Genomic DNA, 52668 nt, shown 5'->3' on the forward strand with positions numbered 1-52668 from the left:
TAGGGGCGGAGCCCCTAGTTTCGGGAAGGGGTGGGACTGGGGCGCCCCGCGAAGGTCAGGCCCCCGCCACCCCCCGCACCCGTACCGACAAGTCGTTGTCGTTCGTGTAGTAGGGCCCCACCTCGACGGAGCCACCGTCGTGCTCAAGGACCGTCACCGGATACGTGAAGATAGGCTTCTTGTCCGCGACGTCGTCCAGGAGCCGGGCGAGCCGGACACGCGGCCCGCCGGACCCGGCGGGGAGCAGCCACAGGTCCCAGGGCCCGCGCCCACCGGCGAGGTCGACGTACCGCAGGGCGAAGCCGAGCTCGGCCGCGCCGGTGGTCACGTCGGCGCACAGCACCCGCTCGGGCTCACCGCGCAGCACCGCCTCGACGCGCGCACCGTCGGCCAACTCCGTCCCGTACACGCGGGCGCGAGCCGTGAGCACCCCGTCGGCGATGCCGAGCTCGCCGACCTCGGCGTGCGGGGCGCGCACCCAGCTGCGCACGGAGAGGTTGCCCTGCTTCGTGGCGTACGGAATGCGCACGGAGACATGGCCGCGGCTGCCGCTCGGCTCGCGGTCGACGAGGGAGCGCAGGTCGTTGACGCCCGGCACGAGCCGGCGTGGCTCACCGTCCTCGACGACGGCGTACGCGTTCCAGCGGCCCTCGGCGAGCTCCACACTGCTCGGCAGCGCGGCGCGAAGGCGCCCGTCGGCGGCGGGCGTGAGGGGAAGCCGCACCTCGTCGACGGGGTCGGAGTCCCGGAGCCGGAGCAGCAGATGGACGGTGCCCGCCTCGCCGTGGTCGGTGACGTCGAAGGTGAGCCCGCCCGCGGAGTCGGCGATGCAGTCGGCGCGCGGCGACGGCGCCTGGTCGCGGCCCCCCGTGTCCTCCTGCGCGCCCTCCCGCGTGTCCCGTGTGAACACGGCCGTCATGCCAGCCCCTTCGTCGGTGCGGTCCGTCGGGCGTCACGCACGGCGTACGCGCCGCCGAGGAGTGCTCCCCTGGCGCGGTGCATCGAGCCGCGCAGGCGGCCGCCCAGCGAGCTGCCGCTCTTGAGCATGCCGGTGAACATGGCCTCGTAGCGTTCGGCGATGCGGATCGGGTCGAAGCGCTCGGAGTCCTTGAGCGCGGCGTCCGCCATCTGCTGCCGCAGTGCGTCGTCGTTGATCAGTTCGAGCAGTCCGCCGGCGATCGCGTCGGCGCTGCCGACCTCGACGAGGCGGCCGTCGACCCCGTTGGCGATGATCTCGCCGGGGCCGTGCGGACAGTCGGTGGAGACGACGGGCAGGCCGCAGCGCATCGCCTCGACGATCGTCATCCCGAAGGACTCCAGGCTGGAGGTGACGGCCGCGATGGAGCCCTTGGCCCACTCCGGCTCGATGGGGTGGGCGGGGCCCATGAGGAACACGTGGTTGTAGAGGCCCAGGTCCTCGATGAGTTTGCGCAGCTTGTCCTTCTGCTTGCCGCCGCCGTAGATCCGCAGGCGCCAGTCGGGGCGCTCGCGGCGCACCGTGTCGAAGGCCCGGATCAGCAGGTCGTACCGCTTGACGGGGGCGAGCCGACCGGCCGCGACGACCCACTTGTGGGAGCCGTCGGCGGGTTCGATGCCGGGCGCGGGCACCGGGTTCGGCACGGCCTGGACGTGCACGCCGGGCAGCCGCATGCCCTTGCGGTAGGCGTGCGCGTCGGCCTCGGTCGTCGTGGTCAGGACGTCCAGGCGCGGGTAGACGCTGCGCAGCTGGCGGCGCAGCTCCTTGGTGTGGCTGTCGAGCGTGAGGTGCTCCTGGCCGACGCGCAGCACGCCGCGCCGGGTCTGCCGTGCGACGTGCACGTTCAGGCCGGGCCGGGTGCCGACGACGACGTCGGACTCCAGGGACCCCAGGTGGGCCGCGACGCGCTGGTCGGTCAGGGCGCTGTACTGGGCGTAGCGCCCCTCGGCGCTGGGGAAGACCCTGGCCGGGGTGCGGTGGGCCTCGCTGTCGCCCTCGTAGCCCGGACTGCCCTTCCTGATGTCCACGAGGTGGCTCAGCCTGATCCGCGCGTCCGGCGTGAACACGGGCTCGTCCCGGTGCCGCAGGACCGAGACGATCTCGACGTCGTGCTGCTCGGCGAGGGTGTTTGCCAAGTTGTACGTGGTCCGGATCGTCCCTCCGATCCCGTACGCGTTGTGAATCAGGAAAGAGATATGCATACGTCCCCGTATTCCGCGCTTCCCCGCGGACATCCGTCTCGTCCGCCTACCGAGGGGTTAGACGGGAATCTCAGGCCAAGGGTTGGGTCGACTTTCCGTCTTGTTGGACAACGGATGCGCGATCGCAATGCGGAATGAGGAACTCCATGACTGGTACAGCGATCACGGCTGGTAGGAGAGCTGCGGTACGTCGAAGCAGGTGCGGTCCATCTCGCCCTGTGTGACCCAGCCCTCGTCGTCCTTCCAGCGGGCCACGGACAGACACGTCCTGCGGGACGCCGGCGGCTCGGCCCGCCGCTCGTACGTCACGGGCAGGAGCAGCCCGCCCGCGTCGTACGGCTTCCCGCGGCTCATGAAGCGGTCCACGCACGCGCGCGTGACGTCGCCCTCGGAGCCCTCGGAGCCCCCGGACGCCGTGCAGGACCTCGCGGCGTCGGTGAACCACCGGGCGGCGGCCCAGCCCTCCAGCTGCCACTGGGACACCGTCTTCGACCCCTTCATGGCGTTGCGGAACTCCCGCACGGCCGGGTGTCGGGTGTCCTCGTAGTTGCGGCTGGAACCGGTCGCCCACAGGGCGTTGCGGCAGCGGGGCGCGTCCTTGTAGTCGTCCGCGACGGCTGATGACCAGTTCTGGACGTTGGTGACCTTCGCGGTGACCTTCGCGCCCACGTCGTCCATCGCCTTGCACAGCTGCGCGTTGCCGTGGCTGTCCATCGCGTCGAAGACCAGGTCGGCGCCCTGGTCCTTGAGGTCGGCCGCGGCGGCGCGGAAGTTCGGCAGGGCGAAGTCGACCTGCTCGGTGACCACCTTGTAGCCCTCGGCCTCCAGGCCCCGCTTCACGAGGCGGGCGTACGCGGCCGACGCGGCCTGGTTGTAGGAGACGACGGCGGCCGTGCGGGCGCCCTGCTCCCGCTTGAAGTAGCGGTAGACCTCCGTGCCGCCGTACAGCTTGCCGTCCCAGCCCGGCTTGCCGTCGCGCGGCGCGAGGCTGCCGTAGATCCCGTACAGATGCGGATAGGTGTCGTAGGCGGAGCCGATCGGCTGGCCGCCTATGTCGGGCACCCCCGCCTCGGACACCCGGGAGGCGCCCGCGTAGTCGAGGACGGTGGTGGCGACCAGGGCGACGACCTTCTGCTCGTCGAGCAGTTTGTGGACGCAACTGTTGTTGCCGACGCCGCTGCCGCCGTCGTCGCACGTGTGCACCTCGACCTTGCGGCCCGCGATGCCGCCGCGCGCGTTGAGGCGCTCGAAGTAGGCCTTCGCCCCGTCGCGCGGCCCGGTGAAGGCGGAGCCGCCGACGGGGCTCGTGGCGCTGGTGATCACGCCCACGTGGACGGGCGCGCCCTGGGTGCCGCGCGGCGCGCCGGTCGGGCGCCGCTCGAAGTCGCTCTCGGGGAGCCGGCTGCCACAGGCCGCGCCCGCCAGGAGCGCGGCCGCCGTCAGCACGGCCGCGAGGGCCCGTCGCGGGACCCGGACCTCAGCAGCCCGGGCCAGGCGACGCATTGCCGCTCAGCTTCACCAAAGCACACAGGGTCTTGACGGACACCTTCCAGGTGTCGTCCTGGTTGACGGCGGTGCCACTGGCGTCGGGCAGCGCGGTGGCGCCCTTCAGGGTCAGCGCGTACGTCACGTCCGCCTCCGTCGCCGAGGTGAACTCCACCTCGGCGACGCGCGCCCGGACCTGTCTGCCGCGCTCGTCACCGCTGAAGCCCTGGAGGACCTGGCGCAGCTTCGCCCCGTCCTCCAGGACGGCCTCCTTGTCCTTCAGGGACACGGCCGGGTCGAAGAACTTCTCCCAGTTGCGCCGGACCTCCTTCTCGGCAGCCGCGGGGTCGGCGGGCCCGTCACCGTCGGGCGACTCGCTCACGGACGGCTGCGGCGGCGGACTGCCCTCGTCGCCTCCGCTGTCGTCGCCGCAGGCCACGGCGGCCGGTGCGATCAGCAGGACCGCGGCGGCCGCCAGCGCCGCGCTCCGCACCCTTCCCCGCCGGGGATCGCTCCCCCGCCTGGGGCTTGTCCCGAGAACCATCTGGCTCACCACCGGGTGTCGGTCCGGGCGAAGAGCGCCCGGCGTGCTTTCAGGGTCAGCTTCCAGAAGGCATAGTGCAAGCCATTGGCTGACATGAACAGACCCGGTCGGACCCACGACGTCTCCCAGGGGGCCTGGATGACCTCTCCCGCCGCCTCGCGCACGGCTCGCCTCCGGGCGGTCCACCCCATGCTGTGGGCGGCCTTCGCGGCGCTCGCCACGGGCGCGGTCCTGTGCGTGATCGGCTGGTACGGCATCTCCGGCGAGCGATTCGCCGAACGGCAGCTGCCGTACATCGCGTCGTGCACGGTCCCCGGAGCCGCCCTGATCATCGCGGGCGCGATCCTCCTCGCCCACGGCAGGAGCGCCCTCGCGGCGGCACGCGTGGAGGAGCTGTACGGGCTGCTCGTGGCCGTCGAGGGACCGGACCCGGCGGCCGCGCGGGCCGAGCGGGCGGCGGCCCCGGTCGCGACCAGTGACGCCCTGCTCGTGGTCCCCGGCGGCACCCTCTTCCACCGCGCGGACTGCCCCCTGGTGTCCGGCAAGCCGGAGGCGGTGCCCGCCGACGCCACCGCCCTGGCGGGCGGCGCGCTCGCACCGTGCCCGATCTGCACCCCGGAACGGCCCGCGTCCGAGCCGCCCGAGCCACTCGACCCGACTGACCCGACTGACCCGTCCGAACCGTCCGAACCGTCCGCAGCGCAGGGCCCGGAGGCCTGACCCGGTGGCGTCCCTGAGCTACGACCTCACCCTGGCCGGGCTCTCCGTCGGCAGCGCGGCCGCCCTCACCGGCATCGGCCTGATCGTCACCTACCGCGCCACCGGCGTCCTCAACTTCGCGCACGGCGCGATCGCGATGGTCTGCGCCTACCTGCTGCGCCAGTTCACCGTCGAGTGGGACTGGCCCCTGTCGCTCGCCGCGGCGGTCACCCTCCTCGTCGTCGCGCCCGCCATCGGCCTCGTCCTCGAAGCCGCCGTCTTCCGCCCGCTCGCCGTCCTCGGCGGCGACCCGGCGCAGACGCTCGTCGCGTCGATCGGCGTGTTCATCCTCCTCGTCGGCGGGGCCGCCCTTCTCTGGGGGCAGGGCGCACGCGCGGACGTGCCGACGCTCGTGTCCGCCGACCCCTGGGGCCAACTGGCGGTCGCCGTGGCCCTCGCGCTCGGCGTGTGGGCGATTCAGCGGTTCACCCGCTTCGGCGGCGAGCTCCGCGCGGTGGTGGACGACCGCCGCCTCGCGGTGCTCGCCGGGATCGACGCCGACCGGGTGGCGTCGGCGGGCTGGGCGTTCGGCTCGTTCACGGCGGGCCTGACGGGGGTGCTCCTCGCTCCGTACGTACGTCTCGACCCGTACGGCATGCCGCTCCTCGTCATGGAGGTCGTGGCCGTCGCCGTGGCCGCCCGGATGCGGAACCTGCCGGTGGCGGTCGTCGTGGCGCTCGGCATCGGCGTGGCCCAGAGCCAGCTGACCCGCCTGCACCCGTCCGGGTGGGGCGAACCGCTGCTCCAGGCGGTCGGCGCCAACCTCTTCGTGGTGGCGCTCCTGGTCGCCGCCCTCGTCCTGCCGGGCATCGGCACCGGGGACGCGCTGCCGCGCACCGCCACCGCCCGCATCCCGACGCCGCCGGGCGCCTGGATAGTGGCCGTGGTCCTCTTCCTGCTCCCGCTCGGCCTCGCGGGCTCCGACCTCACCACGTCCGTGCAGGTCCCGGCCCTCGGCGTCATCCTGCTCTCGCTGGTGGTCGTCACCGGCAGGGGCGGCCAGATCTCCCTCGGCCAGGCGGCGTACGCGGGCCTCGGCGCCCTCTTCACCGCGCTGCTCGCGGGCGGCCGCTTCCCCGGTCTGCCGGAGCTCTCGCCCCTGCACGCCCTCGCCGTCGCGGTCCTGCTCGTCGCGCCCCTCGGCCTGCTCACCGGGTGGCCCGCGATCAGCCGCCACGGCCTGGCGCTCGCCCTCGCGACGTTCGCGGTCGGCGTCGGCGTCAGCCGCTTCGTCTTCGCCCAGCCGTACGCCACGTCGGGCCTCACCCTCGACCGGCCGCCGGGCTTCGGCGGCGACCGCGCCTATTACCTCCTCGAACTCGTCCTGCTCGGCGGCGCCCTGCTCCTCGTGGCGGCGCTGCGCCGGGGCCGCACCGGCCGCGCGCTCGCCGCGATGCGCGACCACGAGGCGGGGGCGGCCGCGGCCGGGGTGCCGGTGCGCGGCCTGAAGCTCACCGCGTTCGTCATCGGCGCCGCGCTCGCCGCGCTCGGCGGCGGCATGCTCGGCATGGGGCTTCGGGCCTTCGACCCGGGCTCGTACGACCCCGTGCGCGGGCTGCTGTGGTTCGCGGCCGTGGTCGTGCTCGGGGCCGACAGCCTCCTGGGGGCGCTGGTGGCCGCGGCGCTGCTCGTGGGGCTCGACGCGGGGGCTCGTGGCGGGGTCGCCGCTGCGGTGGTCGGGGTGCTCGCCATATTGGTGGGGCGGTTTCCTGGGGGGCCGTACGAGGCGCTGCGCGCCTTTACGCGCCGCCTGAGGCGGCGCCCTTCGTTGACTCCGTTGGGGGTTCGGGTTCGGTTGGCTCTGGTGCCCGGGGGCCCTGCTTTGGCTGATGCATCCGTTGATGGTGGCCGTCGGATGGGCTGTGCCCACCCGTTCCGCCCTCCGGGCGGACCAGATGCCCACAGCAGGCCCCCGACCAAGGCTCCCCGCCCCAGAAGAGCTGTCCCTCCCCATCAAGAAGCCCTCTCCGCCCACCACCTCCGGCTCAGCTACGACGGGTTCACCGTTCTTCGTGATGTGTCCCTCTCGGTGGCCCCCGGCCAGGTCACGGCTGTGGTCGGGCCCAATGGGGCGGGCAAGAGCAGTCTGTTCCACTGTCTGGCCGGGACCTTGCGGCCGGACGGGGGGCGCGTCAGCTTCGGGGGGCGGGACATCACACGGCTTCCGGCGCACGCCCGTACGCGGATCGGGGTCGCCCGCACCTTCCAGCAGCTCGCCGTCTTCCCGACGCTGACCGTGGCCGAGAACGTGCGGGTGGGCGCCGAACAGGGGCGGGTGCGTGACCCGGCGGCGCCGGAACGGGCGCTGCGGCTCTTCGACCTGGTGGACGTGCGGGACCGTCCGGCCGCCGGGCTGCCCACCGGCACGCTGCGCCGGGTCGAGCTGGCCCGTGCCCTGGCGGGCGATCCCCACGTGCTGCTCCTCGACGAGCCCGCCGCGGGCCTGGACACCGCCGAGGTCGCCGCGCTCTCCCGGGTCCTGCGCGCGCTCGCGGCGGACGGCACGGCGCTCCTCGTGGTCGAGCACGACCTGGACCTGGTGGCGGGGCTCGCCGACACCGTGCACGTGCTGACCGCGGGCCGGATCGTCGCGTCGGGCCCGACCGGCGAGGTGCTCGAAGGCGAGAGCCCGTGAGCACCCTCGAACTGCGTGCCGCCCGCGTGCGCTACGGCCCCCTCGAAGCCCTGCACGGCGTGAGCGTCGCCGCCCCGGCCCCCGGCCTGACCGTCCTGCTCGGCCGCAACGGCTCGGGCCGCACCACCGCGCTGCGTGCCCTCGCGGGCACCGTGCCGCTGTCCGGCGGCGCCGTCGTCTGGGACGGCGTGGACGTCACACGGCTCGCCGCGCACGAACGCGCCCGCCGCGGCCTGTGCTTCGTACCGGACCGGCAGGCCGTCTTCGGCTCGCTCACCGTCCGCGAGAACCTGGAGCTCGCCCACGCCAAGGGCGACTTCGCCCCGGCCCTTCAGGCGTATCCGGAACTGGCCGCGCTGCTCGCGCGCCGCGCGGGCACCCTGTCCGGCGGCGAGCAGCGCATGCTGGCGCTCTCCCGCGCGCTCCTGGCACACGCGCGCGTGGTCCTCGTCGACGAGCCCGCCCAGGGCATGTCGCCCGCGGTGGCGCGGCGCACGTACGACCTCCTGAAGGGCCTGCACGCGTGCGTGGTCGTCGCCGAGCAGCGGCTGCCGCCCGGCCTGCGCGAGCGCGGGGGCCGGGCGGTGGTGGTGCACGAACTGCGCCGCGGCGAGGTGGTGTTCAGCGGGGAGGCCGCAGAACACGTGGGAGTCGCCGACCGGGACCCCGCCGCAGGCGCCGACGGAGGCGCCGGCAGGGGCACCGGCGAAGGTCCGCTCACTTCGCCGGGATGACGAGCACCGTCCCGACCGCGAGCCGGTCGGGGTGCGGCCCGATCAAGCGCCGGTTGGCCTGGTACAGGGCCTTCCAGCCGCCCTTGACGTGGTAGCGCCGGGCGAGGGAGCTGAGCGTCTCGCCGGCCTTCACGACGTGCTTGCGCCGCTCGGGCAGCAGCGCGTCACCGTCGAGCTTGGCCTCCTTGACCTTCTTCGAGCAGACGGGCCAGGCCTCCCAGCCCTGGTTGAGCAGCACCTTCCGCGCCACCTTGATCTGTTCCTCGCGGGTGGCGAGGTCCGCGCGCGGCGCGTACGCGAGCCCGCCGTGCTCCACCCAGGTGGACTGCTTGAACTGCAGCCCTCCGTAGTAGTCGTTGCCGGTGTTGATGTGCCAGCGGCCGCTGCTCTCGCACTCGGCGAGACAGTGCCACGGCCCCTGGGCGCGGGAGCAGTCGTACAGGTGCGTGGTGGCGGCGGGCCCGGGACGCGGGGGCGGCGGCGCCACCGCGGCGACCGATGCCGCGCCCACGGTCCCCGAACCCAGGGACAGGGCCGCGGCGGCGAGCAGCGTCACGGACCGGCGCCGGCTGCGGGACCGCGGCGCCATCGGGTGCGTCGAGTGCATCGGGCCACGTTACGCAGCGTCCGCGCGGGCCCCTGGCGCGCCGCGCCGCCCCGTGCGCGGCCCCACCCGGTCGGCGGACAGGGCGGGACCACGCACGTGCTCAGCAGGCGCGCGGGGCTCAGACGGCCAGGCGCTGACCCGGCACGATCAGGTTCGGATCACCGCCGATGACGCCCTGGTTGGCGGCGTAGACCCGCTGCCAGGAGGTGCCGTGCGCGGCCGCGATCCGGCTGAGCGTGTCGCCCTGGCGCACGGTGTAGTTGCCGTGGCCGCCGGGCGCCGTGCGGCTGGTGCCCCGGTCGCTGTGGCCGGGCGCGCGGTACGCGGGCCGCGGCTTGTAGGGCTTCTGCACGGCCTTGGGCGCCGCGGACCTGGGCGCGGCCTGCGGGGCGGCCTGCGGAGCGGCCGCGCCCGGTGCGGGCCCCGACGCGCCCGCCCTGCCGGAGCACGAGGGCCAGGCGCCCCACCCCTGGGCGCGCTGGACCTTGGCGGCGACGGCGATCTGCTGCGCCTTGGACGCCTTGTCCGCGGTCGGCGCGTAGGCCGTGCCGCCGTACGCCCGCCAGGTGCCGGCGGAGAACTGGAGTCCGCCGTAGTAGCCGTTGCCGGTGTTGATCTGCCAGTTTCCGCCGCTCTCGCAGCGGGCGATCCGGTCCCACACTCCGCTGTCCGCCGCGGCCTGACCGGTCGCGGCGAGCAGTCCCAGCGGGGCGATGAGCGCGGCTCCGCCGATCACTGCTGTCTTGCGAATGTACTGGGGACGTCCGGACATGAAATTCCCTCTCGGAGGACCCGGGCTCCCCCAGGCTCCGCGGGCCCGCACGCATCCGGCGCCGGGTCCCGCCGAGCCCCGTCCGCCGGACAGGTGTCGCTCTGCCGCACCTTCGTTCACGGTTCACGGTTCACGAACAGCTGGCTGGTGCGATCGACGGACGTACCCGAGCGGTGCTCGCTGCACACGGCGCTGGAATCTAGAAGCCCACTCGCCCCGCTATCAACCGACTCCCCGTCATTCCAGGCCAGTCGCCTGTTACCGGGAGTATCGTCGAGTTTCGGACACCCCCTTCATTCCTGGATATCGGCATTTATTGCACCGTCGGCGAATTGATCTGTGACTCACCTCACCGCCCCAACTTCCGTGCATGAAACAGTTGTTGGCGCGGAGTGACAGATTCCGCCCACCATCTCACCCTCCGCTGTGGATAGTTCAATTCCGTGCACCCTCGCGCGTGACTTGTGCCACTGATCGCCCGTTGTCTCCTTTATGAGCCGGGCACCACCCGGACACCCCACGCATCGATTCCGAGGAGCCACCCGTGCCGCGCATGCTCGACCTCAGCGACGAGGTACGCGCCGAGATCGGCGATGAAGAAGCCGACCGCCTGCTCGCCGGAGAGAACGCCCCGGGCGCCTACGACTGCACGTCCTGCCGGACCCCGGGCGACTCGGAGCGCGAGCGCACCAGCACGGTCCTGTTCGTCGGCGACGAGACCGCCGTGCTCGCCTTCGCCCACGCCGCCTGCCTGCCCTCCCAGATCGTCGAGGTCGCCGAGGAGCAGCTCCAGGGCGCCGTACGGTCCATCACCGGCGAGGACGCCCCGGCGCCCGGCGTTCCCGACGCCGCCCCCGAGCACGCCGTGCTCGGCGTGACCAGCGGCCTGGTCCTCATCGACGGCGAGCTGCGCCCCGCGCTCGTCGTCGAGCCGACCGGACCCATCGCGCGCCCCGGCGCCGCGCCCGGCGGCGGCGACGACTTCCTGCCGCTCCTGATCGAGCAGGGCTTCATGCCCGTGACGTCCCTGGGCAGCGTCCCGCCGACGCTGCACGGCTGGTCGGTGCTGCTCGCCATGGGCCGGCTGCACGCCATCCTGCAGCCCGGTACGGGCGGCGGCCCGCAGGTCGCCTGGTGGCAGGCGCACCAGCCGCTCCAGGTCACCGAGAGCTGGCGCGCGGCGGCCAACAAGCACCAGTCCGCCCTGCTCTTCGCGGTCCCCGCCGGCGTCATCGGCCGCCAGCCCCGCGAGGACCTCCTCCGCGACGCCCTGGACCGAGCGACGTCCCAGGGCCAACTGGTCGCCTGCACGATGCCCCTGGCAGGCACGTGACCTGAAGCCCCCACTGCGGGCAGCTGAGGCCGCTCCCTCCCGCTGTGGGCGGCTGAGGCCGCTGCCGCTGTGGGCGGCTGGTCCGCCCAGAGGGCGGAACGGGCGGGCACAGCCCACGCGCCGGGCGCCCACACGTCAGAGGCCCACCAAGGACAACCCCCGAGCAGCCATACCCAAAGACAAATGCGGGCGCAGCCCCCGCATCCGCAAGGCCCCGGCGTCGTTGGCACAGTTGTGCACGCATACGACCACCCCTCACACCACCGGCCGTACCAGAGCCCCGTCCAGAGCCCCATCCCGTCCATGCGCGCGGCGCAGGACGCGATGACTCCGGTCTCGGCCACGCCGATCTACGACGCGCTGTACTCCGAGTACCTCAGGGCGTTCCGGGCCCTGCCCGGCGACAGGACCGGCGAGGAGGAGCTGAGGTTCACCGCCTTCGGCCCCGGGCCGTACGGCATGCAGCACGGCGCCGGACGCCACGACCCGCGCCACCACACCCCCCGGCACGAGCAGCGGCACGACCCGCGGCACGACCCCCGCCACCCCGCCTTCCACGTCGCCCGCTACGGCCAGCCCACGCAGGTCGACCACCACAGCTACGGCCACCTCTTCCCGGCCGCCCTCCCCCCGGGCCCGCGCCGGGGCTGACCCGCACCGAACGCCCCCGAAGACACCGATGCCCGGCCCTCCCCGTGGAAGGCCGGGCATCGGCACGCCGCAGACGCGTACGGCTACTTCTTCTGGCCGCCCTTGCCGCGCTTCTCGCGCACCCGCACCGAGATGTGGATCGGCGTGCCCTCGAAGCCGAACTCCTCGCGCAGACGGCGCTCCACGAAGCGGCGGTAGCCGTGCTCGATGAAGCCCGACGCGAAGAGGACGAACCGCGGCGGCTTCGTGCCCGCCTGCGTGCCGAACAGGATGCGGGGCTGCTTGCCGCCGCGCACCGGGTGCGGGTGGGCGGCGACGAGCTCGCCGAGGAAGGCGTTGAGGCGGCCCGTCGGCACGCGCGTCTCCCAGCCCGCGAGGGCCGTCTCGATCGCCGGGACCAGCTTCTCCATGTGGCGGCCCGTGCGCGCCGACACGTTCACCCGCGGCGCCCACGCGACCTGCGCGAGCTCCGTCTCGATCTCCCGCTCCAGGTAGTAGCGGCGCTCCTCGTCGAGGGTGTCCCACTTGTTGTACGCGAGGACGACCGCGCGGCCCGCCTCCACCGCCATCGTGACGATGCGCTGGTCCTGCACGCTGATCGACTCGCTGGCGTCGATCAGGATGACCGCGACCTCCGCCTTCTCGACGGCGGCGGCCGTGCGCAGCGAGGCGTAGTAGTCGGCGCCCTGCTGGAGGTGGACGCGCTTGCGGATGCCCGCGGTGTCCACGAACTTCCAGGTGACGCCGCCCAGCTCGATGAGCTCGTCGACCGGGTCGCGGGTCGTGCCCGCCAGCTCGTTGACGACGACGCGCTCCTCGTTCGCCACCTTGTTCAGGAGGGACGACTTGCCGACGTTCGGGCGGCCGATGAGCGCGATGCGGCGCGGGCCGCCGATGGCCGTGCCGAAGGTCTGCGCGGGCGCCTCGGGCAGCGCCTCGAGGACCGCGTCGAGCATGTCGCCCGTGCCGCGGCCGTGCAGCGCGGACACCGGGTGCGGCTCGCCGAGGCCGAGGGACCACAGCATCGCCGCGTCCGCCTCGCCGCTCGGCCCGTCCACCTTGTTGGCGCACAGCACGACGGGCTTGCCCGCCTTGCGCAGGAGGCGGACGACGGCCTCGTCGGTGTCGGTCGCGCCGACCGTCGCGTCGACGACGAAGACGACGGCGTCGGCCGCCTCGATCGCGTACTCCGCCTGGGCGGCGACGGACGCGTCGATGCCGAGGACGTCCTGCTCCCAGCCGCCGGTGTCGACGACCTTGAAGCGGCGGCCCGCCCACTCGGCCTCGTACGTCACGCGGTCGCGGGTCACGCCCGGCTTGTCCTCGACGACCGCCTCGCGGCGGCCGATGATGCGGTTCACCAGGGTCGACTTGCCGACATTCGGGCGGCCGACGACGGCGAGCACCGGCAGCGGGCCGTGCCCGGCGGCCTCGATGGCCCCCTCGACGTCCTCGATGTCGAAGCCCTCTACGGCGGCGAGCTCCATGAACTCCGCGTACTCGGCGTCGCCAAGCGCACCGTGGTCGTGCTCGACGTGCTCCGCCGAGCCCGCGTCCTCGGGCTGGATCTGGTCGTTCATGAAGTCCGTACCTCGTCGTTCATCGTGGTGATCGGTGACCGGCCACCCGGCGGGTCACTACTGAAAGTCTTACTCAGCGCCCGGTCAGGCGCCTGGCGTTTTCCAGGTGGGCGGTCAGCCGCTCCTGGATGCGCACGGTCGCCTCGTCGAGCGCCTTGCGCGTACGCCGCCCGCTGCCGTCCCCCGCGTCGAAGGGGGCGCCGAAGACGACGTCGACGCGGCTGCGCAGCGGCGGCAGCTGCCGTATCAGACGGCCGCGCCGCTCGGTGCTGCCCAGGACGGCGACCGGCACGATCGGCGCCCCGGAGCGCACCGCGAAGTACGCGAGCCCGGCGCGCAGCGACGCGAAGTCGCCGTCGCCCCGGGTGCCCTCGGGGAAGATCCCGAGGACGCCGCCCTGCTCCAGAATGCCGAGCGCGTCCGTGATCGCCGTGCGGTCGGCCGTCGAGCGGTCGACCTGGATCTGGCCGATGGCCCCCAGGAACCTGCCGAGCGGCCCGATGAACGCTTCCTTCTTGATCAGGAAGTGCGCGGGCCGGGGCGCGACGCCCATGACCATCGGGCCGTCGACGTTGTGCGAGTGGTTCACGGCCAGGATCACCGGGCCGCTCGCGGGCACCCGCCACGCACCGAGCACGCGGGGCTTCCACAGGCCGTACATGAGGCCGACGCCGATGCGGCGCCCGACCTCGGCCCCGCGCTCGGATGCCGCCGCTGTCACTTCCCGGCCCGCTTCTCCTCAACGAGGGTGACGACGCACTCGATGACCTGCTGCAGCGTGAGCTCCGTGGTGTCCACCTCGACGGCGTCCCCGGCCTTGGCGAGCGGGGACGTCTTGCGGCTGGAGTCGGCGGCGTCCCGCTTGATGAGGGCCTCGCGCGTCGCGGCGACGTCGGCGCCCTTCAGCTCGCCGGAGCGGCGGGCGGCGCGGGCCTCCGGGGACGCCGTCAGGAAGATCTTCAGGTCGGCGTCGGGCAGGACCGTGGTGCCGATGTCCCGGCCCTCGACGACGATGCCCCGCTGCGCGGCGGCGGCGATGGAGCGCTGCAGCTCGGTGATCCGCGTGCGCACCTCGGGGACCGCGCTGACGGCGCTGACCTTGGAGGTGACCTCCTGCGTGCGGATCGGGCCCGCGACGTCCGTGCCGTCGACCGTGATCGTCGGCGCGGCCGGGTCCGTGCCGGACACGATGTCCGGCTTGCCGGCGACCGCGGCGATCGCGGAGGGGTCGGTGAGGTCGATGCCGTTGGCCACCATCCACCACGTGATCGCCCGGTACTGGGCGCCGGTGTCCAGGTAGCTCAGGCCGAGCTGCGCCGCCACGGCCTTGGACGTGCTGGACTTGCCCGTGCCGGACGGCCCGTCGATGGCGACGATCACTGCCGGGGCTTCGGGGCCTGCGGCAGCGCTGTTTTCCACGGTTTCCACGGGCTGCGGGTGCCTTTCTCGGGGCGCGGTCGAGTACGGGGACGCGTACGACGCCCCGTACAAGGTTACTGGGCGCGCGGCCCGCGCCCGGCCGGGCCCGCGCGGTCCCCCTCCGGGCGCGGTCCCGGGCAGCGACGGCGGGTCACTTCCGCAGGGCCCAGCCCCGCTCCCGCAGGCCCGCCGCCAGCGGTCCCGCCGCCGCGGGCTCCACCATGAGCTGGACCAGACCGGCCTGCTGGCCGGTGGCGTGCTCGATGCGGACGTCCTCGATGTTGACCCCGACCCGCTCCGCGTCGGCGAAGATGCGGGCCAGCTGACCCGGTTGGTCGTCGATGAGGACGGCCACGACCTCGTACACCGCGGGCGCGGACCCGTGCTTGCCGGGCACGCGCGCCTGCCCCGCGTTCCCCCGGCGCAGGACGCTCTCGACGCCCGCGGCGCCGTCCTTGCGCTTGCTCTCGTCGGCCGACTGCAGGCCCCGCAGCGCCGACACGGTCTCCTCCAGGTCGGCGGCCACCGCGGCGAGCAGGTCGGCCACCGGGCCCGGGTTCGCCGAGAGGATGTCGATCCACATGCGCGGGTCGGACGCCGCGATGCGGGTGACGTCGCGGATGCCCTGGCCGCAGAGGCGCACCGCCGACTCCTCGGCGTTCTCCAGGCGGGCCGCGACCATGCTCGACACCAGGTGCGGCATGTGCGAGACGAGCGCGACCGCGCGGTCGTGCGCGTCGGCGTCCATGACGACCGGCACGGCACGGCACAGGGCGACCAGTTCGAGCGCCAGGTTCAGCACCTCGGTGTCCGTGTCGCGCGTCGGCGTGAGCACCCACGGGCGGCCCTCGAAGAGGTCGGCGGAGGCGGCGAGGGGGCCGCTGCGCTCCCGGCCCGACATGGGGTGCGTGCCGATGTACGGCGTCAGGTCGAGGCCGAGCGCGGTCAGCTCGCGGCGCGGGCCGCCCTTGACGCTCGCCACGTCCAGATAGCCGCGGGCCAGGCCCCGCCGCATGGCGTCGGCGAGCGTCGCGGCGACGTGCGCCGGCGGCACGGCGACGACGCACAGGTCCACGGGGCCCTCGGGCGCCGCGTCCGTGCCCGCGCCGAGCGCGGCGGCGGTGCGGGCCTGCTCGGGGTCGTGGTCGGCGAGGTGGACGGTGACGCCGCGGGCCGCGAGGGCCTGGGCCGCGGAGGTGCCGATCAGGCCGGTGCCGATGACGAGGGCGGTTCTCACTGGGCGATGTCCTTGCGGAGTGCGGCCGCGGGGCCGGGGCGGCGGGCCGGGAGGTCGCTGTGCGCGGTGAGCGGCGCGTCGGCCTGCTCGCTCATGGGGTCGGCGGTGTCCCGCTCCCCTGGGACGGCGCCCCGCACCGCTCGTACCGCCACCGTGCAGCTCCTTGCTCGTGTCCTGCGCGTCGTCGCCCGTGTCCTGCGCATCCTGTGCGTCCCGGTGCGACGAGCCGTGCGCGTCTTGTGTGCGACAAGCCTAGTCACCACCTCCGACACGGGTGCGCGGCGCCCGTCTGCCGAGACGGACGCCGCGCGGCTGCGGGGCAGGTCAGAGCTGCTGCGCCTTGATGATCTCCTCAAGGGACTCGGTGGGGACCTGCCCGTCCGGCGTCAGCTTGTCGACGACCTGCGGGAGGGACTGGGCGATCTCGTCGGCGGCCTGGTCCGGGGAGACCCCGGCGTCCTGTGCGGCCTGCTGGAGCGCGTCGTCCGGGAGTGCCTGGCGGACCTGCTCGCCGGTGACCGCCTGGTTCTCGCCGGGGCCGACCCACGACTGCGCCTGCTCGGTGAGCCCGGCCTTGGTGAGCCCGTCGAGGAGGCCCCCCAGGGGGTTGCCGCCGCCGTTCTTGCTCATCAGGGCGCCGAGCAGGGCACCGAGGATGTTGGCGCCCCCTGCGGACGCCCCTCCTCCTGATGTGCCCGCGCCCTGCTGGCCGCCCCCGCCGAGGAGGCCGCCGAGAAGGCCGCCCAGATCGTTACCCGCCATGGTGGTGCCTTTCGCTTCAGTGGCCGGACCCCGCCCCGAGGGCCAGGGGCCCCGGACCCTGCCAATGTCACCCGAACCGACGCACCCCGCCACTCGGTGCGACCGGCGCGAGACCTCACCGGTACCGCTGGTGCACAGCCCCTGTGCGCCCCTGGACGCGCGGGGCGCCGGCCGCTTGCATGGAGGGGAAGGCCGCGTGCCTCGGGGGGACGTATGAAGCGCTCAGGACCGTTGTTCACGCTGTTCGGGGGGCTGCTGCTGGCCCTGTTCATGCTGACGCTCAACGCGACGAACGGCTCGGGCAGTTCGTCGTACGGGGACTCCGCGCCGGGCACGGTGAAGCCCGCGCCCACGCCCACCACGAGCGCGCCGCGCGCGACCCCGAGCCCCAGCCCCTCCCCCAGCAGGAAGCCGAAGCCGCCGCCCGACGCCAAGTACACGGGCCGCACGGACGACGACACCGCGTCCGTCGCCATCACCCTGAACGACGGCAAGGCCGTCGCGTACTACTGCGACGGCCGCACCACGGAGTCCTGGCTCAAGGGCGACGTCAAGGACGACGGCTCGATGCGCCTCACCGGCAAGGGCGGCGCGAAGCTCGACGGGCGGCTCAGCGGGAACAGGATCCGCGGCACCGTCGACATCCGTGAGAAGACCTCGGACTTCACCGCGGCCAGGTCCGCCAAGCCGTCGGGCCTGTACCGCGCGACGACCCAGGTGCGCGGCGCGAAGCTCGACGCCGGCTGGATCGTCCAGGCCGACGGCAGCCAGGTCGGCATCCTCAACCGCGACGGCCGGCCCCGGAAGGCCCCCCGCCTCGACCCGCGGACCCGCACGGCCGTCCTGGACGACGGCGGCCGCCTCACCGCCCGCCCCGTCGTGCCCTGAGCCGCCCCCGTCCGTCCCCATCGCGTCCGCCCCGGGAGGCCCCATGAGCGTCGACCCCACTGCCCCCACCCAAGGCGCCGGCTTCCCCGCGAGCCCCCGCCGCGAGCACCCCGCCCGCTATCTGCTGCCCGCCCTCGTCGCGGCCGCGGTGGCGGTCGGCCTGGGGGCGTACGGCAAGACCCACGACCCCGAAGGCACCGCCTTCAACCTCGCGGGCTTCAGCTCCACCAGTGCCGTCAAGGCCTGGCTCGCCACGACGGCGCTCGGCTTCGCGGTGCTCCAGGTCGCCTCGGCCCTCATGGTCTACGGCAAGCTGCCGGGCCCTTCCTGGTCGGGGGTGCTGCACCGCTGGTCGGGCCGGATCGCGTTCCTGGTGGCCGTGCCGGTCGCGGTGCACTGCCTCTACGCGCTCGGCTACCAGACGTACTCGACGCGCGTGCTGTGGCACTCGGCCCTCGGCTGCTTCTTCTTCGGCGCGTTCAGCGCCAAGATGCTGCTGCTCCGCTCGGAGCGCCTGCCCGGCTGGCTGCTCCCGCTGGTCGGCGGGCTCGTCTTCGCGGTGCTCACGGTGGTGTGGCTGACGTCGGCGCTGTGGTTCTTCCGTACGTTCGGAGTGACGACGTGAGCGCCGGGGCGCGCCCCACGCGGCGCACCGCCCTGGTGGCGGGGGCCCTCGCGGCCGCGGCGGTGACGGGCTGCGACAAGTACGGGGACGAGGGCGCGGAGGAGCCCCCGCCGCCGTCCAGCCCCGCCGGTTCGCCGGGGAAGCCGGGCGGGTCGGGCAAGCCGTCGTCCAAGGGCCCGGCGCTCGCCCGGACGTCCGAGATCCCGGTCGGCGGCGGCAAGGTCTTCGAGGACGAGAAGGTCGTGGTCACCCAGCCCGAGGAGGGGGACTTCAAGGCGTTCTCGGCGGTCTGCACGCACCAGGGCTGCACGGTCCGCGACGTGTCGGACGGCACGATCAACTGCCCGTGCCACGGCAGCAAGTACCGCGTCGCGGACGCGTCGGTGGCGGGCGGCCCCGCCCCGCGCCCGCTGGCTCCGCGGGGCATCGACGTCACGGGAGACGCGATCCGGCTCACCTGACCGACCGCGTACGCTCCCCGGATGGACACCCCCCAGGACCTGGTCCGCGACCACACGATCTACGCCTGCGTCATGGGCTCGCGCGCCTTCGGCCTGGCCACGGACGACAGCGACACCGACCGCCGGGGCGTCTTCCTCGCGCCGACGGAGCTGTACTGGCGGTTCGAGAAGCCGCCCACGCACGTGGACGGACCGGCCGACGAACAGTTCAGCTGGGAGCTGGAACGGTTCTGCGAGCTCGCCCTGCGGGCCAACCCGAACATCCTGGAGTGCCTGCACTCACCGCTCGTCGAGCACGTCACGGACACCGGCCGCGAACTGCTCGCGCTGCGCGGCGCCTTCCTGTCCCGGCAGGCCCACGACACGTTCGCCCGCTATGCGCTCGGCCAGCGCAAGAAGCTCGACGCGGACGTCCGCACGTACGGCGCCCCGCGCTGGAAGCACGCCATGCACCTGCTGCGCCTCCTGATGAGCTGCCGCGACCTGCTCCTGACCGGCGAGCTGACCGTCGACGTCGGCGACCAGCGTGGGCCGCTGCTCGCGGTCAAGCGCGGCGAGGTGCCCTGGACCGAGGTGGAGTCCTGGATGGCGCGGCTCGCGGCGGAGTCCGACGCGGCGGCGGCCCGCTCCCCGCTGCCGCCCGAGCCGGACCGCCGCCGCGTCGAGGACTTCCTGTTCCGCACGCGGCGGGCCTCAGCCCTGCGCGCCGGCAAGCCGCACGCGGACGACGAGGTCGTGCAGGGCGTCGAAGGCGTCATGGGCCCCCGGCAGGGCTGAGTCCGCCTGCGCCGCGTCCAGGACGGCGTGCAGCCGCTCGACGTCGGCGGCCACCCGGGCGCGGTCCACGTCGGCACGGCCGTGCTCGGCCTCGCGCTTGGCGGCGACGAGGTCGGCGAGGTACGCGGGGGCGTCGCCGACCTCGTCGGCCAGCGTGGGCAGATGGGCCACGACGGCCCCGGCGCGCATCAGATGGATCCCGGTGAGCAGCACCCGGAAGGTGTAGAGCAGCGGCTTGAGCTCGCCGTTCTTCTCGAACAGCCGCCACTGCGTCTTCGCGAACCCCCGGTAGTGGTGGGCGTGATGGCTGGTGAGCACGGCGGGCGCGAGCGCGACGAGCTCCGCGTGGACGTCCGTGGTGTGCGCGACCAGCGGGGAGAGCAGCTGCTCCAGGACGTAGCCGTTGTGCCGCAGCATGAGCCGCGCGAACTTCCGCAGGTCGTGCGTGACGAGGTCCATCTCGACCCCGTCCCGGAACCACATCCTCGACCGGGTCTCCTCCGGCTCCCGCAGCCCCACGAGCCCCGCCACCGGCAGCAGGTGCACCCCACGCAGGTCCACGTCCGAGTCCCGCGAGGGAAACCCGTACAGATGGGCTCCGGACACCGTCGCGAACACCAGCGGATCGGTCTGCTCCGCCACGACGGAGTCCAGCTCGACGCCGGTGCCGTTCCCCAAGTCCACAGTCATCCCTCAAGAATCCCAGAGTGCCCCGAGCGCAAGGAGCTCACCCCGGTACTCGATCCGCTCCGCCCACGCGGCGGGCCAGGCGTCCGCACCCCCGTACGCCCCCGCGAACGCCCCCGCCAGGCAGGCGATCGAGTCCGAGTCGCCCGCCGTGCACGCGGCCCTGCGCAGCGCGGTGACCGGCTCGTCGACGAAGAGCAGGAAGCACAGCAGGCCGGTGGCGAGCGCCTCCTCCGCGATCCAGCCCTCACCGGTCGCGAGGCACGGGTCGGCCTCCGGGTCGGGGTGGCGCAGCGCCGCCGCGAGCCGGTCCAGGGCGGCCAGGCACTCGTCCCAGCCCTGCGCGATGAAGGCCTCGGGGGTCGGGGCGTCGCCGCGCGTCCACAGGTCGCCGAGCCAGCGCTCGTGGTACGTGGCCCGGTTGTCGCCCGCGTACGCGCGCAGATGGCCGACGAGCTCGCCGGGCCCCACGCCCTGCGCAAGGGCGCGTACGGCGTACGCGGTGAGGTCGGACGCGGCGAGCGCCGTCGGGTGGCCGTGGGTGAGCGCCGCCTGGAGCTGCGCCGCGCCCGCCCGCTCCGCGTCGCTCAGGCCGGGCACGAGGGCCACCGGCGCGACGCGCATGTTGGCGCCGCACCCCTTGGAGTGGACCTGGCTGGCGTCCTGCCAGGGCAGCCCGGACTTGAGGCGGTAGCAGGCCTGAAGGCAGGTGTTGCCCGGCGCCCGGTTGTTCTCGGGCGACTGGTACCAGTCCACGAACTCCTCGCGCACCGGCCGCTCCATGCGCCGCGGCCCGAGCGGCCCGCGCTCCATGGCCGTACGGAGCCCGCGGCCGAGCGCCAGCGTCATCTGGGTGTCGTCCGTGACGATCGCGGGCCGCGGGAGCTCCATCGCGCGCCAGGGCCCGCACTTGGCGAGGATCGACGGCACGTCGTTGAACTCCGTCGGGAAGCCGAGGGCATCGCCGAGGGCGAGGCCTATGAGGGATCCGGTCGCGGCGCGCTTCCTACGGGTCATACGGGGGGCGGTCCTTCCGACGGGGCCGGGCTGAGGGACACGAACGGCCGCCCGCGGAGTGGTCCACGGGCGGCCGTCAACGTACCGGATACCGGCGAAAGGCCTACAGGTCGACTTCCTTCATCAGCATGCCGACCTCGGTGTTCGACAGGCGCCGCAGCCAGCCCGACTTCTGGTCGCCGAGCGTGATCGGGCCGAAGGAGACCCGGACCAGCTTGTCGACCGGGAAGCCGGCCTCGGCCAGCATGCGCCGCACGATGTGCTTGCGGCCCTCGTGCAGCGTGACCTCGACCAGGTAGTTCTTGCCGGTCTGCTCGACCACGCGGAAGTGGTCAGCGCGCGCGTACCCGTCCTCCAGCTGGATGCCGTCCTTCAGGCGCTTGCCCAGGTCACGCGGGATCGGGCCCACGATGTGCGCGAGGTAGACCTTCTTCACGCCGTACTTCGGGTGGGTCAGGCGGTGGGCCAGCTCGCCGTGGTTGGTGAGCAGGATGACGCCCTCGGTCTCCGTGTCGAGCCGCCCGACGTGGAAGAGGCGGGTCTCGCGGTTGGTGACGTAGTCCCCGAGGCACTGGCGGCCCTCGGTGTCCTCCATGGTGGAGACGACGCCGGCGGGCTTGTTCAGCGAGAAGAACTGGTACGACTGCGTGGCCACGGTCAGGCCGTCGACCTTGACCTCGTCCTTGTCGGGCTGGACCCGCATGCCCTGCTCCAGGACGATCTCGCCGTTGACCTCGACGCGGGCCTGCTCGATCAGCTCCTCGCAGGCGCGCCGCGAGCCGTACCCGGCACGGGCCAGGACCTTCTGCAGGCGCTCGCCCTCCTGCTCGGCGCCGGGGAAGGTCTTGGGGATCCTGACCTCCTTCTTGCCCGCGTACCGCTCGCGGTTGCGCTCCTCGGCGCGCGCGTCGTACTCGCGGGAACGCGAAGGGGCCGTACGGCCGCGGCCGCGCGGCTCCTGGGCGCGCTTCGGGCCGCCCTTGGCGCCGCCGCGCGCCGACGCGCCGCGGCCCGACTTCGGGCCGTCCTGCGTGGCGCCGGGGCCCACGTCGTAGCGGCGCTCCTCGGGGCGGGGCTTGCTGGGGCGGCCCTGCCGGTCGTCCGAGCGACCCTGCCGGTCCCCGGGGCGGCCCTGCCGGTCGTCGCGGCTGTTACCGGCACCCCGGTAATTGCCGCGGCCGCCGCTGCCGCCCCGGCCACCGCTGTTGCCGCGGCCGCCGCTGTTGCCACCACGGCTCCCGCCGTTGTTTCCGCTGCTGTTCCTGCCGCTGCTGCTTCGCATCAAAGTTCCGTCTTGGTCGTCTGCGTCTCGTCGTCCGGGGCGTCCAGCGCGTCCGGATCGAACGACGGAATGCCTTCCTGCGTCTCGGCCTCGATCGCCTCCGCCTCCGGGAGGAAGGGCGCGAGCTCCGGGAGCTCGTCCAGGCCGCGCAGGCCCATCCGCTCCAGAAAGTAGTTCGTCGTCCTGTACAGGATCGCACCTGTTTCGGGTTCCGCGCCCGCCTCCGCCACCAGACCGCGCTGGAGGAGGGTGCGCATGACCCCGTCGCAGTTCACTCCGCGCACCGCCGAGACCCGGGAGCGGCTGACCGGCTGGCGGTAGGCGACGACGGCGAGGGTCTCCAGGGCCGCCTGGGTGAGCCGGGCGTGCTGCCCGTCGAGCACGAAGCCCTCGACGGCCGGGGCGTACGCGGGGCGGGTGTAGAACCGCCAGCCGCCCGCCACGAGCCGCAGCTCGAAGCCGCGGCCCTGGGCGGTGTACTCGTCGGCGAGCTCCCGCAGCGCGCCCGCCACGGCCCGCCGCGGGCGCTCCAGGACCTTCGCCAGGTGCTCCTCGGTCGCGGGCTCGTCCACGACCATCAGGACGGCCTCAAGGGCGGGCTTGAGGTCGAGCTCGGCGACCTCGGAGCGCAGTTCCCCGACGGGGCTCTCCATGCTCACGCCTTCTCCTCCTGCGGCTCGGGGGCCCGGTCGAACTCGTCGGTCACGGTCGGCTCGGCGTCGCCGTCCCCGCCCGTCCAGCGCACGGTCAGCTCGTCGAGTGCGTTCTCCTGCTCCAGGGCGACGGCCTTCTCCCGGTAGAGCTCCAGGAGCGCCAGGAAGCGGGCGACGACGGTGAGCGTGTCGTCGGGGCCGAGCTCCTCGATGAGGACGCGGAAGCTGGCCTCCCCGCACTCCTTGAGGCGGGCCACGACGACGGCGGCCTGCTCGCGCACGGAGACCAGCGGCGCGTGGATGTGGTCGACGTACACCTGCGGCTTCGCCTTGGGCTGCATGGCCTTCACGGCGAGCTTGGCGAACCCTTCGGCGCCGATGCTGATGACGACTTCGGGAAGCAGCTCGGCGTGGTGCGGTTCGAGCCCGACGGTACGCGGATAGCGCCGCGCCTCGTCGTCGAGCCGCCCGCCGAAGATGTCGGCGATCTGCTTGTACGCGCGGTACTGGAGCAGCCGCGCGAAGAGCAGGTCCCGGGCTTCGAGCAGCGCCAGGTCGGCCTCGTCCTCGACCTCGGCGGCGGGCAGGAGCCGGGCCGCCTTCAGGTCGAGCAGCGTGGCGGCGACCACGAGGAACTCGGTGGTCTGGTCGAGGTCCCAGTCCGGCCCCATGGCCCGGATGTGCGCCATGAACTCGTCGGTCACCTTGGAGAGGGCGACCTCGGTGACGTCCAGCTTGTGCTTGGAGATCAGCTGGAGAAGCAGGTCGAAGGGGCCCTCGAAGTTGGCGAGCCTGACCTTGAAGCGGCCGTCGTCCGGCGGCAACGCATCGGTACCGGGGGTCCCCTGTTCGCCTTCCCGGGGGTCCGGAGGCTTGCCCCCGCCCGCGGCGGAGCCGCTCATGGACGCGGCGGAAAGGGGCGGGCTGGGGGAAGAAACCACCCCTGGCCCCCGCCCCAACGAGCGCCGGGAACGACGGGACTCAACAGGAGCGGCGTCGGCAGGCATCACGGTCCAAGGAAAAGCGGCAGCGTCAAGCCGGAGGCTACCGCTACCGCCCGCGCAGTCGGCGTACGAGGATGCTCGCGTCCCCGCGCGATTCGAGGTCCGCGAGGACCACGGCGACCGCCTCGCGCACGATGCGGCCGCGGTCCACCGCGAGCCCGTGCTCGCCGCGCAGCACGAGGCGCGCGTGCTCGAGGTCCATGAGTTCCTCGGCGGACACGTACACGGTGATCTTCTCGTCGTGCCGCTCGCGCCCGCTCGGGCGGCGGTTGGCGGCCCGGCCGCGGCGGCGTGCCTGGGTGGTCGTGGAGCTGCCGCTCGCGGACTTGTTCCCGCCGGAGCTGGCAGAACCTTCCTGCGCCGCCCGGCGCCCGGAGCCCTTCGCGGCGTCGTCGTCCGCGTCGCTCCGGTCCCGCCCGGCGGCGGGCTCCGCGTCGGCCGCGGGGTGCTCGGCGGACTCGCTCTCGCCCTGCGCGGCGGCGGAGCCGTGCGACTCCTCCGCGGCGGCCTCGTCGCTCTCGCCCGCCGGCGCGGGCACCCTCGCCTCGCCATTCGCCTGGCGCCGCGGGCTGGACGGCTGCAGCGCCATCCCCCCGGTCGTACGGAACAGCTCGTCGGCCCCCGGCAGACTCACTCGGCGTGACACCGGGCGAGCACCTCCCTGGCGAGCTGGCGATAGGCGGCCGCGCCGACCGAGTTGGAGGCGTACGTCGTGATGGGCTCACCGGCGACGGTGGTCTCCGGGAAGCGGACGGTCCGCCCGATCACCGTGTGGTAGACGTGGTCGTCGAACGCCTCGACCACGCGGGCGAGCACCTCGCGGCTGTGCACCGTGCGCGAGTCGTACATCGTCGCGAGGATGCCGTCGAGCTCCAGGTCGGGGTTGAGCCGCTCCTGGACCTTCTCGATCGTCTCGGTGAGCAGGGCCACGCCGCGCAGCGCGAAGAACTCGCACTCCAGCGGGACGATGACCTTGTGCGCCGCCGTCAGCGCGTTGACCGTGAGCAGGCCGAGCGAGGGCTGACAGTCGATCACGATGTAGTCGTAGTCGGCCATCAGGGGCTTGAGCGCGCGCTGGAGCGTGGACTCGCGCGCGACCTCGCTCACCAGCTGCACCTCGGCGGCCGAGAGGTCGATGTTGCTGGGCAGCAGGTCCATGTTGGGGACCGCGGTCTTCAGCAGGACCTCGTCGGCGGACATGCCCCGCTCCATGAGCAGGTTGTAGACCGTGAGGTCGAGCTCCATCGGGTTGACCCCGAGGCCGACCGAGAGCGCGCCCTGCGGGTCGAAGTCGACGAGCAGGACCCGGCGTCCGTACTCGGCGAGCGCGGCGCCCAGGTTGATGGTCGACGTGGTCTTGCCGACGCCGCCCTTCTGGTTGCACATCGCGATGATCTTCGCGGGACCGTGGTCGGTCAGCGGGCCCGGGATCGGGAAGTACGGCAGCGGGCGCCCGGTGGGGCCGATGCGCTCGCGGCGCTGACGGGCAGCGTCCGGGGCGAGCGTGGCCGCGTACTCGGGGTCGGGCTCGTACTCCGCGTCGGGGTCGTAGAAGTGACCCTGGGGCAGTTCCTCGTAGTCGGCGAGGGGGGTAGGGGTGGTGTTGTCGCCACTCCGGTCGCCGGCCATGGCGTTCACGTGTTGGCCATCCATGCTCTGGGGTGCTGACTGTGTCGGCTGCGGACTCTGGCGGGCTTCGAAGGTGCGGACAGCGACGGAGCCGACAGCCTGAAGCCCGACGGGGCCCTGGCCTCGTCCAGACATTCCTGGTTGACCACCCCCGGGAGCAAATGTCGACTCATTCACAAGTCGTCTTACCTCCTTGGTGACCAGGAAATTTCTAGATAGGTCAGCGTGGCACCATGCCGACGGTTGGCGACTCTATGGCGTGTCACCGCTCCGCAGCAACACAATCCGCCGGACCCGGCCCGATGTGTCGGCAACGGAACACCCTGGTGTCAAGGGCGTATGGCGCGTCGGCGGCACATTTCCGGGGTGGGCGAAACGGTTAAAGGGTTACGTTCACGGCGAGTTGACCGTGTCCGCGCGGAACCGCCGACGGCCGGACCCCTCGCAAGGTCCGGCCGTCGGCGTGAGATTGACGACTTTCGTTGACTTTCACCGACGAAAGCCGCGGGAGCCGGGGGCTCAGCCGAGCAGCGACTCCAGCTCGACGTGCTCGAGGCCGTGCGCCTCGGCGACCTCCTTGTAAACGACCTTGCCGTCGTGGGTGTTGAGACCCAGGGCGAGCGCCGGGTCGCGGCGCAGGGCCTCGACCCAGCCGCGGTTGGCCAGCTCGACGATGTACGGCAGCGTCGCGTTGGTCAGCGCGTACGTCGAGGTGTTGGGCACCGCGCCGGGCATGTTGGCGACGCAGTAGAAGACCGAGTTGTGGACCGGGAAGGTCGGCTCGGCGTGCGTGGTCGGGCGCGAGTCCTCGAAGCAGCCGCCCTGGTCGATCGCGATGTCGACAAGAACACTTCCCGGCTTCATGCGAGAGACCAGCTCGTTGGTGACGAGCTTCGGGGCCTTGGCGCCCGGGATCAGGACGGCGCCGATGACGAGGTCGGCCTCCAGGCAGGCCTTCTCCAGCTCGAAGGAGTTGGAGACGACGGTCTGGATCTTCGTACCGAAGATCTTGTCGGCTTCCTTGAGCTTGTTGATGTCGCGGTCGAGCAGGGTCACGTGGAAGCCCATGCCGATGGCGATCTGCGCGGCGTTCCAGCCGGAGACGCCGCCGCCGATGACGACGGCCTTGCCCGCGGCCACGCCCGGCACGCCGCCGGGCAGGACGCCGCGGCCGCCGTTGGCGCGCATCAGCTGGTAGGCGCCGACCTGCGGGGCCAGGCGGCCCGCGACCTCGGACATCGGGGCGAGCAGCGGCAGGGCGCGGCTGGGCAGCTCCACCGTCTCGTACGCGATGGCCGTGGTGCCCGACTCCAGGAGGGCGTCCGTGCACTCCTTGGACGCGGCCAGGTGCAGGTACGTGAAGAGGGTCTGGTCCTTGCGGAGGCGGTGGTACTCCTCCGCGATGGGCTCCTTGACCTTCAGGAGCAGGTCGGCGGTGGCCCAGACCTCGTCGGCGGTCTCCAGGATCTGGGCGCCGGCGGCGACGTACTCGTCGTCCGTGATCGAGGAGCCGACACCGGCGTTCCGCTCGATGACGACCTGGTGGCCGTGGCGCACCAGCTCGTGCACGCCGGCGGGGGTGATGGCCACCCGGAACTCGTTGTTCTTGACCTCGCGGGGGATGCCGACCTTCACGTCGATCACGGTCCTTGGCTCAGGGGGTGTTCGGGCAATGCAGTACAGACCGGTACGCACACGAGCGCATCGGAAGACACCGCGTAAGCACGCGGCGGAGCCAGTCTAATGAAGGATTTCTCGCTGTCCAGCCTTCTAAAGCATCAACTTTTTTCGAATGCACTACGGATTTCGTAGGTGGGGGACCTTGTTTCATCGGCGGGTACAGGCCCTCCGGCCTCGGCTGATCCCTCTCTTCCGCCGTCCCGCCCGTCATGTCCCGCGACGTGCGGCTCTTCGTCCAGCTCACTTCCCAGGATGCGCTCCGCGGCGGCGCGGTGCAGCCGGGCGGCGGCCGGGTCGCCGAGCCGGTCGAGGGTGTCCGCGAGGCGCACCTGGAGCGCCGCCTGCAGCCGGGTGTCCTCGGCCTGCCGCGCCCACTCGACCGCCTCCCGGCAGGTGCGCAGGCTCTCCTCGGGCCGCCCCGCGTACTCCTGGACGCGCGCCATCTCGCTCAGCGCCCGCGCACGGGCCGCGACGTCGCCGGTCCTGCGGTACCCCGCGACGGCCGAGCGCCAGTTGCGCAGGGCCTCGCCGTAGCGGCCCGCGTACGTGTGGACGGCGGCGATGCGGCCGTGCAGGCGGGCCGCGTCGGCGCGCTCGCCGCGGGCCTGGCGCTGGGTGAGGGCCCTGCCGTACCAGTCGGCGGCCCGCTGGTAGTCCCCGAGCTCCTGGTGGGCACCGCCCACGGATTCCATGGCGCGGCCGGTGGCGTACGGGTCCTGGGCGGCGCGGCCGCAGTCGAGCGCGGCGCGGTAGCGGGCCAGGGCGTCGTGGGTGCGGCCGGTCCACGCGTCCAGGTCGCCGAGGTTGAGCAGCGCCGCGGCCTGCTCGCGCGGCAGGTCGCGGCGCTCGGCCACGTCGAGGACGAGCTGGTGGATGCCGTACAGCTCCGGGGCGGCGGCCTCCGTGCCGCGGTGCGCCACCAGGGCGCGGGCCAGGGCCGACATCAGGCGCCGGGCGAGCGTGTCGAGCTCGCCGTCCGCGACGGCGAGGCGGGCCGCGGCGAGCAGCGCGGGCTGCCGGATCCGCAGCCACTGGGCGGCGGCACGGGGGTTCGGGAAGCGCAGGGCGCGGGGAAGCCCCGCGAGCCGCTTGCGGGCCGCCGAGCCGTCGGGCTCGGTGATGGCCCGGCAGGACTGCAGCAGGCGCACGGTCCGCTCCAGCATCCGCGCCCGCGCCAACTGCACCTCCCCCGGCCGGTCCTGGGTCCCCGTCAGCTCGCGCAGCAGCGGTACGAGGCAGCCCGGCACCTCGTACTGGGGCAGCGGCGAGTCCACCGCGCGCACCATGCCGAGCGCGACGAAGTCGTCGAGGGTGGTGTGCGCCGCGGACACCGAGCAGCCCGCGAGCGCGGACGCCGTGTGCGGGTCGACGTATCCGGCGGGGGCGAGGCTCAGCAGGCGCAGTATCCGGGCGGCGGGCGCGGGCAGTGCGGCGTACGCGTGCCGGAAGACGCGGGTGAGCCCGCAGTCCCCGGCCGCCGCGCCCTGGGCGCCCTCGTCCGGGTGCTCGCGGACCTGCTTGGCGAGGTCGGCGACGGCCGCCTTGGGCCGGGCGGCGAGCCAGCCGCCCGCCAGGACGAGCGCCGTGGGGTGCCCCCCGCACGCCTCGACCAGGCTCTCGGCGGAGCGCGGGTCGACGGTGATCCGCACCGATCCGGCGCTGCGGGCGAGCAGGTCGAGGGCGGCCTTGGTGTCGAGACCGCCCAGGGTGCAGGGCCGGACGTCGGGGATGCCGGTGAGCGGGCCGCCGGAGACGGCGACGGCCAGGCAGTCGGGGGTGTCCGGGAGCAGCGGGTCGACCTGCGCGGCGGCGCCGTCGCCGTCCGTCACGTCGTCGAGGATCAGCAGGGCGCGGCGGTCGGCGAGCGCGGTGCGCAGGGTCGCGGACAGGTCGTCCTCGTCGGCTCCCGCGGGGGCGGGCACGCCGAGCGCGTCCAGGAGCTCGCGGGCGGTGCGTTCGGTGGGCACGCGGGTGCCGTCGGGCTCGGTGAGCCGGGCGCGGAGCGTGCCGTCGGGGTAGGCGTCGGCGATCTGCCGGGCGAGCTCCTCGGCGAGTGCGGTGCGCCCGGAGCCGGGGCGGCCCGCGATGAGCAGGACCCGCGCGCGGGGGGCCTTGCGGCCGGAGAGCGTGTCGAGTCCCGCGCGGTCGATGTCGGCACGGAGTTCCTTCAACTCCCGGTGGCGGCCCACGAATTGGCCCGCGCCGGGGTGGGACACGCCGCTCGCCGCACCGTCGGTGTCGACCGCCTGATCCGTCACGGGTAACGCTCCCGTCCGCCTGCGCACGAGCCCGCCGGGACTCCGGTCGGGACGCTTTCAGAGCCTAGTTCAGGCCCTGCCGCGTTCCCGGCCGTACCGCGCGCGCAAGTCGCCCGATCGGATCAGGAGATGGTCACACCGGGGCGCGGCACGGGAGCACACCGTGCCGCGCCGTGCCGCGCCGTGGGGTCGCTCAGGCCTCGAACGGGCGCGCGGGCCAGGGCGCCTCCGCCGGGCGCAGCGCGTCAAGGCCCGCGCCCGCGAGGGCGGCGCTGAGCGAGAGGACGCCCACGACCAGGCAGTTGTTGTGCAGCTCCCCGGCGAGCACGCCGCGTACGAGCTCGTCGAGCGGGACCCGCGCGAGCTCCATGTCGGACTCCTCCTCGGAGACCTCGAAGCGCTCGCCCTCGGCCTCGGCCAGGTCGCGGGCGAGGAAGACGCGCACGGCCTCGTCGCAGCCTCCGGGCGTGGTGTAGACGTCGGTGAGCACGCGCCAGTCGCCGGCCTTGACGTGCGCCTCCTCGTACAGCTCGCGCTGGGCGGCGTGCAGCGGGTTCTCGCCGGGCACGTCGAGGAGTCCGGCGGGGATCTCCCAGAGCTTGTGGCGTACGGGGTGGCGGTACTGGCGGATCACCAGGACGCGGCCGGCGTCGTCGAGCGCGAGGACGGCGACCGAGCCGGGGTGGACCTGGTAGTCGCGGCGGACGACCGAGCCGTCGGGCATGACGACGTCGTCGGTGCGCACCGAGGTCTTGTTCCCGACGAACGGCGTGCTGGTCGCCGTGACCTGCCACTCCTCAGCGGTGTCCTTGATCGTCATGTCGACCTGTCCTCCCACACGTACCACCACACGTACCCACAGCAACCGGGGTGCGGATCTTGTGGACCCACACCCCGGCAACCGTATCGCTCTTGTGTTACTTGGCCGTCTTGCGCTCCACGGCGGCCTTCACCAGGCCCGCGAACAGCGGGTGCGGCCGGGTCGGGCGCGAGCGCAGCTCCGGGTGCGCCTGGGTGGCGACCAGGTACGGGTGGACCTCGCGCGGGTACTCGACGTACTCGACGAGCTTGCCGTCGGGCGACGTGCCGGAGAACTGGATGCCCGCCTTCTTCTCCAGCTCGGCGCGGTAGGCGTTGTTCACCTCGTAGCGGTGGCGGTGGCGCTCCTCGACGTACTCCTTGCCGTCGTACACCTCGCGCACGATGGAGCCCTCGGCGAGCTTGGCCGGGTACATGCCGAGGCGCATCGTTCCGCCCATGTCGCCCTCGCCCGCGACGATGTCGAGCTGCTCGGCCATGGTGGAGATGACCGGGTGGCCGGTGCCGGCGTCGAACTCGGTGGAGTTGGCGTCGGGGATGTCCGCGAGGTTGCGGGCGGCCTCGATCACGATGCACTGCAGGCCCAGGCAGATGCCGAGCAGCGGCACCTTGTGCTCGCGGGCGTACTGGATCGCGCCGACCTTGCCGGCCACGCCGCGGTCGCCGAAGCCGCCGGGGATCAGGATCGCGTCGACGTCGCCGAGCTGCTTCTTGGCGCCCGCCGGGGTCTTGCAGTCGTCGGACGTGACCCACTTGACCTTGACGCGGGCCTTGTTGGCGAAGCCGCCGGCGCGCATGGCCTCGGTGATCGACAGATAGGCGTCGGGCAGGTCGATGTACTTGCCGACGAGCGCGACGGTGACCTCGTGCTCCGGGTTGTGCACGCGGTCGAGCAGGTCGTCCCACTGGGTCCAGTCGACGTCGCGGAACGGCAGGTCGAGCTTGCGCACGACGTAGGCGTCCAGGCCCTCGGTGTGCAGGACCTTCGGGATGTCGTAGATCGACTTGGCGTCGATCGCAGCCACGACGGCGGCCTCGTCGACGTCGCACATCAGCGAGATCTTGCGCTTGATCGCGGTGGGGACCTCGCGATCGGCTCGAAGGACGATCGCGTCCGGCTGGATGCCGATGTTGCGCAGGGCGGCGACCGAGTGCTGGGTCGGCTTGGTCTTCAGCTCGCCGGACGGGCCGATGTACGGGAGCAGCGAGATGTGCACGACGAAGACGTTGTCGCGGCCGACCTCGTGGCGGACCTGGCGGACGGTCTCCAGGAACGGCAGGGACTCGATGTCGCCGACCGTGCCGCCGACCTCCGTGATCACGACGTCGACGTCGTCGGTGGCCATGCGGCGGATGCGGTGCTTGATCTCGTTGGTGATGTGCGGGATGACCTGCACGGTGTCGCCGAGGTACTCGCCGCGCCGCTCCTTGGCGATGACCTGCGAGTAGACCTGGCCGGTGGTGACGTTGGCCGAGCCGTCGAGGTCGACGTCGAGGAAGCGCTCGTAGTGCCCGATGTCCAGGTCGGTCTCGGCGCCGTCGTTGGTGACGAACACCTCGCCGTGCTGGAAGGGGTTCATCGTGCCCGGGTCGACGTTCAGGTACGGGTCGAGCTTCTGCATCGTGACCCGAAGGCCCCGGGCCTTGAGGAGCGCACCCAGGCTGGAGGCCGTCAGGCCCTTGCCGAGGGAGGAGGCGACACCCCCGGTGACGAAGATGTGCTTGGTCGTCGTGGATGTGGGTGGCATGGCCAAGAGGGGGCTCCCGTGCGTCGCGGTCTGAGGGTGCGGTGCGGCGTCCGCTCCGGGGTCGGAGGGAGGTGCCGTCGCTGCGGTTCGGGGGTTCAATGACCACCGGCTCACGGGCTACCAGGGTATCAGTGACGGAAGGGGGCTGCTTCCGGCCACGTCTTGACACGCGCCTTCACGTCACGTACATGATCTTCACCCGGGTTCCATGTCCGTCACGCCGTCTGGTCGCGGGGCGGTCGCGGAACGGTCCCGAACTCGTTCGGCCTAACCACGTTGCCCACACGAGGCGACAATCCCCGGGGATGCCGATGTATCTTGCTCGGACACTCTCTGCCGAGCCGTGCGCGCGGGCGGAACCATCCCCCGTCGGCTTTCTGGACATCGCTGGAAACATCCGGGCCCGGCAGTTCGTTTTACAGCGAATGACAGCGAACCCTTGACCGTAGGACGAGCGCCCCGTGAGCGGGCGAACGTGGCCGTTTGAATGGGGATGCACGTGGCCGGGCGCATCGAGGATTACGCACTGATCGGAGACATGCAGACCGCGGCGCTGGTCTGCCGGGACGGCACGGTCGACTGGCTGTGTCTGCCCCGCTTCGACTCCCACGCCGTCTTCGCCGGCCTGCTCGGCACCGAGGAGCACGGCTTCTGGCGGCTCGGGCCCGCGCACGCGCCGGGCGCCGAGCCACCGGCGGCGACGCGGCGCACGTACCGCGGGGACTCGTTGATCCTGGAGTCGGAGTGGGACACCCCGCGCGGCACCGTCCGGGTCGTCGACTTCATGCCGCCGCGGGACTCGGACGCCCCGCAGCTGGTGCGGATCGTGGAGGGCGTCAGCGGCCGGGTGCCGATGCGCTCGGCCCTGCGGATGCGCTTCAGCTACGGGCGCGTGGTGCCGTGGGTGCACAAGGTCGACGGGCGCACGGTGGCCGTCGCCGGGCCCGACTCGGTGTGGCTCGACGCCACCGCCGAGACCTTCGGCAAGGACCTGACGACGTACTCGGACTTCACGGTCGCCCCCGGCGACCGGATCGCCTTCACCCTGTCCTGGCAGCCCTCGCACAAGGAGCCGCCCGCCCACCCCGAGCCCGAGGCGGCGCTCACGGCGACGGGCGAGTTCTGGCGCGACTGGGTCGCCCAGTGCACGTACCACGGGCCCTACCGCGAGGCCGTGGTCCGCTCCCTGATCACGCTGAAGGCCCTGACGTACGCGCCCACCGGCGGCATCGTCGCCGCGCCGACCACGTCCCTGCCCGAGGACATCGGCGGCTCACGCAACTGGGACTACCGCTTCACCTGGCTGCGCGACGCCGCCATCACGCTCTCCTCGCTGCTGCGCACGGGCTACCGCGAGGAGGCCCGCGCCTGGCGCGAGTGGCTGCTCCGCGCGGTCGCGGGCGACCCGGAGAACCTGCAGATCATGTACGGCATCGCGGGCGAGCGCGAGCTCGGCGAGGCGGAGCTCGACTGGCTCCCGGGGTACGAGAACTCGGGCCCCGTGCGCGTGGGCAACGGCGCGGCGCACCAGCTCCAGCTGGACGTGTACGGCGAGGTCACCGAGGCCCTGCACCTCGCACACATGACGGGCCTCGCCCGCAACGACTACGCCTCGCTGCTCCAGCTCAAGCTGATCCGCTACCTGGAGACGCACTGGGACCAGCCCGACGAGGGCATCTGGGAGGTCCGCGGCCCGCGCCGCCACTTCGTGCACTCCAAGGTGATGGCCTGGGTCGCCGTCGACCGCACCATCAAGCTCATCGAGTCCGGCGACGCGGACGGCCCCCTGGAGAAGTGGCGCGACCTGCGCGACGACATCCACCGGGACGTCTGCGAGAAGGGCTACGACAAGGAGCGGAACACGTTCACGCAGTCGTACGGCTCCAAGGAGCTGGACGCCTCGCTGCTCCTGATCCCGCAGGTGGGCTTCCTGCCGCCCGACGACAAGCGCGTCATCGGCACCATCGAGGCCATCCAGCGGGAGCTGTCCACGCCGGACGGGTTCATCCTGCGCTATCCGACGTCCGGCGACGACGCGGGCGTGGACGGCCTGGAGGGCGACGAGGGCGCGTTCCTCGCCTGCTCGTTCTGGCTGGCCGACGACCTCGCGATGATCGGCCGGGTGGACGAGGCCCGCAAGCTCTTCGAGCGCCTGCTCGCGCTCCGCAACGACCTGGGCCTGCTCGCCGAGGAGTGGGACCCCCGCCTGAAGCGCCAGGTGGGGAACTTCCCGCAGGCGTTCAGCCACGTGCCCCTGATCGACACGGCCCTGCGGCTCACCGCCTCGGGCGCGTACGGCGGGTAACGGCCCGGTACCGGATCCTGGCGGCCAAGTCCCGGCCGCCAGGACACCGGCGCGACAACTTCACGCCAACATCAGCCGAACCGGACGGCGGGCATCCGAACCGTCGAGGTCAGGTAGCGTCCGCCCCATGGGCAGTCAGGGCGGGCAGGACACTCAGGGCGGCATCACCGTACAGCGGGCGCTGGAGCTCCCGGGGCTGCGCGGCGGGCTCCCGGAGGTCGTCGCGGGCGCCGACCGGCTGCAGCGGACCGTGCGCTGGGTGCACGCGGGCGAGGTGCCGAACATCGCCTCGCTCCTCAAGGGCGGCGAGCTGCTCCTGACCACGGGACTCGGCCTCGGCGCGCGCCCCGCCGAGCAGCGCGCGTTCGTCCGCGACCTCGCCGAGCGCGGCATCGCGGCCCTGGTCGTCGAGCTGGGCCCGCGCTTCGCCCGGCTCCCCGCGGCCCTCGTCGACACCGCGCGCACCGCGGGCCTCCCCCTCGTCCAGCTGCACCGCGAGGTGCCGTTCGTGACGGTCACCGAAGAGGTGCACACGGAGATCGTCAACGGCCACTACGCGCTGCTGCGCCGCGCCGAAGAGGTGCACCGGCGCTGCACCCAGGCGCTGCTCGGGGGCGGCGGCATCCCCCAAGTCCTGTCCGTCCTCGCGGAGTTCAGCGGCAATCCGGTGTTCCTGGAGACGGCCGACGGGCGGCTGCTCTACGCGGCCGGGGCGGGCAGCGCCTGCGCGGATCCGCTCCAGGTGTGGGAGGGGCTGCGCGGGCGGCAGGGCGACCGGGACGGGCCGCCCGCGGGCGCGGTCCTCGTGGACGTGCCCGGCGGCGGTCCGGGGGCGGGCGCGGTGCGGGCCCGGCTCGTGCTGCTCGCCGTCGAGTCGGCGCTGCTTCCGGTGCACCGGATCGCGGCGGAGCGGGCCGCGAGCAGCCTCGCGGTGGTCCTGATGCAGGCCCGCCAGGAGGAGGAGCTGGCCGCGCGCGGCCGCGGCGACTTCCTCACCGACCTCGCGGAGGGCCGCATCACCGCCGACGACGCGCCGGCGCAGGCCCGCGTCCTCGGCTTCAAACCGGGTGCGGGACCGCTCCTTCCGGTCGTGATGCGGCTCGCCGACGCGGCGGCCGGGCCGCCGTCGGGGGGCGGCTGGGCCCAGCTGGCGCGGGCGGTCGCGGAGGAGCTCGCGGCGGTGGGGGTGCCGGTGCTGCTCGGCGTACGCCCCGTGGAGGGACGTGTTCCGCTGCTGCTCGGCCTGCGCGCGGAAGCGGAGCGCGCGGCGGTCGCCGACCGGGTCGCGGCGGCGCTGCGGGCCGGGGTCGAGCGGGCGGACATGCGGGAGGCGGGCGGGCCGCCGCCGGTCGTGGTCGTGGGCGTCCCCGGTGGCTGGGCCGCGGCCTCCGCCGGGCTCCGGCACGCGGCGGAGACGGCGGCCGCGGCACAGGGCCTGCCGGAGCGGCCCTGGTACGACGCGCGGCGCCTCGACATCGACCTGCTCCTGTGGCGCCTGCGGGACCATCCGGACCTGGCGGCGTTCGTGGACCGCGCGATCGGCCCGCTGCGCACGCACGACCGACGCTCCAAGCCGCCGCTCCTCCCCACCCTGGAGACCTATCTGGCCCACGCGGGCCGCAAGGCAGAAACGGCCCGCGAACTGCACCTCAACCGCCAGACCCTCTACAACCGCCTGGCCCGCATCAGCGAACTCCTCGGCACGGACCTCGACGACCCACAGACGGTACTCGCCTTGAGCCTGGCGTTGCGGGCTCGGCGGCATGTGGCGGTGGGGTAGGGCGGGGACGCGTCTGCGGGGGGGGGGACGCCTGCCGGGGGGCCTGCCCGGGGGGGGCTGACGCCTGCGGGGTGAGCGTCGCCGGGCGTTTATGGGGTGGGGGTTCCCCCGGGGGGCTGCGGGGGCGAGGGCCGACGCCTGCTCGGCCAGCACCCGGCGTCCGCGGGGCGAAGGCCGGACGCTCGCTCGGGCGAGGGCCAGGGGTCTGCGGGGCGAGGGCCGGACGCCCGCGGGGCCGGCATCGGATGCTTGTGGGGCGAAGGCCGGACGCCCGCGAGGCAGAGGGCGCGCACCTGCTCGGCGAGCGCCAGGCGCCTGCTCTGCGAGCACCTGGCGTCGGCTGGGCGACAGCCGGGGGTCTGCGGGGCTGGCGCCGGGCGCCCGCGAGGCGAGGGCTCAGGCGTCCGTGGGGCGAGGGCCGACGCCTGCTCGGCCAGCACCGGACGTCGGCGGGGCGAAGGTCGGACGCCCGCGAGGCAAAGGCCACGCACCGGCTCGGCCAGCACCCGGCGCCTGCTCGGCGAGCGTCGGCGCGACCACAGAGTGAGCGGCTGCGTCAGCTCGTCATAGAACACTCAAGACCCGAGCCACCGACTCATCCTCGCCCGGCCAAGTCACCGCCTGCGCCCGCCCCAGGCCCTTCAGCTCCGCCCGGCACGTACCGGGCAACCACCGGACGCCCGCCCAGCCAGCACCCGAGCGACTACAGAGCCAGCGGCTGCGTCAGCTCGTCGTAGACGCTCAAGACCTGAGCCACCGTCTCGTCCTCGCTCGGCCACGTCGCCGCCTGGGCGCGCCCCAGGTCCTTCAGCTCCGCGCGGCGCGCGTCGTCGGTGAGGAGGCGGACGACCGCGGCGGCGAGGGCTCCCGCGTCGCCGTACGGCACCAGCTCGGCGGCGTCGCCGACCAGTTCGGGAATCCCGCCCACGGCCGTCGCGACCAGCGGCACGCGCGCGTGCAACGCCTCCTGGGCGAGCAGCGAGCGCGACTCCCAGCTGCTCGGGAGCACCGCGAGGTCGGCGGCCGCGAGCAGCTCCGGCACGTCCTCGCGCCGCCCGACCAGGCGCACGGGCAGGCCCTCGGCGTCGATGCGGGCCTGCAGTGCGGGCCGCTCGGGCCCCTCCCCCGCGACGACGAGCAGCGGCACCGGGTCGAGCCCGCTCCATGCGTGCGCCGCGTCCAGGAGGACGTCGTAGCCCCGGTGCGCTTCGAGGGTGCCGACGGCGAGCAGCAACGGGCGGTCCACGGCGCCCAGTTCCGCCCGTGCCTTGTGGCGCGGCCCTTCGGCATCGCCGTCAGCCGCGGCCTCGGAGCGGCGCGGCTCCGGAAGCGCGACAGGGGCGAGGCGGGCGTCGCGCGCGCCCCGGCTGCGGGCGCGGTCCACGAGGTCGGACGAGGTGCCGAGCACCACGACGGCGGCCTTGGCGACGCGCCGCTCCAGCATGCGCAGGACCCGGGCGCGGGCGCCGGACGCATGGGCGCGGGTGTGCCAGGTGACGACGAGCGGTGTGCGCCGCCCGGCCAGGGCGAGGGCGGCGCGCAGCGCGGCGTGCAGTCCGTGCGCGTGCACGAGGTCGGCGTCCGCACAGGCGGCGCGGAGCGCGGCGACGGAGGCCGGGTCACTGCTGCGTGGTACGGCGATGTGGCGGGCGCCGCAGCCCGCGAAGTCGTACACGTGGTCGGCCTCGGCGGGGGCGCACACGGTGACGCGCACACCGCGCGCGGCGAGCCCCGTGGCGAGGGACCTGACATGCGCGCTGCTTCCCGCGCTGCCGCCACCCAGGACTTGCACGGCGTGCAACGGCGTCTGGCCCTGCGGTGCGGGGCTGCTCACGTGGCTCACGTGGCCGGGGCTCCTGGGTCGGGTCGGCGGGGGGCGGCGCGCCGACGGACGGGTGGGCGCCGGCGGATCGGGCGGCCGGTCGCCCGCCCGTTGCTGCGCCAAGGATGCCAGTCCGTACGGCCCTTCCGGCACAGCCGAAAGGTCCCTTCGGCGTCGGGCGGGACAACTCTGCGGACGGGATCACTCACACGGATGAGCGGGGGCGACAACACGGGACGTATCCGCGCTGCCCCTGGCTACTGCTCCCCCGTACTCCCACGAAGTGGCCGTCAGCCCAGGCATCTTCGCAATACCGGGCCCCTGGCCGAAACCCTTTGGCCAGGCTCGGCGCGCCCCGTCGCGCACTCCGCACGGGGGCACCCCCTAGCGGAGCCCGTTCGCGGCCACCCGGCTCACCGTGTCGCCGCAGGCCGCCGCGGCCACCAGGCCCACGGCGTGCGCGGCGAGCCCGGCGCGGCCGTTGCCCGCGACGATGGCCGCGCCGAGCGCCGCGCCCAGGGCGTGCGCCCCCGTGTCGCCGATCATCGTGCGCTGCCCGGCGTCGTCCGGCAGCACGGCCGCCGCCGCGCCCATCGACGCGGCGGCGAGCGTGCCGCCCGCCCCCGTGCGCAGCAGCCCCGGCGCGCCCAGGGCCAGCACCGCCGCGGGGGCGCGGCCTGGGCGTACGTCCACGAGGTTCACGAAGTGCGCGGTGCCCGCGATCACGACGCCCGCGAGCAGCTTGTCCACCGGCCGCTCCTTCAGGAGCGCGCCCGCGGCGAGGGCCGCCGCCGAGACCCCGAACAACTTCACCGCCCCACTGGTGACTTCCCCGTCCCGCAGCGCCGTCAGGTGCGCCCGGAACCCACGCCTCGGGTCACCGGCACCCGCCATGTCGTCGTACGCCCCGCACGCGCCCGCCGCGACCACGGCGAGCCCGGCGGCCACGCGGGCCCTGCCGCTCAGCGCCGCCGCCCCCAGCGCGGCTCCGGCTGCCGCCGCCGGGCCGCCGTACAGCTCCACCGTGCGGTCCGCGAAGTTCCTGCGCTGCCAGCGGGCGGGGGTGCCCGGGGGGCGGGTGCGGAGGGTGGTGAGGGTGGCGCGGGTCGTGGCGGCGGCCGTGAGGAAGGCGGCGAGGCGGCGCGTAGGGGTGGTCATGTGGATCACTGTAGGGGTGGGGTGGGTCCCTCGCGGGTGCGCCCCAGACCCGCCCCTTCCCGAACCAGGGGGCTCCGGCTAGTTATAGCCCCTCCGGCGTTTGAGGAGCGGGGTCTGGGGCGGAGCCCCAGTTCGGGAAGGGGCGGGCTTGGGGGCCTCCCGGCAGGGCACGGCCTCAGCCATCCCCCCTGGCCGCCGCCAAGAGCTCCTCCGCATGGGCCCGCGCAGTCACCGAGTCCTCCTGCCCGGCCAGCATCCGCGACAGCTCCCGCACCCGGTCCTCCCCTTCGAGCACCTGCACCCCGGACCGCGTCACAGACCCGTCGTTCGTCTTCTCCACGAGCAGCTGCCGATCGGCGAACGCCGCCACCTGCGGCAGGTGCGTGACGACGACGACCTGCGCGGACCTGGCGAGCCGCGCGAGCCGCCGGCCGATCTCGACGGCGGCCTTGCCGCCGACCCCGGCGTCGACCTCGTCGAAGAGATACGTCGGCACGGGGTCCGTACCGGCGAAGACGACCTCCACGGCGAGCATCACGCGGGACAGCTCACCACCGGACGCGCCCTTGGCGATGGGCCGGGGCGGCGCACCGGGGTGGGGGGCGAGCAGGAGCTCGACGTCGTCGACGCCCGCGGGCCCGTACGCGACGGTGCGCCCGTCGATCTCGACGCCGTCGGGGTCGTCGGTCTGCCGGATGTCGATCGTCACGCGCGCGTGCGGCATGGCGAGCGACGCCAGCTCCTCGGTGACGGCCGCCGCGAACCGCGAGGCTGCCTCCACCCGCGCCTCGGTCAACGCACGCGCGAGCTCCGCGAGTTCGGCGCCCAGCGCGTCCCGCTCGGCGGTGAGCTCGGTCAGCCGGTCGTCGTCGCCGTCGAGTTCGGAGAGGCGCGCCGCGCCCTGTTCGGCCCAGGCGAGGACGGCGCCCACGTCCTCGCCGTACTTGCGGGTGAGCTGGGTGAGGGCCGCGCGCCGCTCCTCGACGGCGGCGAGCCGCAGCGGGTCGGCGTCGAGGTCGTCGGCGTACCCGGCGAGCTCGCCCGCCACGTCGGCGACGAGGATGCCGATCTCGCCGATGCGGTCGGCCAGATCGGCGAGGGCGGGGTCGTGGGAGCGGACGGCTTCGAGGGCCCGGTGGGCGCCGCCGACGAGGGTCGTGGCGTCGACGCCCTCGGGGTCCTCGGGGTTACCCGCGAGCGCCGCGTGCGCGACGGTGGCGGCGGAGGCGAGCGCCTCCGCGTGGCCAAGGCGCTCGGCCTCGGCGGCGAGTTCGGTGTCCTCGCCCGCGCGCGGCTCGACGGCCTCGATCTCTTCCAGGCCGAAGCGCAGCATGTCGGCTTCCTGGGCCCGCTCCCGCGCGCGGGTGGTGATCTCGTCGAGCTCCACCGTGACGGCGCGCAGCCTGCGGTACGCGGCCGTGTACTTGTCGAGCGGCACGGAGACCGCCTCGCCCGCGTACCGGTCGAGGGCGCCGCGCTGCCGGGCGGGCTTGAGCAGGCCCTGCTGGTCGCTCTGCCCGTGCACGGCGACGAGTTCGTCGGCGAGCTCGGCCAGGACGCCGACGGGCACGGACCGGCCGCCGAGATGGGCGCGGGAGCGGCCTTCGGCCGAGATGGTGCGGCTGATCAAGAGCGCCCCGTCGTCGAGCTCGGCCCCCGCCTCCTCGGCGCGCAGCGCCGCGGAGGCGCCCGCGGGCACGGCGACGCGCCCCTCCACGACCGCCGACTTGGCGCCGATCCGCACCAGGGCGGGGTCGGCCCGGCCGCCGAGCAGCAGCCCGAGGCTCGTGACGACCATCGTCTTGCCCGCGCCGGTCTCACCGGTCACGGCGGTGAATCCGGGCGACAGCTCGACCACCGCGTCGTCGATGACTCCGAGCGACCGTATGCGCATCTCCTCCAACACGAACCTGACCATACGAGGTTTCCACCCCCGGTCGCGACGTTGCCCCCGGGTTCTGAGGCAGAAGCAGCTGATCGCGGCCCGGCCCGACCGTGCCGCGTGTCACCCGCCGGGGTGGGGTTTTCCCCCGCAGGATCCGGAGGTGATCACCATGGTGGGCGGGGGTCCAGGCCCACCATGATGATCGACATGACTACGGGACTGGCACGGGCGGCGCTGCGGGCGCACCGCCCCGCGTTCATCGGCACGGCGGTCGCGGCACTGTTCGCGGCGGCGGTCGTGAGCGCGTCGACGATGATGCTCCGCACGACGAGCACGGACGGCCTCTCGCCCACAACCCGCGCCCGCCTGAGCGAGAACGGCGTGGGCGACATCGCGACGGTGCTCCTGATCGGCTCCGTCTACATGTCGGTCTTCGTGGTCGCGTCGACGATGGGCACGGCCGTCGTGCAGCAGCACCGCGAGCTCGCCCTGGTCCGCTCCATCGGCGCCCGCCCCCGGCAGGTCCGCCGCGCGGTCGCCGCCCAGGCCCTGGCCGCGTCCGTGCCCGCCGCCCTGGCCGGCTTCGCTCTCGGCGGGCTGCTCGCCCGCGTGTGGTTCGCGGGCATGGTCCGGCACGGCCTCGTCCCGGCCGAGGTGTCCTTCCGCTTCAGCTGGCTGGCCCTGCCGGTGTGCCTGGGCGTCGCGGTGGTGACGTCCGTGCTCGCCGCCGTGCTGTCCTCGGTCAGGTTCTCCCTGCTGCGGCCCGCCCGCGCGCTCGACGAGGCGGCCGCCGGGCGGCGCGGGCTCGGGGCGCTGCGGGCCCCGCTCGGCCTGCTCGCCGTCGCGGGCGCCGTCTGCCTCTCCGTGGTCCTCTCGCGACAGCCCGCGGACGAGGCGAGCGAAGGGGCGTTCCTCGTCCTGATCCTGTTCTGCGTGGGCGCGGGGCTCCTCGGCCCGCGCCTCATCGGGCCCGCGGCCTGGCTGGTGTCCGCGGTGGTGGGCCGGTTCGGCGGCGCGTCGGCCCGCCTGGCGATGCGGAACGTCCGCTCCCAGCCCCGCCGCTTCTCGGCGGCGGTGGTCCCGCTGCTGCTGGTCGTCGGCTTCGGCGTCACGAAGATAGCGCTGCACACGACGGCCGAGCACCACACAGGCACCGCGGGCAGCCCGGGCGAGGTGTGGATGGACTACATGGGCACGTCGTTGTACGCGGGCTTCGCCGCCATCGCCTCGGCGAACACGCTCGCGATGATCTCCTTCGAGCGCCGCCGCGACCTCGCCCTGCTGCGCGTCGTCGGCTCCCAGCGCCGCCAGGTGCGGGCCATGGCGGCGTGGGAGGCCGTGGTCGTCGCCGGGACGGCCCTGCTCGTCGGCGGCGTCATCGCCCTCGCGACGCTCGCGCCCATGCTCAGCTCGGCGTTCGGCTCGGCGGTGCCGTATCTGCCGTGGGCCGTCCCTGCCGGCATCGCGGCGGGCACGGTCCTGCTGACGCTCGGCGCGACGGGCCTGCCGGTGGCGGCGGTGCTGCGGCGCCGCGCGATATCGGTGGTCAACGCGACATGACGGGGCCGCGGGTCCGTTGCGGCTGGTCGCGCAGTTGCCCGCGAACCTTCGAGGCGTTCCCGTGCCCCTGCGGCGCGCTCCCGTGCCGGTGAGAAGCCGCGCCCCGGCGGAGCGTCAGTGCGGCGCCCCCCGCCACCCCGACACCGGCAGGGCGAACTTGGCGACGAGCCGGTCCGTGAAGGACGCGTGGTGCAGCCGCGCGAGCCGCACCGGCACGGCGCCCCTGCGCACCTCGACGCGGGCCCCCGCGGGCAGTTCCACGGTCCGCCGCCCGTCGCACCACAGCACCCCGTGCGGCGTGTGCGGCTGGACCTCGACGGCGAGCACGGTGTCCGGCGAGGTCACCAGGGGCTTGGCGAACAGGGCGTGGGCGCTGATCGGCACCATGAGCAGCGCTTCCACCTCGGGCCACACCACGGGCCCGCCCGCCGAGAACGCGTACGCGGTCGAGCCGGTCGGCGTCGCGCACACGATCCCGTCGCAGCCGAAGCCGGTGACCGGACGCCCGTCGATCTCCAGGACGACCTCGAGCATCCGCTCCGCCGACATCTTCTGCACGGCGGCCTCGTTCAGGGCCCAGTCGCGGTGCACGACATCGCCGTTGCTGTGCACGACGACGTCGACGGTCATGCGCTCCTCGACCTCGTACGCCTTGGTGACGACGCGGTCGACGACCTTGTCCAGGTCGTCCCGCTCGGCCTCGGCGAGGAAGCCGACGCGGCCGAGGTTCACGCCGAGCATCGGCACTCCGGACGCGCGGGCGAACTCGGCGCCGCGCAGCAGCGTCCCGTCACCGCCGAGCACGATGAGCAGTTCACACCCGTCGAGGCACGCGGGCGTCGCCTCCTTCACCAGCTCCACCGAGGGCGGCAGCGGCAGATCGGCGGCCTCCGCCTCCAGGACCCGCACGCCGAGGCCGCTGCGAAGCAGCCCCTGGACGACGAGTTCGGCGCTGCGGATGGCCGCGGGCCTGCCGGTGTGGGCAAGGAGAAAAACAGTACGAGCTCGGGTCTGACTCAACGGGGCCCCTCCGCCACGGCACGGTCGACGTCCTCCGGGTCGAGTTCCGGCGCCCCGGCGCGCAGCCACAGAAAGTACTCGACGTTCCCCGACGGTCCGGGCAGCGGGCTCGCGGTGACGCCGCGCACGCCGAGGCCGAGCTCCCACGCCTGCCGCGCCACGGTGCGCACCATCTCGGCCCGCAGCTCGGGCGAGCGCACCACGCCTCCGCTGCCGAGCCGCTCCTTGCCGACCTCGAACTGCGGCTTGACCATCAGGACGAGGTCCGCGTCCGGGGCCGCGCACCGCACCAGGGCGGGAAGGACGAGCCCGAGCGGAATGAAGGAGAGATCGCCGACCACCACGTCGACGGGCACGCCGTCGATCAGGTCGAGCGTCAACTCGCGTACGTTCGTACGGTCCTTGACGGTGACCCGGTCGTCGCTCTGCAGGGACCAGGCGAGCTGGCCGTAGCCGACGTCGACGGCGACGACGTGCGCGGCCCCGGCGCGCAGGAGCACGTCCGTGAAGCCACCGGTGGACGCACCCGCGTCGAGCGCGCGCCGCCCTTCGACGACGAGCCCCTGCGGCACGAAGGCGGCCAGCGCGCCGGCGAGCTTGTGGCCGCCGCGCGAGACGTAGTCGGGGTCGCTGTCGTCCTGGGTGACGACGATCGCGGCGGCGGTCTCGACCTGGGTGGCCGGTTTGGTCGCGAGGGTCTTGCCGACGGTCACGCGACCGGCGGCGATCAGCTGGCTTGCGTGCTCGCGCGAGCGCGCGAGCTTCCGGCGCACCAGCTCGGCGTCGAGGCGGCGGCGTGCCACTCCTGCCACGTTCGGTTCAGCTCCTGTTGTCGTACGTAGGCGGCCCGGGTCGTGCGTCGAGCGCGGTCAGCGCGTCGCGCAGGCCCCGGTGGACATCCTCGTACACCTCGATGTGGCCGTCCGTGGCGAGGTGGTCGGCATCGCCGAGCCGGTCGAGCCGCGCGTCCACGTCGGCGTCGCCGGTGGCGGTGCGGGGCACGCCGAGGGGGGCGGGCGTGGCGGGGTCGTACGCCGCCGGAGCACCCGCCGGAGCACCCGCCGGAACCTCCTGCCCCGGAAGCCGTCCCGGAGCCGCTGGTACCTCCGGGACCTGCTCCGGCACGTCGCCGGACACCTGGGAGTCGTCGCTCATGACACGACGCTACATCGAAGCCCTGCGGTACCGTCGATCACGATGGCGACCTTGGCGGAGTGCCGCAGCGCACTCGACCGGCTTTCGGACAACCTGGCGGGCGCCGACGGCGACGTACGCACCGCCGCGGCGCTCGACCGCTCCCTGAGCTGTCACATCAAGGACCTGGACGTCACGTTCACGGGCCGCCTGGAGAACGGCCGGATCGTGGTACGCGACCACCACCCCGGCCCGCCGCGCGAGAAGGCCCAGATCCGCCTTGCCATGACGGGTGACGACCTGGTCGCCCTGGTGGACGGCGAGCTGCACTTCGCCAAGGCGTGGGGCGCGGGCCGGGTCCGCCTGGAGGCGGGCTTCCGTGACCTGCTGCGCCTCAGGAAGCTGTTGTAGCCGGGACCGGCTTGCGCGGCCGCCGCGCCGCGGGCACCACGAGCGGCGTCCCCGTCTCCGGGTCGTCGATGATCTGGCACGGCAGGCCGAAGGTCTCCTCGACGAGCTCCGCCGTGACGATGTCGGACGGTGCGCCCTCCGCGATGACCTCGCCGCCGCGCAGCGCGATGAGGTGCGTGGCGTACCGGGCGGCGTGGTTGAGGTCGTGCAGGACGGCGACGAGGGTGCGGCCCTGCTCCTCGTGCAGCTCGGCGCACAGGTCGAGGACGTCGATCTGGTGCTGGATGTCGAGGAACGTCGTCGGCTCGTCGAGCAGCAGCAGCGGCGTCTGCTGGGCGAGCGCCATCGCGATCCACACGCGCTGGCGCTGGCCGCCGGAGAGCTCGTCGACGTACCGGTCACCGAGCTCGGCGACGCCGGTGGACTCCATCGACTCGCGCACGATCCGCTCGTCGTCGTCCGACCACTGGCGCAGCAGGCCCTGGTGCGGGTAGCGGCCGCGTGCCACCAGGTCGCCCACGGTGATGCCGTCGGGCGCGATCGACGACTGCGGGAGCAGCCCGAGCGTGCGCGCCACCTTCTTCGCCGGCATCGACTGGATGACCTGGCCGTCGAGCAGCACCCGGCCCGTGGACGGCTTGAGCATCCGCGACAGGGCCCGCAGGAGCGTGGACTTGCCGCAGGCGTTGGGTCCGACGATGACGGTGAAGGAGTTGTCGGGGATCTCGACGGAGAGCTTCTCCGCGATGACGCGCTGGTCGTAGCCGAGGGTCACGTCGTCGGCGATGAGCCGGTTCACAGGGGCACGCTCCTGGTCGTGGGGTTGCACGTGAGAGGGGGTGGGGCCCGGCGTCATACCCGTCCCGCCCTGCGTTCGGTGGCGAGGAGCCACAGCAGGTAGACGCCGCCGAGCACACCCGTGACGACACCGACGGGCAGCTGGTCGGCGCCGAACGCCCGCTGCGAGGCCCAGTCGGCGACGATCAGGAGGGTGGCGCCCATGCACATCGCGGGCAGCAGGTTCGGGCCCGGCGAGCGGGTGAGGCGGCGGGCGAGCTGCGGCGCGGTGAGGGCGACGAAGCTGACGGGCCCCGCGGCGGCGGTGGCGGCAGCGGTGAGCAGCACGGCGACGCCCATCAGGACCACGCGGGTGCGCTCGACGGGCACGCCGAGCGCGTACGCGACGTCGTCGCCCATCTCCAGCATGCGCAGCGGCCGGGCGTGCGCGACGACGAGCGGGAGCAGCACCACGCACAGCCAGAACAGCGGCCAGACCTGGTCCCAGTCGCGGCCGTTGAGGGAGCCGGTCATCCAGACGACGGCGCGCGCCGCGTCGACGAAGTCGGCCTTGGTGAGCAGATAGCCGTTCATGGCGACGGCGAAGGCGTTCACACCGATGCCGACGAGGACGAGCCGGTAGCCGTGCACGCCCCGCTTCCAGGCGAGCAGGTACATCGCGGCGCCGGTGACCAGGCCGCCGACGAGGGCGCCGCCCGCGACCTGCGTCGCGGTGCCCTGGAAGACGACGATCATCAGGAGGGCGCCGGAGGTCGCGCCCTGGCCGAGGCCGAGGATGTCCGGGCTGCCCAGCGGGTTGCGGGAGACGGACTGGAAGAGCGCGCCGCCGAGGCCGAGCGCGCCGCCCACGAGCAGCCCGACGAGGACCCGCGGCAGGCGCAGCTCGTTGATGATGAAGTCCTGCCCGGCGTCGCCGTTGCCGAGCAGGGTGCGGATGACGTCGGCGGCCGGGATGGGGAAGTCGCCGGTGCCGATGAGTACGACGCTGCCGGCGAGCGCGGCGACGACGAGCGCCGCCACGACGACGGACGTGCGGACGTCGAGGCGGACGGAGAGCCCGCCCCGGGTGCGTATCGCCTTCACAGCTGAGCCGTCCTCCGCCGTCGTACGAGCAGGATGAAGACCGGGGCGCCGATGGCCGCGGTGACGATGCCGACCTGGAGCTCGGCGGGGCGCGAGACGACCCGGCCGAGCACGTCGGCGCCGAGCAGCAGTACGGGCGACAGGACGGCCGCGTACGGGAGGATCCAGCGCATGTCGGGCCCGGTGAAGGAGCGCACGATGTGCGGCACCATCAGGCCGACGAACACGATGGGCCCGCAGGCCGCGGTCGCGGCGCCGCACAGCAGGGTCGCGGAGGCCATGGACAGGGCGCGGGTGCGGGCCAGGTGGGCGCCGAGCGCGCGGGCCGTGTCGTCGCCCATGGCCACGGCGTTCAGCGGCCGTGCGAGGCCCGCCGCGAGGACGATGCCGACGGCGAGGAAGGGCAGGACCTGCTGGATGGTCTCCATCCTGGCCGAGGCCAGGGAGCCGACCGTCCAGAAGCGCATCTTGTCGAGCGCGGCGTTGTCCGTGATCATCACGGCCTGCAGATAGCCGGAGAGCGCCGCGGTCAGCGCCGTGCCGGCGAGCGCGAGCCGCACGGGTGTGGCGCCGCGGGTGCCGCCGAGTACGTAGACGAGCGCGCCGACGACGGCCGCGCCGGCGAAGGCGAACCACACGTAGCCGCTCAGCGAGGTGACGCCGAAGAAGCTGATGGCGGTGACGACGGCGGCCGACGCGCCCATGTTGATGCCGAGGAGCCCCGGGTCGGCCAGCGGGTTGCGGGTCAGGGCCTGCAGCACGGCGCCGGACAGGCCGAGCGCGACGCCCGCGAGGACCCCGAGCAGGGTGCGCGAGACCCGCTCGCCCACGACGACGTCGGCGTAGGTCCCCGAGTCCTGGAACAGGCCGTGCCAGACCTGCCCCATGGACAGCTGTTTGGCGCCGACGGCGATGCTCGCGAGCACGACGACGAGCAGCAGCACGACGGAGAGGACGAGCCCGACGCCGCGTACGACACGGCGGTTGGGCGGCGCGGGGGCGGCTTCCGCGCGGGGTTCGGGGGGACTGTCGACCAACACGAGGTTAGGTTAGCCTACCCTCCCATCCCTCCCCGCTCCCGTCCCTCCCCCGACGAGAGAAGCCCCGGCATGCCCTGGTCCCGCCCCACCCCGCCGCCGACCCCCTCACGCCGGACACTGCTCGGTGCGGGCGGCGCGCTCGACCTGAGCGCCCTCCTCACCGCGTGCGGCGACAGTGACGCCGACGGCAAGGCGTGGGCGTTGAAGGACGACCGGGGCAGGACGGCCCGCGCGAAGTCGACGCCGAAGAACATCGTCGCCTTCATCAGCACGGTCGACGGCAGGCCCAACCCGCAGGCCGGCGACCTCGATGTCGACAGACTGACCAGCCTCGGCGAGGCCTGGGGCCAGCTCAGCATCGAGAAGTACGCGGCCCTGAAGCCGGACCTGCTGATCAGCAACATGTTCCCGCCGCCCAACCTCTGGTTCGTCCCGGAGGAGAATGGAAGAACGCTACAGCTACGCGGGCTGCGCCCCCGTACTGGAAAACCTGGCAGCAGCCATCAACAAGTCCAGGAAGCTCAAGCGCTTCTAGCCCGCCCGGCGTTTGAGGGCGAGGCGCGAAGCGCCGATCAAGGGGGTCCCAGGGGGCGAAGCCCCCTGGTTTCGGTGAAGGGGCGGGCCTGGGGCGCCCCGCGAGGGCCCACCCACCCGCACCCCACACCCCCTACAGCCCCAACCGAGCCAACGCCTTCCCCCCATCCAGCTCACACACCCCATCCCCCGCAGCCGTCCAAGCGACAGCACACAACACCCGCAGCCCATCCATCACACGCCCCTCCCCCTCCAACACCAGCGCATCCCCCCGCACAGACGCACTCCACCCCCCACAAGCGAACCCCCCGAACCCCCCGAACCCCCCACCCACAGCCTCCACTTCAGGCTGCCCCACCAACAGCCCCCGCAGATCCGCATCCACATACGTGGGCCGATGCTCAGGCCGCGCGGCCAGCAACCGCGCCCCATCCGTCACACCAGTAAGCACCAGCAACGAGTCCACACCCCCGTTGAAGGCACCCTCGATATCCGTATCGAGCCGATCCCCCACCACCAGCGGCCGCTCGGCCCCCGTCCGCAGAATCGTCTCCCGATGCATCGGGGGCAACGGCTTCCCCGCCACCTGCGGCTCAGCCCCCGTGGCGATACGCACGACCTCCACCGCCGCACCATTGCCGGGCGCAATGCCCCGCGCACTCGGAATGGTCAGATCCGTGTTGGACGCGAACCACGGCACACCACGAGCGATCGCGTAACACGCCTCCGCGAACCGCCCCCAGGCCAGATCGGGCCCGCCATACCCCTGCACCACCGCCACCGGCGCGTCATCCGCGGACTCCACCGGCTCAAGACCCCGCTCACGCAGCGCGACCCTCAGCCCTTCCCCGCCGATCACCAACACCCGTGCGCCCGCGGGCACTTGCTCGCTCACGAGCCGTGCCACCGCCTGCGCGGAGGTGATCACGTCCGAGGCGTCCGCCGGGATGCCGAGCTCGGTCAGATGCCCCGCCACCGCGTCCGGCGTCCGCAGCGCGTTGTTCGTCACGTACGCGAGGTGCATGCCCCCTGAGCGGGCCGTCTCCAGCGATGCGACGGCGTGCGCGATCGCCTCGCCGCCCGCGTACACCACCCCGTCCAGGTCGAGCAGTGCCGTGTCGTAGGCCTCGCTCAGCGCCTGCGCGCTGCCCGCGGGCCTGCTCCTGGGGGTCCGGCTGCCGGTCTGGCTCATTACGTATCGCTCCTCGATATATCCGCTCCCCCGATCATCGCGCATGCCACTGACACACTTACGATGCACTAATGAACACAGCGGGTCACACGGACGTCCAAGGCCTCGACCTGATCTCGTTCCGAGGCGTGCGCTACGACCCGGAACGGGTCGGCAGTCTCGCGGCCGTGACCTCACCTCCGTACGACGTGGTCGTACGCCCGGACGGCCTGCTGCAGTTGGAGTCCTCCGACCCGCACAACATCGTCCGCCTGATCCTGCCGCAGGCCACCACGCAGGCCGCCCGGGACCGGCAGGCGGCGGACACCCTGCACGAGTGGCTCGCCGACGGCATCCTCAAGCCCGACGCCGTCCCCGGTCTCTACGTGTACGAGCAGCGCGGCGCCGACATCGTGCAGCGCGGCATCGTCGGCGCCCTGCGCCTGTCCGAGCGGACGGACGGCATCGTCCTGCCCCACGAGGACGTCATGCCGCACGTGATCGAGGACCGCGCCGCCCTGATGCGCGCGACGGCAGCGAACCTGGAGCCGCTCCTCCTGACGTACCGCAGCAGCGGCCCGACGAACGGCGCGGCCGCCGCCATAGAGCGCGCCACGCACCACAAGCCGCTGCTCTCCACGACCACGGAGGACGGCTTCAGCCACCGCCTGTGGGCGATCACGGACCCGGCGGAGATCGCCGAGATCCAGTCAGATCTGGCCCGCCACCAGGCCCTCATCGCCGACGGCCACCACCGCTGGGCCACCTACCTGCGGCTGCGCGCCGAGCACACGTCCCCGGGCCCCTGGGACTTCGGCCTGGTCCTGCTCGTGGACACGGCCCGCTATCCGCTGCGGGTCCGCGCCATCCACCGCTATCTGCACCGGCTCCCGGTCGCCGAGGCCCTCGCTCCCCTGGAGGGCCTGTTCCGGGTACGCACCCTGGAGTGCCCGCTCCCTGAGGCCCTGACGGCTCTCGCCGACGCCGCGTCCATGGGCAACGCCTTCCTGCTCGCGGGCGACGGCTCGTTCCACCTGGTGGACCGGCCGTCCCCCGAGCTCCTCGCGCGAACGGTCCCCACCGGCTATCCGGAGGCGTGGCGCACGCTGGACGCGACCGTCCTGCACGCCACGCTCCTCGACCACCTCTGGCGCATCCCGGACGCCCCGGAGCACATCGCGTACATCCATCACACGGAGGCGACGGTCGAGAAGGCCGAGCGCGAAGGCGGCACGGCCGTCCTGATGCACCCGGTCCGCGAGGAGGTCGTACGCCACCTGGCCCGCCAGGGCGTCACGATGCCCCGCAAGTCGACGTCGTTCGGCCCGAAGCCGGCGACGGGCCTGGTCCTGCGCGACCTGGCGTACTGAGCCGCCCTCCGCACGCACACAGCCAGAAGGGGCGGGCCTCGATCCGAGACCCGCCCCTTCTGTGTCCGTGTCTGCGTACGTGGATGACGACGCTACGTACGTGGATACGCCACGTCAGTCCTCGTCGCGCTCCACGCCGCGCTCGTCCGCACGCGAACCCGCGTCCGCCGCGTCATCGCCCTGCGCCTGCGCGTCGCTCTCGTCGTCGCCCTCCTGGAGCGCGTCGACGAACTCGACGCCATCCAGCTCGGCGAGCCGGTCGGAGGCGTCGGTGCTGCCGTCCTTGTCGGACTCGACGGCCTTCGCGAACCACTCCCGCGCCTCGCCCTCACGCCCGGCGGCGAGCAGCGCGTCGGCGTACGCGTAGCGCAGGCGCGCGGTCCACGGCTGCACGGAGCTGGAGGCGAGCTCCGGGCTCTGCAGCGTGACGATGGCCGCGTCGAGCTGGCCCAGGTCGCGCCGCGCACCGGCGGCGACGAGCCGCATCTCGACCTGGCCGGCCTTGTCGAGCTTCTGCACCTCCGGCGCCCCTGCCATGTCGAGCGCCCGCTCGGGCCGCCCGAGCCCGCGCTCGCAGTCGGCCATGACCGGCCACAGCTCGACGCCACCGCTCATGCGCCGCGCGGCCCGGAACTCGCCGAGCGCCTCGCCGTACTTCTGGCTCGCGTACGCGGCGAAGCCGGCCGCCTCCCGCACTGCGGCCACGCGCGAGGCGAGCCGCAGGGCGACCTTCGAGTACCCGTAGGCCCCCTCGGGGTCCTCGTCGATGAGGCGGGCGACCATCACCAGGTTCTTGGCGACGTCGTCGGCGAGCGTCTTGGGCAGGCTCTGCAGCTCCTGCCGTACGTCCTTGTCGATCTCCTCGCCGGTGACGTCCTCCGGGATCGGCAGCCGCTTGATCGGCTCCCGGTCGCCACGGTCCCGGTCCCGGTCCTCACGACGGAACCCACCGCGGTCCTCGCGGCCACGGTAGCCACCGGGCCGCCCACGGCTGTCGTCACGCCGCGGCCCGTGCCCACGGAAGCCGCTGTCGTCACGCCGGTCATCGCGACGGTCGTCGCGACGGAACCCACCGCGGTCACCGCGCTCGCCGCGATCGCGGTCGTCGCGCCGGAACCCTCCACGGTCACGATCGTCACGCCGGAAGCCACCGCGGTCCCCGTCACGACGGTCATCACGACGGAAACCACCACGGTCACCACGGTCACGATCGTCACGACGGTCATCGCGACGGTCGTCACGCCGATCGTCGCGGCGGAATGCGGGACGGTCACCGTCGCGACGGAACCCACCGCGGTCACCGCGGTCGCGGTCATCGCGCCGGAAGCCACCGCGGTCGCCATCACGACGGTCATCACGACGGAAACCACCAC

General features: G+C 73.5%; 48 protein-coding genes and 1 pseudogene. 15 read left to right on the forward strand and 34 right to left on the reverse strand.

What is annotated here, in order from left to right; genetic code table 11:
* Positions 1–55 precede the first annotated feature (55 nt).
* The 4 genes from ACFWZ5_RS20425 to ACFWZ5_RS20440 all read right to left on the reverse strand — a co-directional run bounded on the left by ACFWZ5_RS20425 (position 56) and on the right by ACFWZ5_RS20440 (position 4207).
* Positions 56–919, reverse strand: a complete 864-nt coding sequence (locus ACFWZ5_RS20425; RefSeq protein WP_384795106.1) for a hypothetical protein — start codon at positions 917–919, stop codon at positions 56–58.
* Positions 916–2178 carry a glycosyltransferase family 4 protein gene (locus ACFWZ5_RS20430; RefSeq protein ID WP_384795104.1) on the reverse strand — a complete coding sequence of 421 codons (1263 nt, stop codon included), beginning with the start codon at positions 2176–2178 and terminating at the stop codon, positions 916–918. Before ACFWZ5_RS20430 ends, ACFWZ5_RS20425 begins: the two co-directional genes overlap by 4 nt.
* A gap of 162 nt (positions 2179–2340) precedes the next feature.
* Entirely contained in the window at positions 2341–3681 is a 1341-nt protein-coding gene (locus ACFWZ5_RS20435) for an ABC transporter substrate-binding protein (RefSeq protein WP_384795102.1), read from the reverse strand.
* Entirely contained in the window at positions 3656–4207 is a 552-nt protein-coding gene (locus tag ACFWZ5_RS20440) for a hypothetical protein (protein WP_384795100.1), read from the reverse strand. The genes ACFWZ5_RS20435 and ACFWZ5_RS20440 overlap by 26 nt, the downstream gene beginning before the upstream one ends.
* Positions 4208–4345: 138 nt before the next feature.
* Between ACFWZ5_RS20440 and ACFWZ5_RS20445 the strand changes: the two genes are divergently transcribed.
* From ACFWZ5_RS20445 to ACFWZ5_RS20455, 3 genes are read left to right on the forward strand one after another with little or no spacing between them, the layout of a single operon-like run.
* A complete protein-coding gene (locus ACFWZ5_RS20445) occupies positions 4346–4927 on the forward strand; it encodes a hypothetical protein (protein ID WP_384795098.1) in 582 nt (193 codons plus the stop codon).
* A 4-nt stretch (positions 4928–4931) separates the two neighbouring features.
* Positions 4932–7601 carry an ATP-binding cassette domain-containing protein gene (locus tag ACFWZ5_RS20450; RefSeq protein WP_384795096.1) on the forward strand — a complete coding sequence of 890 codons (2670 nt, stop codon included), beginning with the start codon at positions 4932–4934 and terminating at the stop codon, positions 7599–7601.
* A complete protein-coding gene (locus ACFWZ5_RS20455) occupies positions 7598–8335 on the forward strand; it encodes an ATP-binding cassette domain-containing protein (protein WP_384795094.1) in 738 nt (245 codons plus the stop codon). Before ACFWZ5_RS20450 ends, ACFWZ5_RS20455 begins: the two co-directional genes overlap by 4 nt.
* Here the strand turns inward: ACFWZ5_RS20455 and ACFWZ5_RS20460 are convergent.
* A complete protein-coding gene (locus ACFWZ5_RS20460) occupies positions 8319–8942 on the reverse strand; it encodes a transglycosylase family protein (protein WP_384795092.1) in 624 nt (207 codons plus the stop codon). The two genes, ACFWZ5_RS20455 and ACFWZ5_RS20460, sit on opposite strands and share 17 nt — an antisense overlap.
* Before the next feature lie 118 nt (positions 8943–9060).
* Positions 9061–9714: a transglycosylase family protein gene (locus tag ACFWZ5_RS20465; protein WP_384795090.1), complete on the reverse strand. Its 654-nt coding sequence runs from the start codon at positions 9712–9714 to the stop codon at positions 9061–9063.
* Between the two features lie 544 nt (positions 9715–10258).
* Between ACFWZ5_RS20465 and ACFWZ5_RS20470 the strand changes: the two genes are divergently transcribed.
* Positions 10259–11047: a hypothetical protein gene (locus ACFWZ5_RS20470; RefSeq protein ID WP_384795088.1), complete on the forward strand. Its 789-nt coding sequence runs from the start codon at positions 10259–10261 to the stop codon at positions 11045–11047.
* 303 nt (positions 11048–11350) lie between these two features.
* Positions 11351–11698 (forward strand): hypothetical protein, encoded by a 348-nt coding sequence (locus ACFWZ5_RS20475; RefSeq protein WP_384795086.1) that lies wholly within the window; start codon positions 11351–11353, stop codon positions 11696–11698.
* Between the two features lie 83 nt (positions 11699–11781).
* On the opposite strand, the gene der is transcribed toward ACFWZ5_RS20475, so the two are convergent.
* The 6 genes from der to ACFWZ5_RS20505 all read right to left on the reverse strand — a co-directional run bounded on the left by der (position 11782) and on the right by ACFWZ5_RS20505 (position 16762).
* Positions 11782–13278, reverse strand: a complete 1497-nt coding sequence (gene der / locus ACFWZ5_RS20480) for a ribosome biogenesis GTPase Der (RefSeq protein ID WP_384795084.1) — start codon at positions 13276–13278, stop codon at positions 11782–11784.
* 73 nt (positions 13279–13351) lie between these two features.
* Positions 13352–13939: a lysophospholipid acyltransferase family protein gene (locus ACFWZ5_RS20485; protein WP_384795116.1), complete on the reverse strand. Its 588-nt coding sequence runs from the start codon at positions 13937–13939 to the stop codon at positions 13352–13354.
* Between the two features lie 56 nt (positions 13940–13995).
* Positions 13996–14697, reverse strand: coding sequence for a (d)CMP kinase (gene cmk, locus ACFWZ5_RS20490; RefSeq protein ID WP_384795114.1), 702 nt, complete (start codon positions 14695–14697; stop codon positions 13996–13998).
* Between the two features lie 151 nt (positions 14698–14848).
* Positions 14849–15934, reverse strand: coding sequence for a prephenate dehydrogenase (locus tag ACFWZ5_RS20495; protein ID WP_384795082.1), 1086 nt, complete (start codon positions 15932–15934; stop codon positions 14849–14851).
* Entirely contained in the window at positions 15931–16086 is a 156-nt protein-coding gene (locus ACFWZ5_RS20500; RefSeq protein WP_384795080.1) for a hypothetical protein, read from the reverse strand. The genes ACFWZ5_RS20495 and ACFWZ5_RS20500 overlap by 4 nt, the downstream gene beginning before the upstream one ends.
* Before the next feature lie 172 nt (positions 16087–16258).
* Positions 16259–16762 carry a YidB family protein gene (locus ACFWZ5_RS20505; protein ID WP_384795112.1) on the reverse strand — a complete coding sequence of 168 codons (504 nt, stop codon included), beginning with the start codon at positions 16760–16762 and terminating at the stop codon, positions 16259–16261.
* Positions 16763–16909: 147 nt separating this feature from the next.
* On the opposite strand from ACFWZ5_RS20505, the gene ACFWZ5_RS20510 reads away from it, so the two are divergent.
* From ACFWZ5_RS20510 to ACFWZ5_RS20525, 4 genes are read left to right on the forward strand one after another with little or no spacing between them, the layout of a single operon-like run.
* The gene (locus tag ACFWZ5_RS20510; protein ID WP_384795078.1) at positions 16910–17584 is read left to right on the forward strand and encodes a hypothetical protein; all 675 of its coding nucleotides are present in this window, start codon (positions 16910–16912) and stop codon (positions 17582–17584) included.
* 43 nt (positions 17585–17627) lie between these two features.
* Positions 17628–18209 carry a DUF6529 family protein gene (locus ACFWZ5_RS20515; protein ID WP_384795076.1) on the forward strand — a complete coding sequence of 194 codons (582 nt, stop codon included), beginning with the start codon at positions 17628–17630 and terminating at the stop codon, positions 18207–18209.
* A complete protein-coding gene (locus ACFWZ5_RS20520) occupies positions 18206–18670 on the forward strand; it encodes a Rieske (2Fe-2S) protein (RefSeq protein WP_384795074.1) in 465 nt (154 codons plus the stop codon). The genes ACFWZ5_RS20515 and ACFWZ5_RS20520 overlap by 4 nt, the downstream gene beginning before the upstream one ends.
* Before the next feature lie 21 nt (positions 18671–18691).
* Complete coding sequence (locus tag ACFWZ5_RS20525; RefSeq protein ID WP_384795072.1) at positions 18692–19447, forward strand: DNA polymerase beta superfamily protein; 756 nt, start codon at positions 18692–18694, stop codon at positions 19445–19447.
* Here ACFWZ5_RS20525 and ACFWZ5_RS20530 read toward each other — a convergent pair.
* The 11 genes from ACFWZ5_RS20530 to ACFWZ5_RS20580 form a co-directional block, all read right to left on the reverse strand.
* A complete protein-coding gene (locus tag ACFWZ5_RS20530; RefSeq protein WP_384795070.1) occupies positions 19364–20137 on the reverse strand; it encodes a DNA polymerase beta superfamily protein in 774 nt (257 codons plus the stop codon). The two genes, ACFWZ5_RS20525 and ACFWZ5_RS20530, sit on opposite strands and share 84 nt — an antisense overlap.
* A gap of 3 nt (positions 20138–20140) precedes the next feature.
* Entirely contained in the window at positions 20141–21151 is a 1011-nt protein-coding gene (locus ACFWZ5_RS20535) for an ADP-ribosylglycohydrolase family protein (RefSeq protein WP_384795068.1), read from the reverse strand.
* Between the two features lie 103 nt (positions 21152–21254).
* Positions 21255–22433, reverse strand: coding sequence for a pseudouridine synthase (locus ACFWZ5_RS20540; protein WP_384795066.1), 1179 nt, complete (start codon positions 22431–22433; stop codon positions 21255–21257).
* On the reverse strand, positions 22433–23086 hold the full coding sequence (gene scpB / locus ACFWZ5_RS20545; protein WP_384795110.1) for an SMC-Scp complex subunit ScpB: 654 nt from the start codon (positions 23084–23086) through the stop codon (positions 22433–22435). The genes ACFWZ5_RS20540 and scpB overlap by 1 nt, the downstream gene beginning before the upstream one ends.
* A gap of 2 nt (positions 23087–23088) precedes the next feature.
* On the reverse strand, positions 23089–23988 hold the full coding sequence (locus ACFWZ5_RS20550; RefSeq protein ID WP_384795064.1) for a segregation and condensation protein A: 900 nt from the start codon (positions 23986–23988) through the stop codon (positions 23089–23091).
* Positions 23989–24136: 148 nt separating this feature from the next.
* Positions 24137–24679: a hypothetical protein gene (locus tag ACFWZ5_RS20555; RefSeq protein ID WP_384795062.1), complete on the reverse strand. Its 543-nt coding sequence runs from the start codon at positions 24677–24679 to the stop codon at positions 24137–24139.
* A 41-nt stretch (positions 24680–24720) separates the two neighbouring features.
* A complete protein-coding gene (locus ACFWZ5_RS20560; RefSeq protein ID WP_384795060.1) occupies positions 24721–25854 on the reverse strand; it encodes a ParA family protein in 1134 nt (377 codons plus the stop codon).
* 384 nt (positions 25855–26238) lie between these two features.
* Positions 26239–27363, reverse strand: a complete 1125-nt coding sequence (ald, locus tag ACFWZ5_RS20565) for an alanine dehydrogenase (RefSeq protein ID WP_384795058.1) — start codon at positions 27361–27363, stop codon at positions 26239–26241.
* 134 nt (positions 27364–27497) lie between these two features.
* A complete protein-coding gene (locus ACFWZ5_RS20570) occupies positions 27498–29657 on the reverse strand; it encodes a tetratricopeptide repeat protein (protein WP_384795056.1) in 2160 nt (719 codons plus the stop codon).
* A 193-nt stretch (positions 29658–29850) separates the two neighbouring features.
* Complete coding sequence (locus tag ACFWZ5_RS20575) at positions 29851–30477, reverse strand: NUDIX domain-containing protein (RefSeq protein WP_384795054.1); 627 nt, start codon at positions 30475–30477, stop codon at positions 29851–29853.
* Positions 30478–30574: 97 nt separating this feature from the next.
* Positions 30575–32224 (reverse strand): CTP synthase, encoded by a 1650-nt coding sequence (locus ACFWZ5_RS20580; RefSeq protein WP_384795052.1) that lies wholly within the window; start codon positions 32222–32224, stop codon positions 30575–30577.
* A 493-nt stretch (positions 32225–32717) separates the two neighbouring features.
* On the opposite strand from ACFWZ5_RS20580, the gene ACFWZ5_RS20585 reads away from it, so the two are divergent.
* The gene (locus tag ACFWZ5_RS20585; protein WP_384795108.1) at positions 32718–34529 is read left to right on the forward strand and encodes a glycoside hydrolase family 15 protein; all 1812 of its coding nucleotides are present in this window, start codon (positions 32718–32720) and stop codon (positions 34527–34529) included.
* Positions 34530–34656: 127 nt separating this feature from the next.
* Positions 34657–36309: a PucR family transcriptional regulator gene (locus tag ACFWZ5_RS20590; RefSeq protein ID WP_384890915.1), complete on the forward strand. Its 1653-nt coding sequence runs from the start codon at positions 34657–34659 to the stop codon at positions 36307–36309.
* Positions 36310–37012: 703 nt separating this feature from the next.
* On the opposite strand, the gene ACFWZ5_RS20595 is transcribed toward ACFWZ5_RS20590, so the two are convergent.
* The 3 genes from ACFWZ5_RS20595 to recN all read right to left on the reverse strand — a co-directional run bounded on the left by ACFWZ5_RS20595 (position 37013) and on the right by recN (position 41207).
* Positions 37013–38152, reverse strand: coding sequence for a glycosyltransferase family 4 protein (locus ACFWZ5_RS20595; RefSeq protein ID WP_384806408.1), 1140 nt, complete (start codon positions 38150–38152; stop codon positions 37013–37015).
* Between the two features lie 363 nt (positions 38153–38515).
* Positions 38516–39289 carry a hypothetical protein gene (locus tag ACFWZ5_RS20600; RefSeq protein WP_384806406.1) on the reverse strand — a complete coding sequence of 258 codons (774 nt, stop codon included), beginning with the start codon at positions 39287–39289 and terminating at the stop codon, positions 38516–38518.
* A 175-nt stretch (positions 39290–39464) separates the two neighbouring features.
* Entirely contained in the window at positions 39465–41207 is a 1743-nt protein-coding gene (recN, locus tag ACFWZ5_RS20605) for a DNA repair protein RecN (RefSeq protein WP_384802569.1), read from the reverse strand.
* 174 nt (positions 41208–41381) lie between these two features.
* Between recN and ACFWZ5_RS20610 the strand changes: the two genes are divergently transcribed.
* A complete protein-coding gene (locus tag ACFWZ5_RS20610; RefSeq protein ID WP_384802572.1) occupies positions 41382–42734 on the forward strand; it encodes an FtsX-like permease family protein in 1353 nt (450 codons plus the stop codon).
* A 114-nt stretch (positions 42735–42848) separates the two neighbouring features.
* Here the strand turns inward: ACFWZ5_RS20610 and ACFWZ5_RS20615 are convergent, their stop codons facing one another.
* From ACFWZ5_RS20615 to ACFWZ5_RS20625, 3 genes are read right to left on the reverse strand one after another with little or no spacing between them, the layout of a single operon-like run.
* Positions 42849–43754 carry an NAD kinase gene (locus ACFWZ5_RS20615; RefSeq protein WP_384802576.1) on the reverse strand — a complete coding sequence of 302 codons (906 nt, stop codon included), beginning with the start codon at positions 43752–43754 and terminating at the stop codon, positions 42849–42851.
* Entirely contained in the window at positions 43751–44566 is an 816-nt protein-coding gene (locus ACFWZ5_RS20620) for a TlyA family RNA methyltransferase (RefSeq protein ID WP_384802579.1), read from the reverse strand. Before ACFWZ5_RS20620 ends, ACFWZ5_RS20615 begins: the two co-directional genes overlap by 4 nt.
* Positions 44567–44573: 7 nt before the next feature.
* Complete coding sequence (locus ACFWZ5_RS20625) at positions 44574–44909, reverse strand: hypothetical protein (protein WP_384802582.1); 336 nt, start codon at positions 44907–44909, stop codon at positions 44574–44576.
* 42 nt (positions 44910–44951) lie between these two features.
* Here ACFWZ5_RS20625 and ACFWZ5_RS20630 point away from each other — a divergent pair, with 42 nt between their 5' ends.
* Positions 44952–45299, forward strand: coding sequence for a sterol-binding protein (locus ACFWZ5_RS20630; protein WP_384802585.1), 348 nt, complete (start codon positions 44952–44954; stop codon positions 45297–45299).
* Here the strand turns inward: ACFWZ5_RS20630 and ACFWZ5_RS20635 are convergent.
* The 4 genes from ACFWZ5_RS20635 to ACFWZ5_RS20650 all read right to left on the reverse strand — a co-directional run bounded on the left by ACFWZ5_RS20635 (position 45283) and on the right by ACFWZ5_RS20650 (position 49946).
* The gene (locus ACFWZ5_RS20635; protein WP_384802588.1) at positions 45283–46155 is read right to left on the reverse strand and encodes an ABC transporter ATP-binding protein; all 873 of its coding nucleotides are present in this window, start codon (positions 46153–46155) and stop codon (positions 45283–45285) included. The genes ACFWZ5_RS20630 and ACFWZ5_RS20635 overlap by 17 nt on opposite strands.
* Positions 46152–47180: a FecCD family ABC transporter permease gene (locus tag ACFWZ5_RS20640; protein WP_384802591.1), complete on the reverse strand. Its 1029-nt coding sequence runs from the start codon at positions 47178–47180 to the stop codon at positions 46152–46154. The genes ACFWZ5_RS20635 and ACFWZ5_RS20640 overlap by 4 nt, the downstream gene beginning before the upstream one ends.
* A complete protein-coding gene (locus ACFWZ5_RS20645) occupies positions 47177–48220 on the reverse strand; it encodes a FecCD family ABC transporter permease (protein ID WP_384802593.1) in 1044 nt (347 codons plus the stop codon). The genes ACFWZ5_RS20640 and ACFWZ5_RS20645 overlap by 4 nt, the downstream gene beginning before the upstream one ends.
* 667 nt (positions 48221–48887) lie before the next feature.
* Positions 48888–49946, reverse strand: a complete 1059-nt coding sequence (locus tag ACFWZ5_RS20650; RefSeq protein ID WP_384802596.1) for an HAD hydrolase-like protein — start codon at positions 49944–49946, stop codon at positions 48888–48890.
* A 71-nt stretch (positions 49947–50017) separates the two neighbouring features.
* Between ACFWZ5_RS20650 and ACFWZ5_RS20655 the strand changes: the two genes are divergently transcribed.
* Positions 50018–51295 (forward strand): DUF1015 family protein, encoded by a 1278-nt coding sequence (locus tag ACFWZ5_RS20655; RefSeq protein ID WP_384802599.1) that lies wholly within the window; start codon positions 50018–50020, stop codon positions 51293–51295.
* Positions 51296–51409: 114 nt separating this feature from the next.
* Here ACFWZ5_RS20655 and ACFWZ5_RS20660 read toward each other — a convergent pair whose 3' ends face one another.
* Entirely contained in the window at positions 51410–52186 is a 777-nt protein-coding gene (locus ACFWZ5_RS20660) for a hypothetical protein (RefSeq protein ID WP_384802602.1), read from the reverse strand.
* Positions 52187–52306: 120 nt separating this feature from the next.
* On the opposite strand from ACFWZ5_RS20660, the pseudogene ACFWZ5_RS20665 reads away from it, so the two are divergent.
* Positions 52307–52668: pseudogene (locus ACFWZ5_RS20665) on the forward strand (hypothetical protein); the annotation flags it as partial.

It is taken from the genome of Streptomyces sp. NPDC059003, from assembly GCF_042740445.1.
Taxonomy (GTDB): Bacteria; Actinomycetota; Actinomycetes; order Streptomycetales; family Streptomycetaceae; genus Streptomyces.

Coding starts and splice junctions, on each gene's coding strand:
- ACFWZ5_RS20575 (WP_384795054.1), bottom strand. CDS start 30,477: ATGACGATCAAGGACACCGCTGAGGAGTGGCAGGTCACGGCGACCAGC.
- ACFWZ5_RS20560 (WP_384795060.1), bottom strand. CDS start 25,854: ATGTCTGGACGAGGCCAGGGCCCCGTCGGGCTTCAGGCTGTCGGCTCC.
- ACFWZ5_RS20625 (WP_384802582.1), bottom strand. CDS start 44,909: ATGAGCGACGACTCCCAGGTGTCCGGCGACGTGCCGGAGCAGGTCCCG.
- ACFWZ5_RS20580 (WP_384795052.1), bottom strand. CDS start 32,224: ATGCCACCCACATCCACGACGACCAAGCACATCTTCGTCACCGGGGGT.
- ACFWZ5_RS20425 (WP_384795106.1), bottom strand. CDS start 919: ATGACGGCCGTGTTCACACGGGACACGCGGGAGGGCGCGCAGGAGGAC.
- ACFWZ5_RS20540 (WP_384795066.1), bottom strand. CDS start 22,433: ATGCGAAGCAGCAGCGGCAGGAACAGCAGCGGAAACAACGGCGGGAGC.
- ACFWZ5_RS20535 (WP_384795068.1), bottom strand. CDS start 21,151: ATGACCCGTAGGAAGCGCGCCGCGACCGGATCCCTCATAGGCCTCGCC.
- ACFWZ5_RS20585 (WP_384795108.1), top strand. CDS start 32,718: ATGCACGTGGCCGGGCGCATCGAGGATTACGCACTGATCGGAGACATG.
- ACFWZ5_RS20630 (WP_384802585.1), top strand. CDS start 44,952: ATGGCGACCTTGGCGGAGTGCCGCAGCGCACTCGACCGGCTTTCGGAC.
- ACFWZ5_RS20550 (WP_384795064.1), bottom strand. CDS start 23,988: ATGAGCGGCTCCGCCGCGGGCGGGGGCAAGCCTCCGGACCCCCGGGAA.
- ACFWZ5_RS20465 (WP_384795090.1), bottom strand. CDS start 9,714: ATGTCCGGACGTCCCCAGTACATTCGCAAGACAGCAGTGATCGGCGGA.
- ACFWZ5_RS20525 (WP_384795072.1), top strand. CDS start 18,692: ATGGACACCCCCCAGGACCTGGTCCGCGACCACACGATCTACGCCTGC.
- ACFWZ5_RS20485 (WP_384795116.1), bottom strand. CDS start 13,939: ATGTACGGCCTGTGGAAGCCCCGCGTGCTCGGTGCGTGGCGGGTGCCC.
- ACFWZ5_RS20590 (WP_384890915.1), top strand. CDS start 34,657: ATGGGCAGTCAGGGCGGGCAGGACACTCAGGGCGGCATCACCGTACAG.
- ACFWZ5_RS20510 (WP_384795078.1), top strand. CDS start 16,910: ATGAAGCGCTCAGGACCGTTGTTCACGCTGTTCGGGGGGCTGCTGCTG.
- ACFWZ5_RS20435 (WP_384795102.1), bottom strand. CDS start 3,681: ATGCGTCGCCTGGCCCGGGCTGCTGAGGTCCGGGTCCCGCGACGGGCC.
- scpB (WP_384795110.1), bottom strand. CDS start 23,086: ATGGAGAGCCCCGTCGGGGAACTGCGCTCCGAGGTCGCCGAGCTCGAC.
- ACFWZ5_RS20530 (WP_384795070.1), bottom strand. CDS start 20,137: ATGACTGTGGACTTGGGGAACGGCACCGGCGTCGAGCTGGACTCCGTC.
- ACFWZ5_RS20440 (WP_384795100.1), bottom strand. CDS start 4,207: ATGGTTCTCGGGACAAGCCCCAGGCGGGGGAGCGATCCCCGGCGGGGA.
- ACFWZ5_RS20635 (WP_384802588.1), bottom strand. CDS start 46,155: ATGACGCCGGGCCCCACCCCCTCTCACGTGCAACCCCACGACCAGGAG.
- ACFWZ5_RS20555 (WP_384795062.1), bottom strand. CDS start 24,679: ATGGCGCTGCAGCCGTCCAGCCCGCGGCGCCAGGCGAATGGCGAGGCG.
- ACFWZ5_RS20430 (WP_384795104.1), bottom strand. CDS start 2,178: ATGCATATCTCTTTCCTGATTCACAACGCGTACGGGATCGGAGGGACG.
- ACFWZ5_RS20655 (WP_384802599.1), top strand. CDS start 50,018: ATGAACACAGCGGGTCACACGGACGTCCAAGGCCTCGACCTGATCTCG.
- ACFWZ5_RS20610 (WP_384802572.1), top strand. CDS start 41,382: ATGACTACGGGACTGGCACGGGCGGCGCTGCGGGCGCACCGCCCCGCG.
- recN (WP_384802569.1), bottom strand. CDS start 41,207: ATGGTCAGGTTCGTGTTGGAGGAGATGCGCATACGGTCGCTCGGAGTC.
- ACFWZ5_RS20650 (WP_384802596.1), bottom strand. CDS start 49,946: ATGAGCCAGACCGGCAGCCGGACCCCCAGGAGCAGGCCCGCGGGCAGC.
- ACFWZ5_RS20445 (WP_384795098.1), top strand. CDS start 4,346: ATGACCTCTCCCGCCGCCTCGCGCACGGCTCGCCTCCGGGCGGTCCAC.
- ACFWZ5_RS20475 (WP_384795086.1), top strand. CDS start 11,351: ATGCGCGCGGCGCAGGACGCGATGACTCCGGTCTCGGCCACGCCGATC.
- ACFWZ5_RS20600 (WP_384806406.1), bottom strand. CDS start 39,289: ATGACCACCCCTACGCGCCGCCTCGCCGCCTTCCTCACGGCCGCCGCC.
- ACFWZ5_RS20460 (WP_384795092.1), bottom strand. CDS start 8,942: ATGCACTCGACGCACCCGATGGCGCCGCGGTCCCGCAGCCGGCGCCGG.
- der (WP_384795084.1), bottom strand. CDS start 13,278: ATGAACGACCAGATCCAGCCCGAGGACGCGGGCTCGGCGGAGCACGTC.
- ACFWZ5_RS20515 (WP_384795076.1), top strand. CDS start 17,628: ATGAGCGTCGACCCCACTGCCCCCACCCAAGGCGCCGGCTTCCCCGCG.